Source organism: Cryobacterium sp. (assembly GCF_025463825.1).
Lineage (GTDB): Bacteria > Actinomycetota > Actinomycetes > Actinomycetales > Microbacteriaceae > Cryobacterium.
Map to the genome: position 1 here is coordinate 1 of NZ_JAODBG010000083.1, position 40859 is coordinate 40859.

36 protein-coding genes and 1 other RNA gene are annotated in these 40859 nt (G+C 68.3%); 14 read left to right on the forward strand and 23 right to left on the reverse strand.

Features of this window, described 5'->3' with window-relative positions; all coding sequences use genetic code 11:
* The 4 genes from JWP54_RS10240 to JWP54_RS10255 form a co-directional block, all read right to left on the reverse strand.
* The coding region (locus JWP54_RS10240; RefSeq protein WP_297371334.1) for a cbb3-type cytochrome c oxidase subunit I at window positions 1–895 on the reverse strand (895 nt) is incomplete at its 3' end.
* Between the two features lie 3 nt (window positions 896–898).
* Complete coding sequence (gene coxB / locus JWP54_RS10245) at window positions 899–1786, reverse strand: cytochrome c oxidase subunit II (RefSeq protein WP_297371337.1); 888 nt, start codon at window positions 1784–1786, stop codon at window positions 899–901.
* 230 nt (window positions 1787–2016) lie between these two features.
* Window positions 2017–2373: an iron-sulfur cluster assembly accessory protein gene (locus JWP54_RS10250; protein WP_297371341.1), complete on the reverse strand. Its 357-nt coding sequence runs from the start codon at window positions 2371–2373 to the stop codon at window positions 2017–2019.
* Between the two features lie 127 nt (window positions 2374–2500).
* Window positions 2501–3937, reverse strand: a complete 1437-nt coding sequence (locus JWP54_RS10255; RefSeq protein WP_297371344.1) for a dipeptidase — start codon at window positions 3935–3937, stop codon at window positions 2501–2503.
* Between the two features lie 39 nt (window positions 3938–3976).
* On the opposite strand from JWP54_RS10255, the gene JWP54_RS10260 reads away from it, so the two are divergent.
* Complete coding sequence (locus JWP54_RS10260) at window positions 3977–4573, forward strand: DUF3043 domain-containing protein (protein WP_297371347.1); 597 nt, start codon at window positions 3977–3979, stop codon at window positions 4571–4573.
* A 58-nt stretch (window positions 4574–4631) separates the two neighbouring features.
* Here JWP54_RS10260 and JWP54_RS10265 read toward each other — a convergent pair whose 3' ends face one another.
* A complete protein-coding gene (locus JWP54_RS10265) occupies window positions 4632–5768 on the reverse strand; it encodes an alkaline phosphatase family protein (protein ID WP_297371350.1) in 1137 nt (378 codons plus the stop codon).
* 111 nt (window positions 5769–5879) lie between these two features.
* On the opposite strand from JWP54_RS10265, the gene JWP54_RS10270 reads away from it, so the two are divergent.
* Together JWP54_RS10270 and JWP54_RS10275 are read left to right on the forward strand one after the other, a co-directional pair.
* A complete protein-coding gene (locus tag JWP54_RS10270) occupies window positions 5880–8360 on the forward strand; it encodes a DNA topoisomerase IV subunit A (RefSeq protein ID WP_297371353.1) in 2481 nt (826 codons plus the stop codon).
* 183 nt (window positions 8361–8543) lie between these two features.
* Window positions 8544–8861 carry a hypothetical protein gene (locus JWP54_RS10275; protein ID WP_297371356.1) on the forward strand — a complete coding sequence of 106 codons (318 nt, stop codon included), beginning with the start codon at window positions 8544–8546 and terminating at the stop codon, window positions 8859–8861.
* Window positions 8862–8895: 34 nt separating this feature from the next.
* Here the strand turns inward: JWP54_RS10275 and JWP54_RS10280 are convergent, their stop codons facing one another.
* Window positions 8896–10974, reverse strand: coding sequence for a DNA topoisomerase IV subunit B (locus JWP54_RS10280; protein WP_297371359.1), 2079 nt, complete (start codon window positions 10972–10974; stop codon window positions 8896–8898).
* Between the two features lie 199 nt (window positions 10975–11173).
* Here JWP54_RS10280 and JWP54_RS10285 point away from each other — a divergent pair, with 199 nt between their 5' ends.
* A complete protein-coding gene (locus JWP54_RS10285) occupies window positions 11174–11410 on the forward strand; it encodes a hypothetical protein (protein WP_297371362.1) in 237 nt (78 codons plus the stop codon).
* Between the two features lie 67 nt (window positions 11411–11477).
* Here the strand turns inward: JWP54_RS10285 and JWP54_RS10290 are convergent, their stop codons facing one another.
* The 5 genes from JWP54_RS10290 to JWP54_RS10310 all read right to left on the reverse strand — a co-directional run bounded on the left by JWP54_RS10290 (window position 11478) and on the right by JWP54_RS10310 (window position 17394).
* Complete coding sequence (locus JWP54_RS10290) at window positions 11478–12227, reverse strand: cobyric acid synthase (RefSeq protein ID WP_297371364.1); 750 nt, start codon at window positions 12225–12227, stop codon at window positions 11478–11480.
* Window positions 12224–13498, reverse strand: a complete 1275-nt coding sequence (locus tag JWP54_RS10295) for a MurT ligase domain-containing protein (protein ID WP_297371367.1) — start codon at window positions 13496–13498, stop codon at window positions 12224–12226. The genes JWP54_RS10290 and JWP54_RS10295 overlap by 4 nt, the downstream gene beginning before the upstream one ends.
* Window positions 13499–14833 (reverse strand): RNA polymerase sigma factor, encoded by a 1335-nt coding sequence (locus JWP54_RS10300; protein ID WP_297371370.1) that lies wholly within the window; start codon window positions 14831–14833, stop codon window positions 13499–13501. It lies immediately after the preceding gene.
* Between the two features lie 249 nt (window positions 14834–15082).
* A complete protein-coding gene (locus tag JWP54_RS10305; protein WP_297371372.1) occupies window positions 15083–16417 on the reverse strand; it encodes a nitrate/nitrite transporter in 1335 nt (444 codons plus the stop codon).
* A 53-nt stretch (window positions 16418–16470) separates the two neighbouring features.
* The gene (locus tag JWP54_RS10310; protein WP_297371376.1) at window positions 16471–17394 is read right to left on the reverse strand and encodes a proteasome assembly chaperone family protein; all 924 of its coding nucleotides are present in this window, start codon (window positions 17392–17394) and stop codon (window positions 16471–16473) included.
* Between the two features lie 96 nt (window positions 17395–17490).
* On the opposite strand from JWP54_RS10310, the gene JWP54_RS10315 reads away from it, so the two are divergent.
* The 3 genes from JWP54_RS10315 (at window position 17491) to sucB (ending at window position 21973) form a co-directional block, all read left to right on the forward strand.
* Complete coding sequence (locus JWP54_RS10315; protein ID WP_297371379.1) at window positions 17491–18978, forward strand: leucyl aminopeptidase; 1488 nt, start codon at window positions 17491–17493, stop codon at window positions 18976–18978.
* Between the two features lie 107 nt (window positions 18979–19085).
* Complete coding sequence (lpdA, locus tag JWP54_RS10320) at window positions 19086–20459, forward strand: dihydrolipoyl dehydrogenase (protein WP_297371381.1); 1374 nt, start codon at window positions 19086–19088, stop codon at window positions 20457–20459.
* Between the two features lie 68 nt (window positions 20460–20527).
* On the forward strand, window positions 20528–21973 hold the full coding sequence (gene sucB / locus JWP54_RS10325) for a 2-oxoglutarate dehydrogenase, E2 component, dihydrolipoamide succinyltransferase (RefSeq protein WP_297371384.1): 1446 nt from the start codon (window positions 20528–20530) through the stop codon (window positions 21971–21973).
* Window positions 21974–22016: 43 nt separating this feature from the next.
* Here the strand turns inward: sucB and JWP54_RS10330 are convergent, their stop codons facing one another.
* Window positions 22017–23597 (reverse strand): hypothetical protein, encoded by a 1581-nt coding sequence (locus tag JWP54_RS10330; RefSeq protein ID WP_297371387.1) that lies wholly within the window; start codon window positions 23595–23597, stop codon window positions 22017–22019.
* Between the two features lie 148 nt (window positions 23598–23745).
* Here JWP54_RS10330 and lipB point away from each other — a divergent pair, with 148 nt between their 5' ends.
* From lipB to JWP54_RS10345, 3 genes are read left to right on the forward strand one after another with little or no spacing between them, the layout of a single operon-like run.
* The gene (gene lipB, locus JWP54_RS10335) at window positions 23746–24381 is read left to right on the forward strand and encodes a lipoyl(octanoyl) transferase LipB (protein WP_297371390.1); all 636 of its coding nucleotides are present in this window, start codon (window positions 23746–23748) and stop codon (window positions 24379–24381) included.
* The gene (gene lipA, locus JWP54_RS10340; RefSeq protein WP_297371393.1) at window positions 24378–25364 is read left to right on the forward strand and encodes a lipoyl synthase; all 987 of its coding nucleotides are present in this window, start codon (window positions 24378–24380) and stop codon (window positions 25362–25364) included. The genes lipB and lipA overlap by 4 nt, the downstream gene beginning before the upstream one ends.
* A gap of 49 nt (window positions 25365–25413) precedes the next feature.
* Window positions 25414–26124 carry a DUF4191 domain-containing protein gene (locus tag JWP54_RS10345; RefSeq protein WP_297371396.1) on the forward strand — a complete coding sequence of 237 codons (711 nt, stop codon included), beginning with the start codon at window positions 25414–25416 and terminating at the stop codon, window positions 26122–26124.
* 69 nt (window positions 26125–26193) lie between these two features.
* On the opposite strand, the gene JWP54_RS10350 is transcribed toward JWP54_RS10345, so the two are convergent.
* Complete coding sequence (locus tag JWP54_RS10350; RefSeq protein ID WP_297371399.1) at window positions 26194–26637, reverse strand: RDD family protein; 444 nt, start codon at window positions 26635–26637, stop codon at window positions 26194–26196.
* A 146-nt stretch (window positions 26638–26783) separates the two neighbouring features.
* On the opposite strand from JWP54_RS10350, the gene glnA (JWP54_RS10355) reads away from it, so the two are divergent.
* Window positions 26784–28208: a type I glutamate--ammonia ligase gene (gene glnA, locus JWP54_RS10355; RefSeq protein ID WP_130176856.1), complete on the forward strand. Its 1425-nt coding sequence runs from the start codon at window positions 26784–26786 to the stop codon at window positions 28206–28208.
* A gap of 70 nt (window positions 28209–28278) precedes the next feature.
* On the opposite strand, the gene JWP54_RS10360 is transcribed toward glnA (JWP54_RS10355), so the two are convergent.
* A complete protein-coding gene (locus JWP54_RS10360; protein WP_297371406.1) occupies window positions 28279–31314 on the reverse strand; it encodes a bifunctional [glutamine synthetase] adenylyltransferase/[glutamine synthetase]-adenylyl-L-tyrosine phosphorylase in 3036 nt (1011 codons plus the stop codon).
* A gap of 56 nt (window positions 31315–31370) precedes the next feature.
* Window positions 31371–32708 (reverse strand): type I glutamate--ammonia ligase, encoded by a 1338-nt coding sequence (gene glnA / locus JWP54_RS10365; RefSeq protein WP_066595282.1) that lies wholly within the window; start codon window positions 32706–32708, stop codon window positions 31371–31373.
* A gap of 117 nt (window positions 32709–32825) precedes the next feature.
* On the opposite strand from glnA (JWP54_RS10365), the gene panB reads away from it, so the two are divergent.
* Complete coding sequence (gene panB / locus JWP54_RS10370; RefSeq protein ID WP_297371418.1) at window positions 32826–33698, forward strand: 3-methyl-2-oxobutanoate hydroxymethyltransferase; 873 nt, start codon at window positions 32826–32828, stop codon at window positions 33696–33698.
* A gap of 36 nt (window positions 33699–33734) precedes the next feature.
* Here panB and JWP54_RS10375 read toward each other — a convergent pair whose 3' ends face one another.
* Complete coding sequence (locus JWP54_RS10375; protein ID WP_297371422.1) at window positions 33735–33923, reverse strand: SPOR domain-containing protein; 189 nt, start codon at window positions 33921–33923, stop codon at window positions 33735–33737.
* 12 nt (window positions 33924–33935) lie between these two features.
* Here JWP54_RS10375 and map point away from each other — a divergent pair, with 12 nt between their 5' ends.
* A complete protein-coding gene (gene map, locus JWP54_RS10380; RefSeq protein ID WP_297371425.1) occupies window positions 33936–34802 on the forward strand; it encodes a type I methionyl aminopeptidase in 867 nt (288 codons plus the stop codon).
* A 16-nt stretch (window positions 34803–34818) separates the two neighbouring features.
* Window positions 34819–35586: a polyphosphate--glucose phosphotransferase gene (ppgK, locus tag JWP54_RS10385; RefSeq protein WP_297371428.1), complete on the forward strand. Its 768-nt coding sequence runs from the start codon at window positions 34819–34821 to the stop codon at window positions 35584–35586.
* Between the two features lie 30 nt (window positions 35587–35616).
* Here ppgK and JWP54_RS10390 read toward each other — a convergent pair whose 3' ends face one another.
* From JWP54_RS10390 to JWP54_RS10420, 7 genes are all read right to left on the reverse strand, one after another.
* On the reverse strand, window positions 35617–36003 hold the full coding sequence (locus JWP54_RS10390; RefSeq protein ID WP_297371432.1) for a TIGR02611 family protein: 387 nt from the start codon (window positions 36001–36003) through the stop codon (window positions 35617–35619).
* Window positions 36004–36075: 72 nt separating this feature from the next.
* Window positions 36076–36450: RNase P RNA component class A (rnpB, locus tag JWP54_RS10395), an RNA gene on the reverse strand.
* Window positions 36451–36506: 56 nt separating this feature from the next.
* Window positions 36507–37244, reverse strand: a complete 738-nt coding sequence (locus tag JWP54_RS10400) for a C4-type zinc ribbon domain-containing protein (protein ID WP_297371435.1) — start codon at window positions 37242–37244, stop codon at window positions 36507–36509.
* Window positions 37245–37299: 55 nt separating this feature from the next.
* Window positions 37300–38121, reverse strand: a complete 822-nt coding sequence (locus JWP54_RS10405; RefSeq protein ID WP_297371437.1) for a Nif3-like dinuclear metal center hexameric protein — start codon at window positions 38119–38121, stop codon at window positions 37300–37302.
* A gap of 22 nt (window positions 38122–38143) precedes the next feature.
* Window positions 38144–38647, reverse strand: coding sequence for a DUF427 domain-containing protein (locus JWP54_RS10410; RefSeq protein ID WP_297371440.1), 504 nt, complete (start codon window positions 38645–38647; stop codon window positions 38144–38146).
* Between the two features lie 8 nt (window positions 38648–38655).
* Window positions 38656–39285, reverse strand: coding sequence for a response regulator transcription factor (locus tag JWP54_RS10415; RefSeq protein ID WP_297371442.1), 630 nt, complete (start codon window positions 39283–39285; stop codon window positions 38656–38658).
* A partial coding sequence (locus tag JWP54_RS10420; protein ID WP_297371444.1) for a GAF domain-containing protein occupies window positions 39285–40859 on the reverse strand: 1575 nt, incomplete at its 5' end. The genes JWP54_RS10415 and JWP54_RS10420, both read right to left, overlap by 1 nt.

A 40859-nucleotide genomic window follows, 5' to 3' on the forward strand; every position in this document is an offset into this window, starting at 1 on the left:
TCAGGGTCTTGTAGCCGAAGATCGGCTTGCGGCTGAACACGGGGAACACCTCGGACACGATGCCGAAGAACGGCAGCGCGATGATGTAGACCTCTGGGTGGCCGAAGAACCAGAAGAGGTGCTGCCAGAGAATGGCGCCGCCGTTGGCCGGATCGTAGATGTGCGAGAGGAAGATCCGGTCGCTGGCGGCCGCGAGCAAGGCCGCGGCGAGAACCGGGAAGGCCATCAGCACGAGCAGCGAGGTGACCAGAATGTTCCAGGTGAAGATCGGCATCCGGAACATCGTCATGCCGGGCGCGCGCATGGTGATGATCGTGGTGATGAAGTTCACACCGCCGAGGATGGTTCCGAAACCCGAGAGACCGAGCCCGACCATCCAGAGGTTACCGCCGATACCCGGCGAGAACGTGGTACTCGCCAACGGTTGGTAGGCGAACCAGCCGAACGAAGCCGCTCCCTGCGGGGTGAGGAAGCCTCCGACCGCGATCAGGCTGCCGAAGAAGAACAGCCAGAAGGAGAAGGCGTTCAATCGAGGGAAGGCCACGTCGGGGGCGCCGATCTGCAGGGGCATCAGCGCGTTGGCGAACCCGAAGAACAGCGGGGTGGCGAACATCAGCAGCATGATCGTGCCGTGCATGGTGAACAGCTGGTTGTACTGCTCCTTCGTCTGCACGATGTTCAGGCCGGGCTCGAAGAGCTGGGCGCGCATCACGAGCGCCATCACCCCGCCGAGGCAGAAGTAGACGAAGGACGTGATCAGGTACATGTACCCGATGACCTTGTGGTCGGTCGACGTGATCCAGCGGACCACAATGTTGCCCTTGCGGTCGACGCCGGTGGGGCGTGGGGCCGGAGCTGCGGCGGGCACACCGGTACTGACTGTGATGGTGCTCATCTTCTAGTTGCCTTCTTCTTCCGACGGGGCCCCGGTGCCCGGGAGATTCGAGTTGCGGTCGTATTCGTTGGACACCTGGCCCTCGTTGCCGGCCGCCCGGAGGGACTCGACGTACGTCTCGTAGTCGGCCTCGGATACCACCTCGACGTTGAAGAGCATCAGCGAGTGGTACTCGCCGCAGAGTTCGGCGCACTTGCCGGCGTAGGTGCCGATCCGCTCGGGGATCACCGACATGTAGTTGGTCTTGCCGGGGATCATGTCCTTCTTGTACAGGAAGTCGATGACCCAGAAGGAATGGATGACGTCGCGCGCCTCGAGGGCGATCTCGATCTTCTTGCCGACCGGCAGGACCAGGGTGGGGATCTCGGACTCGACGAGCGCACCCTTCTCCCCCTCCAGGTCGGGCTGGCCCTGGATGCCCTGGGTGAACACGTCGTCGGTGACGTAGTTGAAGTCCCAGGCCCACTGCTTGCCGATGACCTCGATCTGCACGTCCGGCTCGTCGAAGCGGGCCTCGATGGCGTTCTGGTCACGGGCCGTGAAGGCGAAGAAGCCCAAGACCAGGATCAACGGCACGATCGTGTAGAAGATCTCGATGGGCATGTTGTAGCGCAGCTGCACCGGGAGGCCGGTCTGGCCCTTGCGGCGTCGGTAGACGACGACGGCCCAGATGGTCAGGCCCCAGGTGATGAGACCGACGATGAGCAGCACGATCCACGAGGTGGTCCACAGACCCGCGACTCGCTCGGTGTTGTTCGTAACCGGGGACTCGCCCTCCTCGAAGCCGGGCAGGTACCCGTGGAGTTGGGCCTGGGTGCATCCGGCCAGGACGAAGGCGAGAGTTGCTGCGACCGGGATGACGGCCCATCGGAGACGGCGGTTTTTGAGCACCGGTGACCTTTCGGGAGACGTGAGGGCACTACACAGGAAGTGCGTTTATCGTCTCTAGCCTACTCCGCGCCGGTCCCCACTCGGTGCACGATCGGGTTCACCGATTCGATTATCGACCGTCCTCCTGGCCTCCCAACAGGGTCTAAGGGCCTGTTGGGGACCCTTTTCCGTGTCAATACAAAAAAGGAGACCACCCGATGAATGGTCCCCTTCCGCGTGTTGCGGACCCGTCAGTGGAAGGAATCTCCACAGGCGCAGCTGCCGCCGGCGTTCGGGTTGTCGATGGTGAAGCCCTGCTTCTGAATGGTGTCCTCGAAGTCGATCGAGGCGCCCTCGAGATACGGCACGCTCATCTTGTCCACGACGACCTCGACGCCGTCGTAATCCCGGACGGCGTCACCCTCGAGGGTGCGCTCGTCGAAGTAGAGCTGGTAGATGAGGCCGGAGCAGCCGCCGGGCTGCACGGCGACGCGGAGCCGCAGGTCTTCGCGGCCCTCCTGGGTGAGCAGGCTGCGCACCTTCGCGGCGGCGACGTCGGTGAGGCCGACGCCGTGGGTGGTCGTTTCGGTTGCGATCGTGTCGGTCATGGTGCTCCTCGGTATTATCCGGTTTCGCTTCGGTGAGCGTCCCGCACTGGGGGTTCGGCCGGCGAATCTCGTTCTAGTGTAACCGGGGATCTTCGAATATGGGCTGGGATCCCGGCCGGGATTGCGGTCAGTGGCCGGTACGTGCGTTCAACCGGCCCAGGAGGAAGGCCTCACTGAGCACCGCGCGTTTGAAGACGCCGAGGTGCAACGACTCGTTGGGGCTGTGCGCCCGCGAATCCGGGTCCTCCACGCCGGTCACCAGGATCTGCGCCTCTGGGAACTCGCGAACCAGGTCGGCGATGAACGGGATGGACCCGCCCACGCCGATGTCGACGGGCTCGGCGCCCCAGGCCGCCGTCATCGCATCCCGGGTCTCAGCGACCGCCCACCCGCCGGTGTCCACCAGGAACGGTTCCCCGGTGTCCAGGTCGTCGATGTCGATGATGGCGCCGAATGGGGCGTGCGAGCGCAGGTGGGCTTCGATGACGCCGGCCGCCTCCTGCGCGGACTGGCCAGGCGCGATGCGCACGCTGATCTGGACACTGACCGCGGGGGTCAGGGTGTTGGAGGCGTTCGCGACCGTCGGCGCGTCGATGCCGGTGACCGTGAGGGAGGGTTGCGACCAAATCCGGCTCAGGATGGGACCGTGCCCGATCGGGGAGACGCCGTCGAGCAGGCCGGTCTCCTGGCGCAGCGCGTCCTCGTCATACGGCGGGGTGGCGGCGTCGTGGCTGGTGAGCCCGTCGATGGCCACCGAACCGTCGGGCGCGTAGAGGGTGCCAAGGAGCAGGATGGTGGCCAGCATGGCATCCGGCACCGCTCCGCCGAACATGCCGGAGTGTGAGGCGTGCGCGAGGGTGCTCACGGTCAGCCGGAAGGTGACGTTGCCGCGCAGGCCCGTCGTGATGGCCGGAGTGTCGACGTTCCAATTGTTGGAGTCCGCCACCACGATGGCGTCGGCGCGGAGGGCGTCGCGGTTCTCCGCGAGGAAGGTGGCGAAGGAGCGACTGCCGAACTCCTCCTCGCCTTCGATGAACAAGGCCAGGCCCAGGTCGATGTCGCCGTCGGTGGCGGCGGCGAGGCTGCGGAGGGCGGCGACGTGCGCCATCACCCCGGCCTTGTCGTCGGCGGCGCCGCGGCCGTAGAGCCGGTCGCCGCGCACAGTGGGTTCGAACGGCGGGGAATCCCAGTCTTCGTCCTGCCCGGGCGGCTGGACGTCGTGGTGCGCGTACAGCAGAACGGTGGGCCGGCCGTTCCGGGCGGCCCTGGTGGCGAGCACGGCCGGCTGGCCGGACTCGTCGGCGCCACGGATGCCGGCGTGCGTCACCGTGACGGAATCGAAGACGCCGATGTCCCGCACCAGGGCGGCAACGGCCTCGGCGCTGGCGCGGACCTCGGCGCGATCGAACGCCGCCCAGGACACCGACGGGATCCGCACCAGCGCGCAGAGGTCGGCAAGGGTGCGCGGCAGCTCCTTCTCGACGGCGCTTCGCAGTTCCGGTTCGAGGGGCCCGGCCGAGTTCTGCCGGCTGTTTTCTGAAGCTGTCCGCACGGTATCCGTCATGCGAGTAATCTTAAGGCAACCTGACTGCAAGGAACTGATGTGGCTAAGCAACCTGTAAATCCCGGCGCAGATCCGTCGATCGAGTCCCCCGACGAGACGAAGGCCCGCCTGGCCAATGTGTCGACCGGCAAGGGCCAGCCGACACCGAGCCGACGCGTGCAGGAGGCTGCCAACAAGCGTCCTCTCGTTCCGGACGACCGCAAGCTCGCCGCCAAACAGGCCCGCGCGAAGTCGGCTGAGGCTCGCGAGAGGGCCCGGCTCGGCATGGCCGCCGGCGACGACAAGTACCTGCCCCTGCGTGAGCGTGGACCGCAGAAGCGGTTCGCCAGGGATTACATCGACGCTCGCTTCAACGTGGGCGAGTTCATGATTCCGGTGATGTTCCTCGTCATCCTCCTCACGTTCTTCCCCGACCCCAACATCCAGACCTACGGCATCCTGGCTCTCTGGGCGTTCTTCCTCGTCGCCATCGTCGACTGCGTCATCCTCGGCTTCATCCTCACCAAGAAGATCGAGGCGAAGTTCGGCAAGGACCGCGCGGAGAAGGTCCGCTGGTACGCCGCCATGCGGGCGCTGCAGTTGCGCGTGATGCGACTGCCGAAGCCGCAGGTCAAGCGGGGCGAATACCCCGCCTGATTCCCGCCGCACATGGACACCCTCCTGAGCAACTCAGGGGGGTGTTTTCGTGTGCCGGTCAGCGCCGGTAGGCGCCAAGCCGGATGAGCGGGACCCGCAGTTCCTCCTCAGTGAGCGAACCGTGCTGGCCGACCATGCTGCGGGCCGACTGGTTGGGTTCGCGGGAATCGTAGTAGGCGATGAGCTTCCGGGCGGCCACGATCACGTCGCCGATCCGGCCGAGCGCCTCGGGCCGGACGTCGCCGAACAGGCCCTGCGCCACCGCTTCGGCCCTGGTGAAGATCCAGGCCCGCTCCCCCTCCACGGCCCGCCAGGCCCCGGCCAGGTCGTCGGGGTTTCCTCCCGGATCGGTGTACAGCTGCAGGCACCGCGGGTCTCCGCCGATGTGCCGCACCCCCGCGACCAGCTCCGGCACCGTGTCGAAGAGCACCTGCTTGGCGGCGGGTACGTCGACGACGCCGTGGTCCGCGGTGAGGATCATGCCCTCGTCCTGACGGAGGCTCCCGGCGAACCGGGCCGCTTCGGCGTCGAGTCCTTCCAGCTGTGCGAGCCAGCGGCCCGATTCCCAGCCGTGCGCGTGCGCGTTGATGTCGAGCTCCGGTACGTACAGGTAGATGAGGGCACGAGGTTCGGCGTCGAAGATCTCGCGGGCCGCACCGAAGCGCAGGGCCACGGTTTCGGCGGGAACGTAGCTGGCGCCCCGCAGGACGGCCTGGCTGAAGCCCGACGCGGCGAACCTCTTGGGGCCGACCGCGAAACTGGGGATCCCCACGTGGGCGGCACGATCGAACACCGTCGGCTGATTCTGCCAGCTGGCCGGATCCATGTCCGCGTCCCAGCCGGTGAGCTGGTTGACCACCCTGTCGTTGGCCGCGTCCAGGACCTTGTAACCGACGAGACCGTGGGTGCCGGGCGGCGTGCCGGTGGTGAGCGAGGCGATGCCGGCAGCGGTCGTGGCGGGGAAGACCCCATCCACGACGTCCGTCTTGCCGAGGTGGCCGGCCAGGAATCGGGCGTGCCCGGCGCGCGCGCGCAGGCTGCTGACGCCCAGGCCGTCCGCCAGCACCACGACGGCCTTGGCCGCCGGCGGTAGATCGAGCGGGTTCGCGGCGGCCTGCAGCGATGCCAGGGAACTTGTCAGGACGTCGGCAAGGCGAACGGCGCTGAAGGGCCGGACCGGTAGCATAGGGGGCATCTGGCCCAGTCTGACACAGACCGGGCTGCACAGTACCGAGCGCAATCCCGTGCGCGTCAGCCTGGTGCAACGGCCGTGCCGGCCCTCGCTCCACTTCAGCAGAATCTACGAATGAGCCGTTCAGACAAAACCGTGCCAACCGCATCCACCGAGCGCATCGAAGACGTCGATGTGTCCACGGAGATGCAGGGATCGTTCCTCGAATACGCCTACTCGGTGATCTATTCGCGCGCGCTGCCGGATGCCAGGGACGGTCTGAAGCCGGTGCAGCGCCGCATCCTGTACCAGATGAGCGAGATGGGCCTGCGGCCGGACCGCGGCCACGTCAAGTCGGCGCGGGTGGTCGGCGAGGTGATGGGCAAGCTGCACCCGCACGGGGACACGGCCATCTACGACGCCATGGTGCGGATGGCGCAGTCGTTCACCCTGCGTGTGCCGCTCATCGACGGGCACGGCAACTTCGGCTCCCTCGACGACGGCCCCGCCGCACCCCGGTACACCGAGGCGCGCCTCGCGGCTCCCGCCCTGTCGATGACCGAGCACCTCGATGAAGACGTCGTGGACTTCGTGCCCAACTACGACAACCAGCTGACCCAGCCGGACGTCCTGCCCGCCGCGTATCCCAACCTGCTCGTCAACGGTGCAAGCGGCATCGCCGTGGGAATGGCCACGAACATGGCCCCGCATAATCTGGTCGAGGTGATCGGCGCAGCCCGCCACCTGCTCGCGCACCCGCGCGCCACGCTCGAGGAGCTGATGGAGTTCGTGCCGGGGCCCGATCTGCCCACCGGCGGCACCATCGTGGGCCTGGCCGGCATCAAGGACGCCTACCTCACCGGGCGGGGCAGCTTCAAGACCCGCGCCAAGGTGTCGGTGGAGGCGATCACCGCCCGCAAGGCCGGCCTGGTCGTAACCGAGCTGCCCTACCTCGTCGGACCGGAACGCGTGATCGAGAAGATCAAGGACGGCGTCAACAACAAGAAGCTCAGCGGCATCTCCGATGTCACCGATCTGACCGACCGCACCAAGGGCCTGCGGCTGGTGATCGGCATCAAGACCGGGTTCAGTCCGGAGGCCGTGCTCGAGCAGCTGTACCGGGTGACGCCGCTGGAGGATTCCTTCAACATCAACGCCGTGGCGCTCGTCAACGGGGGCCCGCAGACGCTGGGCCTGGTCGAACTGCTGCAGGTGTACGTCAACCACCGGGTCGACGTCGTCACCCGGCGCTCCGCCTACCGGCTCGCCCGCCGGCTGGAGCGGCTGCACCTGGTGGAGGGTCTGCTCATCGCGATCCTCGACATCGACGAGGTGATCCAGGTGATCCGCGCCAGCGACGACACCGAGCAGGCCCGGGTGCGGCTGATCGACGTGTTCGACCTCAGCCAGGTACAGGCCGAGTACATCCTCGAGCTGCGGTTGCGCCGGCTCACCAAGTTCTCCCGCATCGAACTGGAAGCCGAGCGGGACCAGTTGCTGGCCGAGATCCGTGAGTTGCAGGCGCTGCTGGCCAGCAAGCAGGCCATCCGCACCCTCGTCTCCGACGAACTCGCCGCCGTGTCCGACCGGTTTGGCACGCCGCGCCGCACGCTGCTCACGGAGGCCCGGCCGAGCATCGCCGGAGCGTCCGCGAAACGCACCACGGCGGTCCTGGAGGTGAGTGACACTCCCACCCGGGTGTATCTGAGCACCACGGGCCGCATCGCCAGGGTCGACCTGCCCCAGGCCGGCGACGACCAGGCCGAGCGCATCCTGCCCGCCCACCGCCGCAGCAAGCACGACGCCGTCCTCTCGGCCCTGGACACCTCCAGCCGCACCGAGATCGGCGCGGTCACGAACCGCGGCCGGCTCATCCGCTTCTCCCCCGTCGACCTGCCGGTCATGCCGCCGGCGTCCATCCAGCTTGCCGCCGGCGTGCGGGTTCGCGATTACCTGTCGCTCGGCAGCGGCGGTGAAGTCGTGCGCGCCCTCGTCGCCCTCGACAGCGACCGGGCGATCGTCCTCGGCACCAAGCAGGGCATCGTCAAACGGGTCACCGCGAACGACTGGGCCAACAAGCCTGACTTCGAGATCATCGCGCTCAAGTCCGGCGACGAGGTCGTCGGAGCCGTGCAGGGTGCCGAGGACGACGAACTGGTCTTCGTCACCTCGGACGCCCAACTGCTGCGGTTCCCCGCCGCGACGGTACGCCCCCAGGGCCGCACGGCCGGCGGCATGGCCGGAATCAAACTGAGCCCGGACGCCCGGGTGGTGTTCTTCACCAGCCTCCCCGCCGCCGAGGCGGAGGATGCCGTCGTGGCCACGATCGCCGCCAGCAGCCAGACGCTGCCGGGCACCGATCCGGGCAGCGCCAAGGTCTCGGCTTTCACCGAGTACCCGGCCAAGGGCCGGGCCACGGGGGGGGTGCGCTCGCACCGGTTCCTCAAGGGTGAAGACGTTCTCGCCCTCGCCTGGGTCGGCGGCGCACCGGCTCGCGCTCTCGGCGCCGAGGGCTCGCCGCGGGTGCTGCCGGAGGCCGGTGCGCGGCGGGATGCCTCCGGCACCATGCTCGACGCGGTGATCGGGTCGATCGGCTCCGGCATCGGCCTGGGCTGAGCCGGCCAACTGTGTCCCTTCCGGACAATTGCGACCGGTGCGCCGGTCACAATTGTCCGCAGCGGGAACAGTTGGCCGGGTCGGGGCTAGGGTGAGGCATGGCTGAATCCTCATCGTCGGCGCGACCGGCGGTCTCGGCCGGGAGATCGCCCGGCTGCTCGCCGTAGCCTCGGCGCGACCCTGGTGCTCAGCGCCCGGGACTCCGCCGATCTGGCCGCGCTCGGCCTGCCGGGTGCCATCGTTCCCGCCGACCTGGCCGGCCCGGAGGCGATCGACCACCTCGTCGCCGGGGCCATCGCGGTCAGTGCGCCGGACGGGCATCCGCCTGATCGACGCGAGATTCGGTCACACCCAGACAGCACTGTCCACCCATCCGTTGGCCGGCACCGCCCCGCCGCTGCCCGCCGGCCTCGACCCCGCCCGGGTGGCCGAACGGATCGTGCGGGCCAGAGTCACCGTGAACGCGACCTGCCCAGCGCCGCGTTCACCTCCGCCGCCTGACCACTACTGTGCGCACCGGGCACAGTCGGCCGGGTCAGACGTCGATGCGGTCCCGGCTGAGCTTGTCGGAGCTGTCGATGATGAACTCCTTGCGCGGGGCCACGTCGTTGCCCATCAGCAACTCGAACACCTTGCCGGCCATCTCGGCATCTGCAACGCGCACCCGGCGCAACGTGCGGTGCGACCGTTCCATCGTCGTGGTGGCCAGCTGGTCGGCGTCCATCTCGCCCAGGCCCTTGTACCGCTGAATCGGGTCCTGGTATTTCTTGCCGCTCTTCTTCAGCGCCGCGAGCACCCCCTGCAGCTCGGCCTCGGAGTAGGTGTAGATGGTCTCGTTGGGCTTGCTGCCCGGATTCATCACGACCACCCGGTGCAGCGGCGGCACGGCGGCGAAGATCCGGCCCTCTTCGATCATCGGCCGCATGTAGCGGAAGAACAGGGTGAGCAGCAGCGTGCGGATATGCGCGCCGTCGACATCGGCGTCGCTCATGATGATGACCTTGCCGTACCGGGCGGCGGACAGATCGAAGCTGCGCCCCGACCCCGCCCCGATCACCTGGATGATGGACGCGCACTCCGCGTTGGAGAGCATGTCGGACACGGATGCCTTCTGCACGTTCAGGATCTTGCCGCGGATCGGCAGCAACGCCTGGTGCTCGCTGTCGCGGGCCAGCTTGGCCGTGCCGAGAGCGGAGTCACCCTCGACGATGAACAGCTCGCTGAGGGCCACGTCGCTGCTGCGACAGTCCACCAGCTTCGCCGGCAGCGACGAGCTCTCCAGCGCGTTCTTGCGGCGCTGGGTCTCCTTGTGCGCGCGTGCGGAGATCCGCGACTTCATCTCGGCGACGATCTTGTCCAGCACGACGGCGGATTGGGTCTTGTCGTCGCGCTTGGGGGAGGTGAAGCGTTCCGTCATGGTCTTGTTGATCACGGCCGCGACGATCGCCCGCACGGCGGGCGTGCCGAGCACCTCCTTGGTTTGGCCTTCGAACTGCGGCTCGGGCAGGCGCACCGTCAGCACCGCGGTGAGCCCGGCGAGGATGTCGTCCTTCTCGAGCTTGTCGGAGCCGACCTTCAATCGGCGGGCGTTCTGCTCCACCTGGCTGCGCAGGAACTTCAGCAGTCCGGCATCGAACCCGGCCTGGTGGGTGCCGCCCTTGGGCGTGGCGATGATGTTCACGAAGCTCTTGATGACGGTGTCGTACCCGGTCCCCCAACGCAGGGCGATGTCCACCTGGCAGTCGCGGACGAGTTCGGTGGGGATCATGGCACCGGAGTCGGTGAGCACCGGCACCGTCTCGGTGAAGCTGCCGGAGCCGCTCAGGCGCCAGGTGTCGGTGATCGGGGTGTCGACGGCGAGGTGGTCGACGAATTCCGAGATGCCACCGGCGAAGGAGAACGATTCGGCAACGGGTTCGACGCCCCGGCGGTCGTCGACGTTGATCGTGAGCCCCGGAATCAGGAACGCGGTCTGGCGTGCCCGGCCCATCAGCTCCTCCGTCTGGAAGGTGGCGCCCTTGGTGAAGATCTGCCGGTCTGCCCAGTACCGGATCCGGGTTCCGGTGACGCCCTTGCGGACCTTGCCCACGACCCGCAGCCCGCTCTTGTTCTCGAACGGGGTGAACGGGGCATCCGGGCTCTTATCGCCGGTGTCCGCGAAAATGCCGGGCTCGCCGCGGTGGAAGGACATCGCCCAGGTCTTGCCGTCCCGGTCGACCTCGACGTCCAGACGCTCGGACAACGCGTTGACGACCGACGCGCCCACACCGTGCAGGCCACCGGAAGCGGCGTAGGAGCCGCTGCCGAACTTGCCGCCGGCGTGCAGCTTGGTGAACACCACCTCGACACCGGACAGGCCGGTCTTCGGTTCGATGTCCACGGGGATGCCGCGGGCGGTGTCACTGACCTCGACGCTCTCGTCGGCATGCAGCACGATGCCGATCGCGGACCCGTGGCCGCTGAGGGCTTCATCGACGGAGTTGTCGATGATCTCCCAGAGGCAGTGCATGAGCCCGCGGGAGTCGGTGGAACCGATATACATGCCGGGGCGTTTGCGCACCGCGTCGAGGCCCTCGAGGACCGAGAGGTGGCGGGCGGAATAGTCAGAACTCACAACTGTTAAGAATACTGTCCCGTCCGGTCGGGGCGCCGATCGACACTCGAACGGACCCCAAAGCCGGGATCTCGCCGCGCGAATGCTACGCGGTGAGCGAAATGTCACCCAACTGTGGCCCAATCGGGCCCATGCCGTGTTTACATGGTCAGTAAGGATTCAATTGGTATCACCTGGTATCAGTCTGGAGGAGGAGAATATGTCCCAGATCGCCACCGAAAATGGTGCAGTCGACCAACAGGGCGCCCCCCACCAGCTAACCGCGGCCGACCGCTGCGACGCTTGTGGCGCTCAGGCCTACATCCGTGTAATCGTGAACAATAGCGAGTTGCTCTTTTGCGCCCACCACGGACGCAAGCACCAGGAGAAGCTCGCGGCAATCGCCGAAAGCTGGCACGACGAGTCGAGCCGTCTCTTCGAAGACCAGAAGTCCTAGGCGGTCCGCCCGGCAGTGCACCTCGGTGCACCGCCGGGCGGTCGCCCGGATGGCGGCTCGTAAGCGTTTATTCTGAGCTGAGCCCAAGCCGCACTGCAACCTGGTTGCGTGCGGCTTTTGCTATGTCATCCACGGATGCCGTGTGGGCGGAACCGACCCGGACGAGTCCCCTGGCGGCGCAGGCGGCATCGAGCAGCCGGTCGGCCAGGTGCGGGTTGCGGGCCAGGACCGGCCCGTGCAGGTGGGTCCCGATGAACGAGCCGGCGACGACGCCCTCGCCGCCGTCACCATTCCCGGTGCCGGACTGGATGCGCCCGAGCGACTGCGCCACGCCGGTGTAGCCCCTGGCGTGGTTCTCGAATCCGATCAGCCGGACCCCGCCGGTGGTGCCGGCATCGGTGGTGACGACGATGTCGTCGGTGGCCCGGGTGGGAAGCACGCTCGCGCGGCCCGCGACGAGACCGAGGCCGGTGACAGTGCTGCCGGCGAGGTCGATCCCGTCGCCGAGCAGCTCCCATCCGGTGCCGACCGCGAGGATCGGTACTCCCCCGGCCAGCCAGGCCGACACGGTGTCCGCGAGGGGCAGCAACGAGTCGCGGGCGGCGACGAGGTCCGCGTCCGTGCCGGATCCGATCACCACGATGTCCGCGCGATCGGGCAGGTCAGTGACGGTGTGCACCGGAACTACGACGGCGTCGACGCCGGCCCAGCGGGCCCGCTGGGCGAGCACCCGCGCGTTGGCCGCGTCGCCGTTCGTGTCGAGCAGCCGGGGTAGCAGGCTCACGATGGTGAGGGAGTCGGCCGGGGCGAGCGTCATGACGGGTCCGCTTCGTTGGTGGCCAGCCCGAGGTGGGCGCGGGTTCGACGCATGGAGTCGGCCGAGAAGATGATGGTCTTCACGCCGGTGGCCGGCTCGGGAAGGGCGAGGAATTCGTCCAGCGCACGGCCGAGGTCCGGTTCGATGCGGTCGACGGTGACACCGTCGTACATCAGCTGCAGCCCGATGTCGTGCGCCTTGGAGCCGGAGGCGATCAGCACGTGGCCCAGACCGGAGGTGTCTGCCGGCCAGAGGTAGGACGGGTCTCGCACGTCCGAGCCGACGGCGACCAGGATCTGCTCGGTGCCCGGCGCCAGGCTGTCGACATTGAGTTGGAAGCTGGCCGGATTCTGCACCAGCACGAACTCCACCGTGGTGCCTCGCACGGTGACGACCTCGCCACGCCCGAAGACCGGCGGGATTCCCGAGATGGCGGTGACGGCTCTCGCAACGTCGAAACTTCGCCCGAGCGTGGCACGCGCGGCGGCCAGCGCGGTCAGGGCGTCGACGGCGTAGTGGGTGCCCCGGGCCGGGAGGCGAACGGCGTGCGTGGCACCGTCGACCGACACCGTCGCGTCACGTCCGTCGACGCCGGTGAGGAGCATGCCGTCGGAGGCCGCCAGACGCGTGGGGGCCGTCAGAGTGTAGCCGAGCCCGCGCGGGTTCGCGTCCAGGACCTCGGCGGTGACGCCGTACCTGGCCACCGCGACCGGGGGCGCGATGTTCTCGCCCAACCGGGCCAGGTGCAGGTCGTCGGCGTTGACGACGACGGTTCCGGTGGCACGACGGGCGATCTTGCTCAGCATCGCGGCCACCATGTCGGAGTCGTGGAACCGGTCGATCTGGTCGACCATCACGTTGGTCAGCACGACGACCCGGGGCTCGAGTGACCCGGAGATCAGCGCGCCGTGGCCCTCATCCATTTCGAGGACGGCGATGTCGCCGGCGATGCGCCCGGACAGGCCGGCGTGCTCGAGGAGGGCAGAGGTCAGGCCCTGGCTGATGTTCGCCGTCGACTGGTTGGTGAACACCGAGGCGCCGTGGGCGCGCAGGGCTGCCACGAGCATCTTCGTCGTCGTCGACTTGCCGCTGGACCCGGTGACGATGACCAGGCCCTGCGGGAAGCTGTTCAGCGTGCTCGCCAGGAACCCGGGCGCGATGGTGTTGACCACCAGGCCGGGAACCGCAGAGCCGCCGCCAGGCTTGCGCAAGCGCGCGAGCGTGCGGGCGACCCTGCCGAGCAGGATCGCCGGCGCATACCGCACAGGCATTTACTCGAGGTAGTCGCGGAGCGACTGAGAGCGGGACGGGTGACGCAGCTTGGCCATCGTCTTCGACTCGATCTGGCGGATCCGCTCACGCGTGACGCCGAAGGTGTCGCCGATCTGGTCCAAGGTCTTCGGCATGCCGTCGCCGAGGCCGAAGCGCATCCGGATGACGCCGGCCTCGCGCTCGGACAGCGAGTCGAGGAGGCTTTCGAGCTGCTTCTGCAGCATGGTGAAACCCACGGCGTCGGCGGGGACGACGGCCTCGGTGTCCTCGATGAGGTCTCCGAATTCGCTGTCGCCGTCTTCACCGAGCGGCGTGTGCAGTGAGATGGGTTCGCGGCCGTATTTCTGCACCTCGACGACCTTCTCAGGGGTCATGTCGAGTTCGCGGCTCAACTCTTCCGGAGTGGGCTCGCGGCCCAGGTCCTGCAGCATCTGCCGCTGCACGCGGGCCAGCTTGTTGATGACCTCGACCATGTGCACCGGGATACGGATGGTGCGGGCCTGGTCGGCCATGGCGCGGGTGATCGCCTGGCGGATCCACCAGGTGGCGTACGTGGAGAACTTGAAGCCCTTGGTGTAGTCGAACTTCTCGACGGCGCGGATGAGGCCGAGGTTGCCCTCCTGAATCAGGTCCAGGAACTGCATACCGCGACCCGTGTAGCGCTTGGCGAGGGAGACGACGAGGCGGAGGTTGGCGCCCAGCAGGTGGCTCTTGGCCCTGGCGCCGTCCTTGGCGACCCACTGCAGTTCGCGGCCCAGCGCGCTCTTCTTCTCGGCGTCGGTCAGCTGGGACAGTTTGTCCTCAGCGAACAATCCGGCTTCGATGCGCATGGCGAGTTCGACCTCTTCGGCGGCGTTGAGCAACGCGACCTTACCGATCTGCTTGAGGTAGTCCTTGACGGGGTCCGCGGTGGCTCCCGTGATCGCGCTCGAGTAGACGGGAACTTCGTCTTCGTCGTCGACCATCGACAGCACGAGCGCACCGCTGGGCAGCGGCTCCGCCGGAGCGACCCGCTTGGCGGCGCCGTCGGTGTCGTCCTCGTCGGTGTCGTGCTCATCGGTGCCGGGTGCGCCTTCTTCGTCGGCATCGGCGGCCTTTTTCTTGCCGGCGGCGGCGGGCCCCTTGGCCTTGGCGGCCGCGGCGGTGGCGGCGCGCTTACGGGGCGTGGTCTCCTCCGACCCGTCGACAGCTGCGGCGGCGGCCTTGGCTGCCTTGGTGGCGGCGCGGGTGGCGGCGGCCTTCTGCGCGGGCGTCTTCGCGAGGGCGGCCGCGGTCTCGTCCGCCAGGGTGGTCTCAGTGGTCTGTGCGGGCTCTGTCTTCGTTGGGGTTGCCATTCGAACACCTCTCATGCCGTAGTTCATGCGCGTGCAGCGCGGCCCCGGTCGCCATGACCACTCGGCGTGGGCCACATCGAAAGAGAACGGGGATTTCGGGCCGTACGTTCACCGTACGTTTTTGGGCAGTACTAGGACCCATGTCAAGTCCCCGGGAAGGCACCGGCTTGACACCCGTGCACCCAGGAACCAGAACGGGTCCTATTGACAATTATTGCACGGATTGTGTATAGAACGAGCCACGCTCGGCTATTCACCCCGGGCGCGCCGCCGAAGCTTTCTAGAGAGCTCAACCCACAGCGGGGCCACTTCTATTCCCTCGTCGCGGGAGAGCAGCCGGCGGGTGCGGCGGCGCGTGCCCACGAGCATCAGCACCCCGAGACCGATGACGACGAACTGCACCGAGAAAGCGATCCGAAACGAGTCCAGGGAGTACAGGTCGCTCGCGCCGCCCTGCGCAACGCGCCAGCCGTCCTGCAGGTCCAACAGCACACCGATCAGGAACATCATCACGAAGCTGGCCAGGAAGCCGCCGACGTTGACCACACCGTTGGCGGAGCCGAGGCTCCGCTGCGGGTTGAAGGTACGCGCGAAGTCGAACCCGATCAGCGACCCGGGGCCCCCGCCACCGAGCACGACGAGCAGGACCACCACCAGCCAGAACGGCGGCGCGGACGGCCACAGCAGCAACAACGCCCAGGCCGCGCCCATCGCCGTGACGATGGCGAGCACAATGTTGCTGCGCCGCAGCGGATGCCGGGCCGTCAGGACTCCCAAGATCGGACCGCAGATCATGCCGGCCGCAACCGGGATGGTGAGCATCGCCGCGGCCATGGTGGTCACGTAGCCGAGGCCGTAGACCATGAAGGGAAAGCCCCAGAGCAGCGTGAAGACGGTGCCGGACGACTGCGTGACGAAATGCGACCAGAAGCCGAGCTGGGTCCCCGGCCGGCTGAAGCTGTGCCGCAACTGGGTCAGTGCTCCGCCCCAGGTCGGCGGCCGGACGTTGTCGGCCGCTCCGGCCGGGCGGTCCCGGATGGCGACGACCACGACGACGAACGCCACAAAGGCCACGAGCGTGGCGGCCAGGAAGGCCGGGGTCCAGCCGAAGTCGTGCAGCACCCACGCCAGCGGTACCGCCGACAGCACCTGTCCGAGCTGCCCGATATTGCCGAACCACTGCGAGAGTTGCGGCACGATGCGTCCGCTGAACCACGAGGTGATCAGCCGGATCACCGAAATGAAGATCGTCGCGTCCCCCGCGCCCACCAGCATCCGCCCGAGCACAGCGACGGTGATGGACGGGGCGAAGGCGAGCGTGAGCTGGCCGACAACCATGAGGACCGTGCCGGCGAGCATGAGCGCCCGCGGGCCGAACTTGTCGATCAGGACCCCGACCGGGATCTGCGCCGCCGCGTACACGATCAGCTGCACCACTGCGAGGCTGGACAGGACGGCCGCCGATCCGCCGAACCGTTCCGTGGCGGAGACTCCCGCGATGCCGAGCGACGTGCGCTGCAGGACGGCGGAGAGGTACACGAAGGACCCGAAGGCAAAGATCAACCAGGATCGACGAGTGTTCACTCCCCCCAATCTAGCCGGACGGCCGGGCGTCACCGACCAGGCCGCCGCGCGGCTCAGGCCTGCGTGCCCTCGTCCCGACCCCGGCGCGTGGCCAGGAACTTCTCGAGTTCAGCGGCGATCTCGTCCGCGGTCGGCAGAGCGCCGTCCTCATCGGTGAGGGGCGACCGCAGGGTGCTGCCCTCCATATACGCGTCGTACCGTTCCTCGAGAGAGCCGACGAGCTTGGCCAGTTCGGGGTTGTCGCCGACCTGCTCGTCGATGCGCGCGACGAACTCCCGGTTCTTCTCCCGCAGCTTGTCGGTCGGGAAGATCAGACCGGTCGACGCGCTCGTGCTCTCCAGCGCGGACAGCGCCGCCGAGGGGAACTCGGTGTCGGCCAGATAGTGCGGGATCAGCAGGACGTAACCGATGGTCCAGGCGCCGATCTCTTGCAGCCGGAACTCAACCAGGTGCAGGGCGTTGGCCGGCACCTGGGTGTGCGGCCGCCACACCGACATGCTCTCGATGAGGTCGGTGCGGTTGCCGCTGACCGTCACCCCGATGGGACGGGTGTGCGGAACCGGCATCGGAATGGCGTGCACCCAGGTGGTGGACGACACGTTGAACCGGCTCACCAGGGCGAGAACCGCTGCCGTGAACTGCTCCCACCGGAAATCCGGTTCGAAGCCGGCCAGGAGCAGGAACGGCTGACCGATCTCGTCGTGAGCGAGGTACAGGCGAAGGCGCGGGGGCTGGTAGTCGGTCAGGTGGTCCTGATCGAAGTAGATGATGGGACGCCTGGCCCGGTAGTCCAGCAGCAGATCCGCATCGAAGTCGGCGATGACACTGTGCTTGAGAGTGTCGAGCAGGTATTCGGTGAACTGGGAAACGGCTCCCCCGGCATCGGCGAACCCGGTCAGACCTGCGACGAGATTCAGCCCCTCCGGGACGACGGCGGCGTCCGCCGTGAGCTCGTAGATGTCATTCGGATCTCGCATTCCTTAACTCTAAGCGGAGCTTTCCCCGGTCGTGGTGATTCGCCGCAGCCGGCCGTGGTGCCCAGAGCGAACACCCGGGCCGCGTAGCATCGAGCCATGACCGTTCCCCGTATTTCCGTGTCCAGAGCCCCCTCGATCGAATCGACCGCCGACGTTCTCGTCGTGGGTGCGGTGCAATCGCCCGACGGTCCGGTCCTGTTCGCCGACCCGGGCTTCGAAGCTCTCGCGGACCAGTTCGCTGCCGTCGCGGTGACCGGCGCCAAGGACCAGGTCGTGCGTTTCGCCCCCGTCGCTGGCGCCGCACGCAGCATCGCCGTCGTCGGGCTCGGTTCCGACGCTTCCGTGGACGCGTTGCGCTACGCGGCCGGTTCGGCCGCGCGTCAGCTGACCGGCGCGGCCACGCTGGCCTTCGGATTTCCCGTCACGGATGCCGACCAGGCCGCCGCGGTGCTCGAGGGCGCCGCCCTCGGGGCGTACGCGTTCACCAGCTACCGCAAGGCCTCCCTGGCCGCCACCAAACTCCCCGCCGGGAACATTACGGTGCACACCGGACAGGCCGCCGCTGACGCCGTCGAGCGGGCCGGCATCGTTGCCGACGCGGTGAGCATGGTCAAGGACCTCGTCAACACTCCTCCGCTCGACCTGTACCCTGAGTCGCTCGCGGCGCTCGCCGCCGCCGCCGCCGACGGCCTGCCGGTCAGGCTCACGGTGTGGGACGAGGACCAGCTCGCGGCTGACGGCTTCGGGGGCATCGCGGGCGTCGGCAAGGGCTCGACCCGGCCGCCCCGATTGGTGAAGGTGAGCTACGACCCCATCGAGGCGACGAAGCACCTTGCCCTGGTGGGCAAGGGCATCACGTTCGACACCGGCGGGCTGTCCCTCAAGCCGCCGGCCTCGATGGTCGGCATGAAATACGACATGACCGGTGCGGCGACGGTCCTGGCCGTGACGCTGGCGGCCGCGCGCCTCCGGCTGCCGGTGCGGATCACCGCCTGGCTCTGCATCGCCGAGAACATGCCCTCCGGGTCGGCGATCCGGCCCAACGATGTGCTGAGCATGCGCGGCGGGCGCACCGTCGAGGTCCTCAACACGGATGCGGAGGGCCGCCTGGTCCTCGCTGACGGCCTCGTTGCCGCCGGGGAAGAAAACCCCGACGCGATCATCGATGTCGCCACGCTCACCGGCGCGGCCATGGTGGCGCTGGGCACTCGGTATTCCGCCGTCCTCGGCGACGATGACCTCGTCGCCACAGTCCTGGCGGCCAGCAAGGCCGAGGGTGAACTGGCCTGGCCGATGCCGATGCCGGAGGAACTCCGTGCGCTGCTGAACTCCGACGTCGCCGACATCGCCAACGCGAAGATCGGCAACACCGGCGGCGGAATGCTCCTCGCGGCGGTGTTCCTGCGCGAATTCATCCCCACCGTCGGTGAGGGTCCCGACGCACGGGCGATCCCCTGGGCACACCTGGACATCGCCGGCAGCGCCCAGCTGGTCGGCGGCGGGCTCGGCTTCACCGCCGCAGGCCCGACCGGTGTGACCGTCCGGACCCTGCTGCGACTGGCCGAGGACTTTTCGCGCCCGTAGTAAGGTCGTATAGGCAGGGAAATCCCTGCCGTTCAACGCCTGACCACGCACAACAATTGCGCTGGGCGGGCCGTGAAAGTGTATGTGATGCACGAGGGAGTATCTGGGTGTCTGAACAGAATTTTGACCTTGTAGTTCTCGGCGGCGGCAGCGGCGGATACGCGGCCGCATTGCGCGCCGTTCAGCTCGGCCTGACCGTCGGCCTGATCGAGAAGGACAAGCTCGGTGGGACCTGCCTGCACGTCGGCTGCATCCCGACCAAGGCTCTGCTGCACTCGGCCGAGGTTGCCGATGTCAGCCGCGAGTCGTCGAAATACGGTGTCACGACATCGTTCGAGGGCATCGACATGGCCGCCGTCACCGCCTTCCGCGAGGGCATCGTCGCCAGCAAGTTCCGCGGCCTGCAGGGCCTGGTCAAGGCTCGCGGCATCACCGTGATCTCCGGCGAGGGCCACCTCATCTCCCCCACGACCGTGCAGGTCGGCGAGGACACCATCGTCGGTAAGAACGTGGTCCTGGCGACCGGTTCATACTCCCGCTCGCTGCCGGGCCTGACCATCGAGGGCCGTGTCATCACGAGCGAGCAGGCCCTCGAGCTCAACTACGTTCCCAAGAAGGTCGCCGTGCTCGGCGGCGGCGTCATCGGCGTCGAGTTCGCCAGCGTCTGGAAGTCCTTTGGCGCCGACGTCACCATCATCGAGGCCCTGCCGCACCTGGCACCCAACGAAGAAGAATCCGTCTCCAAGCAGCTCGAGCGGGCCTTCCGCAAGCGCGGTATCAACTTCTCCCTCGGAGTGCGGTTCCAGTCGGTCACGCAGGACGACTCCGGCGTCGTCGTGACGCTCGAGAACGGCACCACCATCGAGGCCGAGCTGCTGCTCGTCGCCGTCGGTCGCGGCCCGTCCACCGCGGGCCTCGGCTTCGAAGAGGCCGGCATCACCATGGACCGCGGCTTCGTCCTCACCGATGAGCGCCTTGCCACCAACATCCCCGGCGTCTACGCCGTCGGCGACATCGTTCCCGGCCTGCAGCTCGCGCACCGCGGCTTCCAGCAGGGCATCTTCGTCGCAGAGGAGATCGCGGGCCTGTCCCCGATCGTCGTGGACGACCTGAACATCCCCAAGGTCACCTACTGCGACCCCGAGATCGCGTCGGTCGGTTACACCGAGGCCAAGGCCGTCGCCAAGTTCGGCGCCGACAAGGTCACCAGCTACGAATACAGCCTCGGCGGCAACGGCAAGAGCTCGATCCTCGGCACCACCGGGTCGATCAAGGTCGTGCGCGAGGCCGACGGTCCCATCATCGGCATCCACATGATCGGCGCCCGCGTCGGCGAACTGATCGGTGAAGGCCAGCTCATCGTGAACTGGGAAGCGTACCCGGAGGACCTCGCGCCGCTCCTGCATGCGCACCCCACCCAGAACGAAGCACTCGGCGAGGCCTTCCTGGCCCTGGCCGGCAAGCCACTGCACGCCATGTAGCCCGTCGTGGGCACAGAGATTCTCACTAACATTGGTCAGACATTAATGGTTTCAAAGGAGACAAACGCATGAGCGAATCCGTCAACCTCCCGGCACTCGGAGAGAGTGTCACAGAAGGTACGGTCACCCGCTGGCTCAAGAACGTGGGAGACCGCGTCGAAGTCGACGAACCGCTGCTCGAGGTGTCGACCGACAAGGTCGACACCGAGATCCCATCCCCCATCGCCGGCATCATCGAAGCCATCCTCGTGCAGGAAGACGAGACCGTCGAGGTCGGAACTCCGCTCGTGACCATCGGCGACGGTTCCGCACCAGCTGCTGCCCCCGAAGCGGAAGCTCCCGCCGCCGAGACTCCTGCCTCGCAGGAGCCCGCCGGCTACGAGGCTCCCGCGCCGGAGGACGAAGTCGCACCCGCGCCTGCCGAGGTGCCCTCCACGGACGCTCCGGCACCCGAGGAAGCTCCCGCGGCCGTTGCACCGCCCGCTCCGGCCGCCGTCGAGCCGCCGCCCGCCGCAGCCGCACCGCCGGCACCCGCCGCACCGGCACCCGCCGCCGCACCGGCACCCGCCGCCGCGCCGGCACCCGCTGCCCCGGCTGGACCGACTCGCGGAGCACACGCCGGCCCCAGCGGTTACGTCACCCCCATCGTCCGCAAGCTCGCGAACGAGGCCGGCGTCGACCTGTCCACGATCACCGGCACCGGTGTCGGCGGACGCATCCGCAAGCAGGACATCGAGGCCGCGGCCGCCGGTTCGGCAGCCGCCCCGGCCGAGGCCGCTGTCGTCGTCGAGGTGTCGCCGCTGCGCGGAACCACCCAGCCGATGTCGCGCCTGCGCAAGGTCGTCGCCGAGCGTGCCGTTGCGTCCATGCAGCAGACCGCCCAGCTGACCACCGTCGTCGAGGTGGATGTGACCCGCGTCGCGATGCTTCGCGACGAGGTCAAGGTCTCCTTCCAGGAGAAGACCGGCAACAAGCTGTCCTTCCTGCCCTTCTTCGCCCTGGCCGCGGCCGAGGCACTGAAGTCGAACCCGATCATCAACGCCACCGTTGACGGCACCTCGATCGTGTACCCGGCGCAGGAGAACATGAGCAACGCCGTGGACACCGAGCGCGGCCTGCTCACGCCGGTCATCCGTGATGCCGGGGAACTGGACCTGGCCGGTTTCGCCGCCCAGATCGCGGACCTGGCGGCACGCACCCGTGACAACAAGCTCAAGCCCGACGAGCTGTCCGGCGGCACCTTCACGCTGACCAACACGGGTTCGCGCGGCGCGCTGTTCGACACCCCGGTGGTCTTCCTGCCGCAGAGCGCGATCCTCGGCACCGGAGTCGTCTACAAGAAGCCCATCGTCGTCAGCGACAAGGGCCTTGACTCCATCGCGATTCGCTCCACGGTGTTCCTGGCGCTCTCCTACGACCACCGCATCATCGATGGAGCGGACGCCTCGCGCTTCCTCACCACGATGAAGGCGCGGCTGGAAGCCGGAGCGTTCGAGGCCAACCTCGGCATCTAGTAGTCCCGCACGACCCTGTTCGGCGCACCGACCGCAGCCACGGTCAGTAGTCGAAGAGTTCGCGTAGTCGCCAACCGGCCTCGCCCTTGATCACCAGGGCAGAGGCCGGTTGTGCGTTAACGCCGGCCCCAGCCTCCAGCACGACCAGCGCCGAATTGCCGGTGTGCTCCTGTACCCGCGCTGTGAACCGAGCCAACGGGTCGGCCTCCGGCGCTGCGGCGTCCGGTGCTGCGGTGCGGGCATCATCGCCCTGCAGCTGCCGGATGCGGTACCCGTCTGCTGCCATCGCGACCGAACCGTGCTGGTCGACGCCGTCGAGGCACAAGACCGACACGTGCGCGAGGCAGACATCCCGCAGGCGCAGGAGCTCCAGCACGGCGGCCGCCGGATCGTCCCCCTCCAGAATGCTCGGGTCTGATGTGGAGGGGTCCGCCCCGTCGGCGCCTGTCCCGTCGGGGCCTGTCCCGTCGGGGTCCGTCGCGGCGGGGTCGGACGCCGGCGGACTCGCCACGACGCCCCCGGCGCCCTCGCCCGGCAGGAGGGAGAGCGCCCCGAAACCTCCGACCGAGATGACGGCCGCCAGCCCGGCCGCCAGCAGCAACGGTCGAGCGCCGGGGAGACGGGCGAACCGGGATCCTCGTTCCCGCCGTCGGAACGAACCAAGCCGTCCGGCCTGCGCCACCACGTTTCGAGCAGCGCTTCCCAGCGGCGTGCCCCCGACCCAGCGACCGACGCGCGCCAGCACCGGCAGCCCGGAGCCCGCCGCTGCCGGCGCCGGCGCAGCCGACGCCGACACCGACACCGGCGCCAGCCGGGGCCGCCCGGCCGGTGCCGGCGCGTTCATCGCTCGGGGCACGACGTCCGCCACCATGCCGGTCTCGGCATCCGGCGCGGCTCCCGGAACGGCGCCGCGGACCGGGCCGGCCGGCGCCCACGCGAACAGGGCGGCCTCCAGGCCCACCAGTGTTGCCGGAAAGGGGCGCGTCAGCACCGCGGATTCGAATTCCGCCACCAGGGCCGGAGCCCGAGAGGCCGCGGCATCGTCGGGATCCAGGAACTCCAGCAACGCGTGCAGGAACCGGGCGAGACCCACGGCGTCATCCCGCCGGGTCGCCACGCCGGCCACTCCGCCGGGCAGGTCGGCCAGGCTGCCCAGGCCGAGGAGGACCGGGCGACCCCGGTCGTCGAATCGCACACCCGACGGCCGCACCAGCGGCAAGCTGAGTCCCACATCGTGCACGGCCTGCAGGCATGCTGTGGCCGTGGCCGCCACAGTGACGACCTCGGCGGCGCCGATCCGGCCTCGCACCGCAAGCAGGCGATTCAGCGCCAGCCCGGGAAGGTGCGCCAGGACCAGGCAGACCCTGCCATCGGGCGTCGTCGCCACGTCGTCGAGACGGGGCAGCGCCCCCGGGGCCGAGGACAGCATGGCGTGCACCTCGCGCCCGATCCCGGTCGGGTCGGTCCCGTGCCGGAAGACCTTCAGCACGACCGGCACGCTGGACCTCCCCTCCGTCGAGGCCTGCGCCAGGAACACCTCCGCCCGGCTGTCCGACCCGATTCTGCGGGTCAGTCGGTGCCCGACCAGAGCGCCGGTGCCGACCCGGACCGTCGTGTCCGCCATGTCCCATCCTCCGTCCGCCCGGTACCGGTGTACCGGGACCACCGGCCCAGCGTGCCAGCCACGCCGGCTCCCCGCGGCCCGACGGGTTGTTCTGCGGCAATCGGCCGGGCTGTGCGGCTGGGGAGGACCGGCCCGCTAGGCTGGCCGCATGCTCGACTTTGTCGTCGCGGGGCTAAGCGCCAACTCCGTGCCGTATTGCGAGGGCCTTGAGCTCCAGCGCGCCGTCCATGGCACGGTGGTGTCCGGTCAACGACCGAACACCGTCCTGCTCCTCGAACATCCCGCCGTGTACACGGCCGGCAAACGCACCCAGCCCCAGGACCGTCCCACCGACGGCACCCCGGTCGTGGATGTCGACCGCGGCGGCCGGATCACCTGGCACGGCCCCGGGCAACTGATCGGCTACCCGGTCCTGCGGCTGCCGGAGCCCCTCGATGTCGTTGGCTACGTGCGCCTGCTCGAGGACATCCTCATCGAGACGATCGCCGATTTCGGCATCGACGGTCGCCGGGTGCCCGGCCGCAGCGGCGTCTGGGTCGGTCCCGCCGGCGCGGAGGACAAGATCGCCGCCATCGGCATCCGGGTCGCCGACGGCGTCACGATGCACGGCTTCGCGCTGAACTGCGACAACTCCCTCGAGCCGTACGAACGCATCATCGCGTGCGGTATCGCGGACGCCGGCGTCACCACGATGTCCAGGGTGCTCGGCCGCCCCGTTTCACCCGAGGACACCGTTCCGTCGCTCACAGCGCATTTCCGTGCCCGGTTCCTGGTGCCGGCATGAGCGCCGCGCCCGATGGCCGCCGGATGCTCCGGCTGGAGATCCGCAACGCCGCGACGCCGATCGAACGAAAGCCCGACTGGATCAAGACCCGGGCCCGGATGGGCCCGGAGTACCGCCAGCTGCAGGACCTCGTGAAGGCCGAGAACCTGCACACGGTGTGCCAGGAGGCTGCCTGCCCCAACATCTACGAGTGTTGGGAGGACCGCGAGGCCACCTTCCTCATCGGCGGCTCCCAGTGCACCAGGCGGTGCGACTTCTGCCAGATCGACACGGGCAAACCGGCCGACTACGACACCGACGAACCCCGCCGGGTCGCCGAATCCGTCCTGGCCATGAACCTGCGCTACGCCACAGTGACCGGCGTCGCCAGGGACGACCTGCCCGACGAAGGCTCGTGGTTGTACGCGGAGACCATCAGGCAGATCCACCAGCACAGCCCGGGAACGGGAGTGGAAATCCTGGTGCCCGACTTCACCGGCAACGCGGCCCACCTGGCCGAGGTGTTCTCCGCCCGGCCGGAGGTCTTCGCCCACAACGTCGAAACCGTCCCACGCATTTTCAAGCGAATCCGCCCGGCCTTCCGCTACGACAGGTCGCTGGACGTGCTCAGCCAGGGCCGCGCCGCCGGACTCATCACCAAGTCCAACCTGATCCTGGGGATGGGCGAGGAACGCACCGAGGTGTCGCAGGCGCTGCGCGACCTTCATCAGGCCGGCACCGACATCATCACCATCACGCAATACCTGCGCCCGAGCCCTCGGCACCTGCCGGTCGCCAGGTGGGTCCGCCCCGAGGAATTCGTCGAACTCAAGCAGGAGGCCGAGGCGATCGGTTTCCTCGGGGTGCTGGCCGGGCCACTGGTGCGCTCCTCCTACCGGGCGGGCCGGCTCTGGGCACAGTCCATGGTCGCCACCGGGCGGGAGGTGCCGGAGCAGTTGCAGCACCTCGCCGATGCGACCCTGGGTTTCAGTCAGGCCGTTTGACCCATGAATCCGTCACTCACAGATCGACCGACTGGGTAGTCTTAGAACCATGGCACGCAGCAAGGACAAGACTCCCCGCACCCCCAAAGAACCTGGCCGCTTGAAGCAAATGTGGCAGGTCTTCAAGATGACCAGGCGCTACGACTCGAACATCGTTCTGTTCATGGTCCTGGGCTTCCTGATTCCCGTCGTCGTGGCTCTGGGGTTGGCGCTGCTGCTCACCCCCGACAACGGGTTCACCATTGCCCTGTGGGTCGTCTCCGGGGTGCTCGCCGGCGTCCTCGCCATGCTGATCATCCTCGGCCGCCGCGCCGAGAAAGCGGCGTACTCCCAGATCGAGGGCCAACCCGGCGCCGTCGGCGCGGTGCTGCGCTCCTCGCTGAAGCGCGGCTGGGTGGGCAGCGAAATGCCCGTCGCGGTCAACGGGAAGACCCAGGACGCCGTGTACCGTGCCGTCGGCCGGGGCGGTGTCGTCCTCATCATCGAGGGTCCCCGCACGCGCACGGCACGGATGGTGGACGAGGAACGACGTTCAGTGGCCAAGGTGGGCGGTAACGTCGCCGTCACCGTCATCGCCGTCGGCCCGGACTCCGACGCGGTCCCGCTGCACAAGCTGGCCCGCCGCCTGACCAAGATCAAGCCGTCCCTGACCAAGGCCGAGGTCCTCGCGGTCAACAACCGGCTCAATTCCATCTCCAAGAAGCTACCGATCCCCAAGGGCGTCGACCCGACCAAGGCCCGGCCGCAGCGCGGCAACTAGCCGCCGCACGCAACACACGACGAAGGGCACGGGGTGGACCCCGTGCCCTTCGTCGTGCTCCGCAGGAACCTAGCGGCGGATGAGGACCGTACCGGCGATCTTGTCGTGGAAGCCGCGCTGGTCGGAGTCCCACACCAGCGCGGGCACGGCCAGCCCGAGCAGTACCGAGCGCACGACCGGACGCCACAGCCCCGCCCGGCCGCCGGTGAGGCTGATCAGCCGCAGGCCCAGCAGCCGGTGACCCACGCTGGCGCCGAATACGGCCAGCAGCAGTGCTTGCAGGGCCACGAAGACCGTGAGGACCACGAATTCGTCGTAGTCGAGCAGGGTGTAGCCCCAGATCAGGCAGGTGAGGGCGAGGGCGATGGCCCAGTCGATGATCAGGGCCACGATCCGCCGTCCCGCCCGGCCCACAGAGTGCGGTCCCTCCCGGGGAAGGCCCAGCCGCTCCCCCGGCCAGTTGCTGGGCGGAAGCTGCCCGAAGGTGGTCGGTCTGGAGGGCGTCGAATTCACCCGATCAGTTTACCGAGCGAGCGCCTCTGTAACATGGACGAAACATAAGCGTCATTCTTAAGTAACTCGTCCGTAATAAGGTCGGGGAAGCCGCAGTGTGCGACATTTCCAGTCACCCACGCCTACGTCGTTTGGAGTAAACCCGCATGTTCCGCGATTCGTCCGAAGTGCTCTCGTTCATCAAGGACACCGATGTCAAGTTCCTTGATCTCCGTTTTACCGATTTGCCCGGTGTTCAGCAGCACTTCAACATTCCCGCGTCGACCGTTGACGAGGACTTCTTCACCGTCGGCCAGATGTTCGACGGCTCCTCGATCCGCGGTTTCGCGTCGATCCACGAGTCCGACATGCAGCTCATCCCGGACGTGACCAGCGCCTACATCGACGCGTTCCGCGCCGAGCGCACCCTGATCATGCTGTTCGACATCTACAACCCGCGCAACGGCGAGATCTATTCCAAGGACCCGCGCCAGGTGGCCAAGAAGGCCGAGAAGTACCTCGCTTCGACCGGTATCGGCGACACCGCCTACTTCGGTTCCGAAGCCGAGTTCTACATCTTCGACGACGTGCGCTACGAGGTCAACCAGCACACCAGCTTCTACTCCGTCGACTCCAGCGAGGGCGCCTGGAACTCCGGCCGCAAGGAAGAGGGCGGCAACCTCGCCAACAAGACCCCCTTCAAGGGCGGCTACTTCCCGGTCAGCCCGGTCGACCAGCACGCCGACATGCGCGACGACATCTGCCTCAAGCTGATCGACGCCGGCCTCATCCTCGAGCGCAGCCACCACGAGGTCGGCACCGGCGGCCAGGGCGAGATCAACTACAAGTTCGACACGATGGTGCACGCGGCCGACGACCTGCTGAAGTTCAAGTACATCGTCAAGAACACCGCTCACGAGTGGGGCAAGACCGCCACGTTCATGCCCAAGCCGCTCTTCGGCGACAACGGCTCCGGCATGCACACCCACCAGTCCCTGTGGGCCGACGGCAAGCCGCTGTTCTACGACGAAGCCGGCTACGGCGGACTCTCCGACGTCGCCCGCTGGTACATCGGTGGCCTGCTCAAGCACGCCCCTGCCGTCCTCGCCTTCACCAACCCGACGGTGAACTCCTACCACCGCCTGGTGCCGGGCTTCGAAGCACCGGTCAACCTGGTCTACTCGGCCGGCAACCGCTCCGCCTCGATTCGCATCCCGATCACCGGAACGAACCCCAAGGCCAAGCGCCTCGAGTTCCGCGCCCCCGACGCATCCGGCAACCCGTACCTCGCGTTCGCCGCGCAGCTGATGGCCGGCCTCGACGGCATCAAGAACCGCATCGAGCCGCACGAGCCGGTCGACAAGGACCTCTACGAGCTACCGCCCGAAGAGGCCAAGAACATCCCGCAGGTGCCCGCTTCGCTCGAAGAAGCCCTGCAGGCGCTTGAGGCCGACCACGACTTCCTGCTCGCCGGCAACGTTTTCACCCCGGAGCTCATCGAGACCTGGATCGACTACAAGCGCGAGAAGGAAATCAAGCCCCTCGCACAGCGCCCGCACCCGTTCGAGTTCGAACTGTACTACGGCGTCTAGTCCGCACTGGACAACCGAAGCAGGGCCGCACCCGGAAGGTTGCGGCCCTGCTTTCGTCGTGCCGGCGCGGTCAGCCGGAGAACGGCCCCGGGCGTTCCACCGGACCGTAGAACCGCCGTTCGAACACGGCGCGGGCCCGCCGGGTGACCGACAGGTAGTCCTCCTCGAGCTGGTTGGCTGAGCCCGGCGGGTACTCCAGCAGCCGGGCCACGCCGTCCAGTTGCATCCGGTCACTGGGCAGCACGTCCGCGGTCTTGTTCGACCACAGCGTGATGGCCGACCGGCACCTCGACGCGAACAGCCATGCAGCCCGCAAGGTCGCCGCCTCGGCGTCGGTGACAAAGGCCTGCCTCGCGGCCTCGTCGAGCGCTTCGAGAGTGGACGTCGTGCGCAGGGACGGAAGCGCCGCGGCGTGCTGCAGTTGCAGCAGCTGGACAAACCATTCCACGTCGCTCAGCGAGCCGCGGCCCAGTTTCAGGTGCCGCTTCGGGTCGGCGCCCTGGGGCAGGCGTTCGTTCTCCACTCTGGCCTTGATGCGCTTGATCTCGCGCACGTCCTGCTCGGCGATCGCCTCCGGGTAGCGCACCGCGTCCATCACGGCGTGGAAGTCGGTCAGGAGGGCGGGCTCCCCCGCAATGCCGTGGGCGCGCAGCAGGGCCTGGGCCTCCCAGGTCAGCGACCACCGGCGGTAGTACGCCTGGTACGAATCGATGGAGCGCACCACGGCCCCGTTCTTCCCCTCCGGACGCAGCCCGATGTCGAGATCGAAGGGGAGGCGGTTGTCCTCGGTGAGCCGATTCAACTCGCGCACGATGAAGGTGGCGCGGTCGTGCGCCGCACCGCCCTCCAGCGTCGCCGGCCGGAACACGTACATCACGTCGGCGTCGGAGCCGAAACCCAGCTCGGCTCCACCGAACCTGCCCATCGCGATGACGGCGAATTCAATGCCGTCGGGGGCCAGCGGGCCGTCGGCACCGGTGAGGCCGGTGCCGCGGATGGCGCCGAGGACACCCTGGATGATCACCGTGGACACGTCCGTGAGCCCGGCCGCCAGCTCGTCGATGGTGATGCGACCGAGGATCGCGGACAGGGCCAGCCTCAGCATCTCCCGGCGCCGGCTGGCGCGCAGCACCGACGCCGCTGCGTCCGCGCTGCCGTGCCTGGCCAGGACCGCGCGGGCCTCGTCCTGCAGCACCGAGCGCGGCCGTGGCCGCAGTTCATCGTCGTGCTCCAGCCACGCGACGGCTTCCGGGATCGTCTCGAAGAGCTCGCCGACGTAGCGCGATGCCGACAGGACCTTCGTCAGTCGTTCGGCCGCGCCCGAGGAATCCCGCAGCATCCGCAGGAACCAGTACGTGGACCCCAGGCTGTCACTCAGCCGCCGGAACGCGAGCAGCCCGTAGTCCGGGTCTGCTCCGTCGGAGAGCCACTGCAGCAGAACCGGCAGCAGGTGCTGCTGGATGGTCGCCCGGCGCGACACGCCGCCGGTGAGTGCGGCGATGTGCCCCAGCGCGCCCGCCGTGTTGCGGAATCCGATCGCGGCCAGGCGGGCCTCCGCCTGCGCGCTGGTGAGATTCAGCCCCTCGGCAGGGAGGGCCGCGACGGCGGACAGCAGCGGCCGGTAGAACAACCTTTCGTGCAGCCCGCGCACCCGGTGCTTGGTGGTCTCCCAGCGCGTCGTGAGCGCCGCGGCGCTGGTGGCCAGGCCCGTCGCGCGGGCCAGCACCCGAAGTCCGGCCTCGTCACGGGGCAGCAGGTGGGTGCGTCGCAGCCGGTCCAGCTGCAGCCGGTGTTCCATCAGGCGTAGCATCCGGTAGTCCTGGGCGAACTCGGCTGCCTCCACGCGGCCGACGTACCCGGATTCGGCCAGGGCGGCCAGCGCCGGAAGAGTCCCGGGTTGACGGACATCCGGGTCGGCCTGGCCGTGCACGAGCTGTAGCAACTGCACGGTGAACTCGATGTCGCGCAGCCCGCCAGGGCCGAGCTTGAGCTGAACGGCAACCTCATCGGCCGGGATGTTGCTGGTCACGCGCTCGCGCATCCGCTGCACGGAGTCGACGAAGTTCTCCCGGCTGGCGCTCGTCCAGACCTTCGGCGCGACGGCGTCGACATAGCGCGACCCGAGTTCGAGGTCGCCCGCCAGCGGGTTCGCCTTGAGCAGAGCCTGGAATTCCCAGCTCTTCGCCCACCGGTCGTAGTAAGCAATGTGCGAATCGAGGGAGCGCACCAGCGCACCGGACTTCCCCTCCGGGCGCAGGTTCGGGTCGACCTCCCAGAGTTCGGGTTCCATGCTGGGCTGGTTGAGGCCGCGCATCATCAGGATCGCGAGCCTGGTCGCGATGTCGACGGCCCGGCCGGTCTCGAGTCCGCCTGCCTCGTCGCCCTCCGCGACGAAGATCACATCTACGTCGCTGACATAGTTCAGCTCGCCCGCCCCGGCCTTGCCCATCCCGATCACGGCCAGTTTGGTGCGCCGCAGCTCGTCGATGGGGAAGACTCCGTGGGCCGCGACGGTGCTGCCGATCATGCCCCTGGCAACCGCCAGTGATGCTTCGAGGGCGGCGGCGGCCAGGTGGGCCAGCTGCCGGGCGACGAGATCGAGGCCGGCGACCGGGTCGGCCTGCTCGAGGTCGTACGCGGCCAGTTCGGCCAACCGCCGACGGTAGCGCACCCGCAGGGCCACCCAGCCCTCGTCCTCGACGAGGTCGGCGAACCCGTCGGTTGCCCGCACCGCAGCGAGCAGGTCGCTGGTCAGTTCGGCCAGGCTGGGCAGGTGAACTGTCTTCTCGTGCAGCACCGACAACTCGGCCGGATGCCTGAGGAAAAAGTCCGTCAGGCCGGTCGAGGCGCCGGAGACCAGCACCAGCCGTTGCAGGGCGCCCGGGAGCCGGCGCAGGGCCTCGAACTCTGCCGGCGCCTGCCGCACGAGCGACAGCACGGCGAAGAGCGCCGCATCCGGGTTCGCCGCGCGGCTGAGCAGGGGAAAGAGATCGGACGGGTCCGACCCACCCAACTCGCCCACCTCGTCGAGGCGGGCGCGGGCCTCGCCGAGATCGGCGAAGCCCACCCGGGCGAGGTCGGTCAGGGTCAGCTGTTCTCTCGCCATGTTGTGTGCCTAACTGAAGCTGCGCCTCACCGAGGCTGCCGTGTCCGGAGTAGCCCCTAGAGCATCTCGAGGTTCTTATTGAGTTCGAACGGCGTGACCTGCGACCGGTATTCGCGCCACTCCTGGCGCTTGTTGAGCAGGACGTAGTTGAACACGTGCTCCCCCAGGGTCTCGGCGACCAGTTCGGACTCTTCCATGTACTGGATGGCGTGATCCAGGCTCGCGGGCAGCTGGTGGTAACCGAGCGCACGACGCTCGGTGTCGCTGAGCCCCCACACGTTGTCCTCGGCTTCCGGCGGAAGCTCGTAGCCTTCCTCGATGCCCTTGAGCCCGGCGGCGAGCATGAGTGAATACGCCAGGTACGGGTTCGCCGCGGAGTCGATCGCCCGGTACTCGATGCGGGAGCTCTGGCCCTTGTTCGGTTTGTACAACGGCACCCGGATGAGCGCTGAGCGGTTGTTGTGGCCCCAGCAGACGAAGCTGGGCGCTTCGTCGCCTCCCCACAGGCGCTTGTACGAGTTCACGAACTGGTTGGTCACCGCCGTGATCTCAGGCGCGTGCCGGAGCAGCCCCGCGATGAACTGCCGACCGGTCGTGGACAGCTGGTACTGCGCGCCGGCCTCGTAGAAGGCGTTGGTGTCGCCCTCGAACAGGGACAGGTGGGTGTGCATGCCGGAGCCGGGCTGGTCGGAGAGCGGCTTGGGCATGAACGTCGCGTAGACGCCCTGCTCGATCGCCACCTCCTTGATGACGGTGCGGAAGGTCATGATGTTGTCCGCCGTGGTCAGCGCATCCGCGTACCGCAGGTCGATCTCGTTCTGGCCCGGGCCGGCCTCGTGGTGGCTGAACTCGACCGAGATGCCGAGGTCTTCCAACATCCGCACCGAACGGCGACGGAAGTCGTGAGCAGTGCCACCGGGCACGTTGTCGAAGTAGCCGGCGGAGTCGACGGGGACGGGCCCGTTCTTGCCGAACTTCGACGACTTGAGCAGGTAGAACTCGATCTCCGGGTGCGTGTAGAACGTGAAACCACGCTCGGCGGCCTTGGCGAGCGTGCGCTTGAGCACGTTGCGCGGGTCGGCGACGGCGGGCTGGCCGTCCGGCGTGGTGATGTCGCAGAACATCCGCGCGGTCGGGTCGACCTCGCCCCGCCATGGCAGGATCTGGAAGGTGGTGGGGTCCGGGTGGGCCAACACGTCGGCTTCGAACGACCGGGTGAGACCCTCGATCGCGGAGCCGTCGAAACCGAGGCCCTCAGCGAAAGCCCCTTCCACCTCGGCGGGAGCAATCGCCACCGACTTCAGGGTGCCGACAACGTCGGTGAACCACAGTCGAATGAACTTAATGCCCCGTTCCTCGATGGTCCGAAGAACGAAGTCGCGCTGCTTGTCCATTCACGCCCTTTCTTGTTGCCTCCTAGGCTACCGTGCCGCTCGCTCCGCAGGCTGAAACCCGCTGATCGCGACGATGATTGATGGGTCGGAAGAAACGGCGCTGAGTACACTGAAGCCATGCCAGAGTCGCCCACACCAGACGCAGCCAACGCCGCCGAGGCACCAAACCCGTTCGTCCCCGCGCCCGCCGGACCCAAGCGGGTGCGCACCAGACACTTCCAGAACGCGAAGAGGCAGGGCATCCCGATCACCGGGTTGACCAGTTATGACATGCTCACCGCCCAGATCTTCGACGAAGCCGGCATCGACTTCCTCCTGGTCGGTGACTCGGCCGGCAACAACGTGTTCGGCTACGAGACCACCTTGCCCGTCACCGTCGACGAGCTGATCCCGCTGACCCGCGCGGTGGCCCGTGCCGTGACCCGCGCCCTCGTGGTCGCCGACCTGCCGTTCGGCAGCTACGAGACCGGCCCCTCCGAGGCGCTGCACACCGCGGTGCGATTCATGAAGGAAGCCCAGGCGCATGCCGTGAAGCTCGAAGGCGGGGTTCGCAGCCGCAAGCAAATCAAGCGGATCGTCTCCGCGGGAATCCCCGTGATGGCCCACATCGGGTTCACCCCGCAGAGCGAGCACGGGCTGGGCGGGCACATCATCCAGGGTCGCGGCCCCGGCGCTGCGGCGCTGATCACGGACGCCCTGGCCGTTCAGGACGCCGGAGCGTTCGCGGTGGTGCTGGAGATGGTTCCCGCCGAGGTGGCCGCCCAGGTGACCGAGCGCCTTGACATTCCCACCATCGGCGTCGGGGCAGGGCCGGGCGTGGACGGGCAGTTGATGGTCTGGACCGACTTCGCCGGCATGACGGCCGGTCGGGTGCCTCGGTTCGTGCGCCAGTACGCCGACCTGCGCTCGGTGCTCACCGATGCGGTGCACGCGTTCAAGGACGATGTGGATTCCGGAGCCTACCCGGGCGCAGAGCACAGCTACGAGTAACGCACCCGACTCGTCTGCGAAGGGAACGAGGACCCGTCAGCGGTCGTCCGTTGCGTCGTCTTCCGCCCATTTGGCGCTGTTCGAACGCAATTTGTCGAGGGCGTGAGTCGCTTCATCGAAGGTCGAGAACGGTCCGACCCTGTCGATGGATGGCGACAACAAGCCCTGTTCGACTGCGCCCGTGCGCATGTTGTACCAGAACTGGTGTTCAGTATCTTCGGCCATAAGCTTGATCCTATGCCTAAGGATTCTGCCGGTCACCTCATTCCGGGAACCGTGTCCAGCCACCGTTCCGTCCCCGCCCACATTCCTCGACCGGAGTACGTCGGGCACACCGCTCCCGCCCGTTACACCGGCACCGATGTGTACTCGCCGGAACGGATCGAACTCATCCGCGAGTCCGGTCGAATCGCCGCCGAGGCGATCCAGGCCGTCGGACGCGCCATCGTCCCGGGGGTCACTACCGAGGAGCTCGACCGGGTCGGCCACGAATACCTGCTCAGCCACGACGCCTACCCCTCGACGCTGGGCTACCGGGGCTACCCCAAGTCTCTGTGCTCCTCGGTCAACGAGGTGATCTGCCACGGCATCCCCGACGACACCGCCCTCGAGAACGGCGACATCGTCAACATCGACATCACCGCATACAAGAACGGCGTGCACGGCGATTCCAACGTCACCTTCATCGTCGGAGAAGCCTCGGAGGAGGTCACCCTGCTCGTCGAGCGCACCCGCGAGGCCCTGGCCCGCGGCATCAAGGCCGTCGCCCCCGGCCGGCAGGTCAACGTCATCGGTCGCACCATCGAGTCATACGCCCGCCGCTTCGGCTACGGAGTCGTCCGGGACTTCACCGGCCACGGCGTCGGCGATGCCTTCCATTCCGGCCTGATCATCCCGCACTACGACTCGGCTCCCCAGTACGACACGGTGATGGAGGCGGGGATGGTCTTCACCATCGAACCCATGCTGACCCTGGGTGGCGGGGACTGGGACATGTGGGCGGATGACTGGACGGTTCTGACCCGGGACCGAAGCATCACGGCGCAGTTCGAGCACACGCTCGTGGTGACCGAGCGCGGCGCCGAGATCCTGACCGTCGTCTAGCCGGTAGATTATTGCCATGAGCTCACCCACTGCCATCGGCATCGATATCGGCGGAACCGGCATCAAGGGAGCCGTGGTGGACCTGTCCACCGGCGCCCTGCTCTCCGACCGCGTCAAGCTACCGACCCCCAAGGGCGGCCGCCCGCAGGACATCGTCGAGACCACCCGGCAGATCCTGGCGACAGTCTCGGCCGGGGCCGGCAACCTGCCCATCGGCGTCTGCTTCCCCGCCATCGTGAAGAACGGCCACACGATGTCGGCGGCCAACGTGTCCGACAAGTGGATCGGCCTCGCCGCCGAGACCCTGTTCGAAAAGGGCCTGGGCGTGCCCATCCACTTCGTCAACGACGCCGACGCCGCCGGCTACGCCGAAGCCACCTTCGGTGCCGCCAAGGGAGTCGACGGCGTGGTGCTGCTGACCACCCTGGGCACCGGAATCGGAACCGCACTGATCAACGACGGCGCGCTCGTGCCGAACACCGAGCTCGGCCACCTGGAAATCGACGGCGTCGACTACGAAACCCGCGCCGCGTTCAGCGCAAAGGAGCGCGACGACCTGAGCTGGTCGAAGTGGGCCGGCCGGCTGCAGAAGTACTACTCCCGCCTCGAAGCGCTCTTCTCGCCCGACCTGTTCATCGTCGGCGGCGGCGTGTCCAAGCACCACGAGGACTTCCTGCCGCTGCTCAAACTGCACACTCGCATCATCCCGGCCGTGCACCGCAACAACGCGGGTATCCTCGGTGCCGCAGCGCTGGCCGCCCGGCACTCCCCCAGCGCAGTCTGAAGCGCGGGCCCCGGCCCGCCCGCCGTTACGTCAGGCCGCCGAGGAGGTACCGGCGCGGGTGCCCAGGCGGTCCTGCCGCGCGCGCCACCACTGGCGCACGCGCCCGGCCTGCCGGCGCACCAGCTGAGTGAGCCGGTGGGCGGCCGGGAACTCGGTGCCCAGCACCGCGACGCCGAGGAAGACGATCAGCCAGCCGGGCCCGGGCAGCGGCACGAGGATCAGCCCGACGACGATGATCGTCAACCCGGCCGCGGCGACGAGCACCCGGTAGGGAGCCCGGATGCGCGGGTGCCGGTGAATCCAGGACCGCGAGCGGGTCAGCCCCGACCGCAGACGCGCCCAGCGTCGGCGCGATGCGGCCGGCTGGGGCTGCCCGAGCGCCGTGGACTGGAACGTGGTCGACCCGGATGTGCTCATGAAGCCAGCGTAGGAGCAGGGGCTGGGAATGCGCCGCTCCAGCCGTCGCATGGACCAGATTGTCAGGAAAGCGGAATGGGCCGGCTGGTACGCCGGGTTCTGTCCTGGCTTTCGCCGTGGACGGCCATCTATCTCGGGACTACGTTGCCGCAGCCCTCTAGCGGTCTACCCGGAAACTCGGCGAGCAGCCTTAGCGCTTCCTGTTCGACCTTGCTCCGGACGAGGTTTACCGAGCCGGCCAGGTCACCCTGGCCGCTGGTGGTCTCTTACACCACCGTTTCACCCTTACCGCAGCCCGGGGGCATGCGGCGGTCTACTTTCTGTGGCACTGTCTCGCGGGTTGCCCCGGGTGGGTGTTACCCACCGCCCTGCTCTGTGGAGCCCGGACGTTCCTCGGCATCGTCCGCCCCGGAGGGCATCGGATGACGCGACCGTCTTGCCGACCCATTCCGAAGATCGAGCCTACAGGCCCGCGGGACCGATCAGGGACCGATACCGACCGGTCAGATCCCGGACTCCTCGGTGCGCACCAGAATCGCGCCGCAGTCCGGACAGAAAACGATCTCATCGGCCGGGGCCGCGCGTACGCCTTCGAGGTCGCTGCCGGTCAGGGTCATGGTGCAGCCGCTGCAGGTGCGGGCCCGCAGCAGCGCGGCCGCGTTTCCCCGACCGACCACCCGGCGCTTCTCGTAGAGTGCGGCCAGGTCGGCGCCGATCGAGGACGCGATCGCCGACCGGTCCCTGGCGAGTTCAGCCAGCTGCCGGTTCAGGTCCACCAGCAGCTCGTCCCGGTCGGCTTCGATGCCGGCCACCTGTGCGGCGGTCGTGGCGCGTTCGGCGTCCGTCTCGGCAACCCGCGCTTCCTTCTCCTCCAGGCGCTCCATGACGGCCAGTTCGATCTCCTCGAGCGCCTCCAGCCGCTTGCCCAGGGCCGTAAGCTCGGTCTCGAGGGCCTGAACGTCCTTGATCGACGAGGTGTGCTGCGCCCGGTCGGTGTCCCTGGCGATGCGCTTCTCGACGACCTGGACATCCGACTCGATGCGGGCCAGTTCGATCCGCGCGTCCTCGACCGCGCCGGTGCGGCCGGTCAGGACGGTCTTGGACGCGTCGAGGGTGCGGCCGAGGGCGGTGAGCTCGGCGTGCTGTGGAAGCGCCTTCGCCTGGTGTTCGACCTGCGCAAGCTTGGTGTCCATGGCCTGGAGCCGCAGGAGCTCCTTCTGCTCAACTGGAGATGCCTTCACAATGACCTGACCTTCATGATTATGGAGTTGAAAAAAACTGGCGGTGGGCCGCCGGTCATTGGGTGACGACGAAATCCCACGGGTCCGTGCGGAGCTCGCTGACCTGGATGCGGACCCCCGGCAGTCGTTCGGCCAGTTGAGCGGCCGCGGTGTCCAGCCAGAGCCATTCGCTGGCCCAGTGTGACACGTCGATGAGCGCGGGGCCAACACCGGCGACGACGCTCTGTTCCCTGGACTCCGAGGCCGGGTGGTGGCGCAGATCCGAGGTGATGAACACGTCGGCGGAGCGGACGAGCTCTTCCCGCAGCAGCGAGTCCCCCGCGCCGCCGCAGAGGGCAACCGTCTCGATGACGTCGGAGTAGCCGCCGGCGGCACGGATACCGGACGCCGTCGGGGGGATCAGCTCGGCCAGCCTGCGGGCCAGGGTGCCCAGGCTGACCGGTTCCGGCAGCCGGCCGACACGGCCGATGCCGGTCCCGGGGGTGCTGCCGGCGGTGATCGGCTGGACGTCGGTCAGTCCCAGCCGGCACGCGAAGACGTCGGACACCCCGTCGACGACGACGTCGGCGTTGGTGTGCGCGGCCAGCAGTGCGCAGTCGGCCCGGATCAGGCGTGCCAGCAGGGCGCCCTTGTAGCGGTCCTCGGCCACGCTGGTGATGCCGCGCAGCAGCAGCGGGTGGTGGGCCAGCAGCAAGTCTGCGCCGGTCTGGACGGCCTCGGCGACGGTGTCGGCGACGACGTCGACGGCGAGGAGGATCGAGTCGACCGGGCGGGCGGGGTCACCGCTGACCAGGCCCGGCGCGTCCCAGTCCTTGGCGCCGGACAGGGGCCACAGGTCATGGGAGACCCGGGCTACATCAGCGAGCGAGAATGACACGCCATCAGCCTACTAGGCGCGGTCACCAGCCGAGGGTGCCCGGCGCGCCCTTGAAGGGGCCGACGATCCTGTCGGTCACCCAGCCGCCGTAGAAGTCGCCGGGCTGGGGGCGCACGATCTCGCCGTCCACCCGGCACTCGTCCAGTCGACCCGGGTACACCGCGACCCGCCCGGCCAGGGCTTCGAAGCCCGGCTGAGGGGTGGGGTAGTACCAGGCGGCAGCATCGAGCCGACGGTCGCCGACGACGATGGCGAGATACCCGGCCAGACCCTTGTATTCGCACATGCTGTGCCCGTTGACGGGTTGCAGGACCCCCGCGGCGAAGGCCGACCTGGGCAGGTAGTAGGTCGGCGGATGGCTCGTCTCCAGCACCCGGACGCTGTCGCGGGTGTCGAGGATGACGGCGCCGTTGAAGCGCAGCGCGATGTGTTCCCGGCTGGGTTCCACCCGCGGCGGGCGCGGGTAGTCCCACACCGACTCCTGGCCGGGTCCTGGCGCCACGCGGCGCGAGCCGGAACCGCTCATGACGTCGGTTACCGCGGCCGGAGGCCGGCGCCGTACACGGCGGCCTGGGTCCGCCGGGCCATGCCCAGCTTGGCGAGCAACCCGGACACGTAGTTCTTGACCGTCTTCTCGGCCAGGTCGAGCTGGTCGCCGATCTGCCGGTTCGTCAGCCCCTCGGCGATGAGCTCGAGGACCTGGCGCTCCCTGGTCGTGAGGTTGGAGGTGGGCGAGTCCGCGGCGGTGCCCGTCAGCTCGGTCACCACCTTGCGGGTGACGGCCTTCTGCACGAGCGACTCGCCCCTGGCGACCCGGCGGATCGACTCCACCAAGTGCTGGCCACGGATGTCCTTGAGCACGTAGCCGGCGGCCCCGGCCAGGACGGCGGAGTAGCTAGCCTCATCGTCGTCGTAGGCGGTGAGCATCAGGCACTGCACCTCGGGGTTCGCCGACCGGATGGTGCGGCACACGTCGATGCCGCTGCCGTCGGGCAGGCGCACGTCCAGCACGGCGACGTCCGGCACCGTGGCGGCCACGCGGGCGACGGCTTGCCGGGCGGTGGACGCCTCGCCGACGACCTCGAGGTCGGGTTCGGCGTTGATCATGTCGGCGATTCCGCGGCGCACAACCTCGTGGTCGTCCACCAGGAAGACTCGGATCATCACGATTCCTTTCGTACAGGTTCAGGTTCGATCTGGGCGGTCCAGCGCAGGCGGCTGCCGCCCCTGGCCCGGTTCTCGAGCACGACGTCGCCGCCCCAGTGCTCCGCGCGGACGGTCAGGTTCGCCAACCCGCTCCGGCGGTCGGATGCGACGACGCCGATGCCGTTGTCCACGATCTCGATGACCACGAGGTCGTCGCCGACGCTCAGGTTCACCACGGCTTCGGTGGCTTCGGCATGCCGCACCACGTTCATCAGGCCCTCGCGAATGACCGCCCCGATGTCATCGGACATCGCCGGCGGGGTGAGGAGGTCGATCGGTCCGGTGAACACCAGGCGCGGCGTCTGCTCGAACAGCGAGGCCAGCTCGCTGAGCAGGTCGATGACGCGGTGCCGGATGGACCCGCGATCCCGGCTGGTCTGAGCCGTCAGCGCGAAGATGGCGGTGCGGATCTCCACGATGGCGACGTCGAGGGCGACGACCTCCTCGATGATGCGCTCACGCACGTTCGGGTCCTCGACCGAGCCGCTGATGGCCTGCAATCCGATTCCCGCAGCGAAGACCCGCTGAATAACGTTGTCGTGCAGGTCCCTGGCGATCCGGCTGCGGTCTTCGAGCAGGGCGAGCTTCTGGCCGGCACTTCGGCCTCGTGCCAGCTCCAGCGCCACGCTGGCCTGGCCGGCGAAGTCCGCCGCCATCTCCAGGTCGCTCGTCGTGAACCGGGGGCGTCCGCTGGAGCGCGACACGGTCATGACACCGTGGGTACGGCCGGCGGCGAGCAGCGGGATCACCATGGTGGGGCCGAGGACGAGTCGGGCGTCCGGCTGGTCGAGGCTGGCCGCGCCGTCGGCGGTGAGGATCGGTTGGCCGCTGTCGAAGGCCCGCCCCACGGTGGTTCCGGCTGCCGGAATCACGAGACCCTTGACCTGTTTGCCCTGCTTGCCCCGTGCCGTATCGACGATCAGGGTGCCGACACCGGCGGCGAGGACCACGCAGACGAGGTCGGCGTCGGCCAGGGAGGCGAACCTTTCGGCGAGGAGTTCGAGGGAGGCGTCCGCCCGGTCGGACAAGAGCGTGGCACTGATCTCGGCCGACGCCGCTGACCAGCGCTGGCGGCGCCGGGTCTCGTCGAAGAGCCTGGCGTTGTCGATCGCGATGCCGGCGGTGGCGGCCAGCGCGGTGAGCAGCTCCTCGTCTTCCTCGCTGAAGGCGCCGGAGACCTGGTTGGAGAGGTAGAGGTTGCCGTACACCTCACCGCGGACCCGGACGGGAACTCCGAGGAAACTGTCCATCGGCGGGTGGTGCGCGGGGAAGCCCGAAGAGCGCGGGTCGGCGCCGAGGTGGGTCAGCCGGATGGCGTGCGGGTCGTCGATCAGGGCGCCGAGGAGGCCGTGTCCGGCGGGAAGATGGCCGATCTCGACGGCTTGCTCGTCGGGGATGCCCACGTGGATGAACTGCTCGAGCTTGCCGCTGGGGGCGATGACCCCGAGGGCTCCGTAGCGGGCGCCGACCAGGTCGACGGCGACGTCGACGATCCGGCGGAGGACGGCGGCGAGGTCGAGTTCTTCGACCAC

Excerpts from the sequence above, each read along its gene's own strand:
- JWP54_RS10310 (WP_297371376.1), bottom strand. The coding sequence starts at position 17,394 with ATGCGAGATCCGAATGACATCTACGAGCTCACGGCGGACGCCGCCGTC.
- JWP54_RS10360 (WP_297371406.1), bottom strand. The coding sequence starts at position 31,314 with ATGGCGAGAGAACAGCTGACCCTGACCGACCTCGCCCGGGTGGGCTTC.
- JWP54_RS10390 (WP_297371432.1), bottom strand. The coding sequence starts at position 36,003 with ATGAGCACATCCGGGTCGACCACGTTCCAGTCCACGGCGCTCGGGCAG.
- ppgK (WP_297371428.1), top strand. The coding sequence starts at position 34,819 with ATGAGCTCACCCACTGCCATCGGCATCGATATCGGCGGAACCGGCATC.
- JWP54_RS10285 (WP_297371362.1), top strand. The coding sequence starts at position 11,174 with ATGTCCCAGATCGCCACCGAAAATGGTGCAGTCGACCAACAGGGCGCC.
- JWP54_RS10345 (WP_297371396.1), top strand. The coding sequence starts at position 25,414 with ATGGCACGCAGCAAGGACAAGACTCCCCGCACCCCCAAAGAACCTGGC.
- sucB (WP_297371384.1), top strand. The coding sequence starts at position 20,528 with ATGAGCGAATCCGTCAACCTCCCGGCACTCGGAGAGAGTGTCACAGAA.
- JWP54_RS10255 (WP_297371344.1), bottom strand. The coding sequence starts at position 3,937 with ATGACGGATACCGTGCGGACAGCTTCAGAAAACAGCCGGCAGAACTCG.
- map (WP_297371425.1), top strand. The coding sequence starts at position 33,936 with ATGCCTAAGGATTCTGCCGGTCACCTCATTCCGGGAACCGTGTCCAGC.
- JWP54_RS10415 (WP_297371442.1), bottom strand. The coding sequence starts at position 39,285 with ATGATCCGAGTCTTCCTGGTGGACGACCACGAGGTTGTGCGCCGCGGA.
- JWP54_RS10290 (WP_297371364.1), bottom strand. The coding sequence starts at position 12,227 with ATGACGCTCGCCCCGGCCGACTCCCTCACCATCGTGAGCCTGCTACCC.
- glnA (WP_130176856.1), top strand. The coding sequence starts at position 26,784 with ATGTTCCGCGATTCGTCCGAAGTGCTCTCGTTCATCAAGGACACCGAT.
- JWP54_RS10300 (WP_297371370.1), bottom strand. The coding sequence starts at position 14,833 with ATGGCAACCCCAACGAAGACAGAGCCCGCACAGACCACTGAGACCACC.
- panB (WP_297371418.1), top strand. The coding sequence starts at position 32,826 with ATGCCAGAGTCGCCCACACCAGACGCAGCCAACGCCGCCGAGGCACCA.
- JWP54_RS10265 (WP_297371350.1), bottom strand. The coding sequence starts at position 5,768 with ATGCCCCCTATGCTACCGGTCCGGCCCTTCAGCGCCGTTCGCCTTGCC.
- lipB (WP_297371390.1), top strand. The coding sequence starts at position 23,746 with ATGCTCGACTTTGTCGTCGCGGGGCTAAGCGCCAACTCCGTGCCGTAT.
- lipA (WP_297371393.1), top strand. The coding sequence starts at position 24,378 with ATGAGCGCCGCGCCCGATGGCCGCCGGATGCTCCGGCTGGAGATCCGC.
- JWP54_RS10250 (WP_297371341.1), bottom strand. The coding sequence starts at position 2,373 with ATGACCGACACGATCGCAACCGAAACGACCACCCACGGCGTCGGCCTC.
- JWP54_RS10295 (WP_297371367.1), bottom strand. The coding sequence starts at position 13,498 with ATGCCTGTGCGGTATGCGCCGGCGATCCTGCTCGGCAGGGTCGCCCGC.
- JWP54_RS10410 (WP_297371440.1), bottom strand. The coding sequence starts at position 38,647 with ATGAGCGGTTCCGGCTCGCGCCGCGTGGCGCCAGGACCCGGCCAGGAG.
- JWP54_RS10270 (WP_297371353.1), top strand. The coding sequence starts at position 5,880 with ATGAGCCGTTCAGACAAAACCGTGCCAACCGCATCCACCGAGCGCATC.
- JWP54_RS10315 (WP_297371379.1), top strand. The coding sequence starts at position 17,491 with ATGACCGTTCCCCGTATTTCCGTGTCCAGAGCCCCCTCGATCGAATCG.
- JWP54_RS10375 (WP_297371422.1), bottom strand. The coding sequence starts at position 33,923 with ATGGCCGAAGATACTGAACACCAGTTCTGGTACAACATGCGCACGGGC.
- JWP54_RS10330 (WP_297371387.1), bottom strand. The coding sequence starts at position 23,597 with ATGGCGGACACGACGGTCCGGGTCGGCACCGGCGCTCTGGTCGGGCAC.
- glnA (WP_066595282.1), bottom strand. The coding sequence starts at position 32,708 with ATGGACAAGCAGCGCGACTTCGTTCTTCGGACCATCGAGGAACGGGGC.